Annotated in this window: 50 protein-coding genes (1 of these 50 cut by a window edge); 30 read left to right on the plus strand and 20 right to left on the minus strand. The window is 61.3% G+C overall.

The genetic code is table 11. The features are described from left to right. From BUA36_RS03735 to BUA36_RS03765, 7 genes are all read right to left on the minus strand, one after another. On the minus strand, positions 1-252 hold the beginning of the coding sequence (locus tag BUA36_RS03735; protein WP_072781437.1) for a MinD/ParA family ATP-binding protein. It extends 549 nt beyond the left edge of the window; only the first 252 of its 801 coding nucleotides appear in the window; it begins with the start codon at positions 250-252; its stop codon lies beyond the left edge, outside the window. Continuing rightward, the gene (gene flhF / locus BUA36_RS03740; RefSeq protein WP_072781439.1) at positions 245-1,681 is read right to left on the minus strand and encodes a flagellar biosynthesis GTPase FlhF; all 1,437 of its coding nucleotides are present in this window, start codon (positions 1,679-1,681) and stop codon (positions 245-247) included. Before flhF ends, BUA36_RS03735 begins: the two co-directional genes overlap by 8 nt. Before the next feature lie 130 nt (positions 1,682-1,811). Then, entirely contained in the window at positions 1,812-2,750 is a 939-nt protein-coding gene (locus BUA36_RS03745) for an RpnC/YadD family protein (protein ID WP_072781440.1), read from the minus strand. Positions 2,751-2,799: 49 nt separating this feature from the next. Further along, a complete protein-coding gene (gene flhA, locus BUA36_RS03750) occupies positions 2,800-4,923 on the minus strand; it encodes a flagellar biosynthesis protein FlhA (RefSeq protein WP_072781442.1) in 2,124 nt (707 codons plus the stop codon). Next, positions 4,920-6,110 carry a flagellar biosynthesis protein FlhB gene (flhB, locus tag BUA36_RS03755; protein ID WP_072781443.1) on the minus strand — a complete coding sequence of 397 codons (1,191 nt, stop codon included), beginning with the start codon at positions 6,108-6,110 and terminating at the stop codon, positions 4,920-4,922. Before flhB ends, flhA begins: the two co-directional genes overlap by 4 nt. 118 nt (positions 6,111-6,228) lie before the next feature. Then, entirely contained in the window at positions 6,229-7,206 is a 978-nt protein-coding gene (locus BUA36_RS03760; RefSeq protein WP_072781445.1) for a fumarylacetoacetate hydrolase family protein, read from the minus strand. Next, the gene (locus BUA36_RS03765; protein WP_072781446.1) at positions 7,203-7,919 is read right to left on the minus strand and encodes a pseudouridine synthase; all 717 of its coding nucleotides are present in this window, start codon (positions 7,917-7,919) and stop codon (positions 7,203-7,205) included. The genes BUA36_RS03760 and BUA36_RS03765 overlap by 4 nt, the downstream gene beginning before the upstream one ends. Before the next feature lie 115 nt (positions 7,920-8,034). Between BUA36_RS03765 and BUA36_RS03770 the strand changes: the two genes are divergently transcribed. Then, a complete protein-coding gene (locus tag BUA36_RS03770; protein WP_229255596.1) occupies positions 8,035-8,319 on the plus strand; it encodes a hypothetical protein in 285 nt (94 codons plus the stop codon). 178 nt (positions 8,320-8,497) lie between these two features. Here BUA36_RS03770 and BUA36_RS03775 read toward each other — a convergent pair whose 3' ends face one another. From BUA36_RS03775 to BUA36_RS03790, 4 genes are read right to left on the minus strand one after another with little or no spacing between them, the layout of a single operon-like run. Further along, entirely contained in the window at positions 8,498-9,508 is a 1,011-nt protein-coding gene (locus tag BUA36_RS03775) for a S49 family peptidase (RefSeq protein ID WP_072781448.1), read from the minus strand. Between the two features lie 24 nt (positions 9,509-9,532). Beyond that, positions 9,533-9,901, minus strand: coding sequence for a Rieske (2Fe-2S) protein (locus BUA36_RS03780; protein WP_072781450.1), 369 nt, complete (start codon positions 9,899-9,901; stop codon positions 9,533-9,535). Next, positions 9,901-10,560 carry an HAD-IIIA family hydrolase gene (locus BUA36_RS03785; protein WP_072781451.1) on the minus strand — a complete coding sequence of 220 codons (660 nt, stop codon included), beginning with the start codon at positions 10,558-10,560 and terminating at the stop codon, positions 9,901-9,903. Before BUA36_RS03785 ends, BUA36_RS03780 begins: the two co-directional genes overlap by 1 nt. Before the next feature lie 10 nt (positions 10,561-10,570). After that, positions 10,571-11,551 (minus strand): RluA family pseudouridine synthase, encoded by a 981-nt coding sequence (locus BUA36_RS03790; protein WP_072781453.1) that lies wholly within the window; start codon positions 11,549-11,551, stop codon positions 10,571-10,573. A gap of 667 nt (positions 11,552-12,218) precedes the next feature. Here BUA36_RS03790 and BUA36_RS03795 point away from each other — a divergent pair. From BUA36_RS03795 to BUA36_RS03815, 5 genes are all read left to right on the plus strand, one after another. Further along, positions 12,219-15,275, plus strand: coding sequence for an Rne/Rng family ribonuclease (locus BUA36_RS03795; protein ID WP_072781455.1), 3,057 nt, complete (start codon positions 12,219-12,221; stop codon positions 15,273-15,275). 104 nt (positions 15,276-15,379) lie between these two features. Next, the gene (gene moaA, locus BUA36_RS03800) at positions 15,380-16,498 is read left to right on the plus strand and encodes a GTP 3',8-cyclase MoaA (protein WP_072781456.1); all 1,119 of its coding nucleotides are present in this window, start codon (positions 15,380-15,382) and stop codon (positions 16,496-16,498) included. A 2-nt stretch (positions 16,499-16,500) separates the two neighbouring features. Beyond that, positions 16,501-18,405 carry a molybdopterin molybdotransferase MoeA gene (gene moeA / locus BUA36_RS03805; protein ID WP_072781458.1) on the plus strand — a complete coding sequence of 635 codons (1,905 nt, stop codon included), beginning with the start codon at positions 16,501-16,503 and terminating at the stop codon, positions 18,403-18,405. Positions 18,406-18,410: 5 nt separating this feature from the next. Then, a complete protein-coding gene (locus BUA36_RS03810; RefSeq protein WP_072781460.1) occupies positions 18,411-19,022 on the plus strand; it encodes an ABC transporter ATP-binding protein in 612 nt (203 codons plus the stop codon). Next, a complete protein-coding gene (locus tag BUA36_RS03815) occupies positions 19,019-19,816 on the plus strand; it encodes an ABC transporter permease (protein ID WP_072781461.1) in 798 nt (265 codons plus the stop codon). The genes BUA36_RS03810 and BUA36_RS03815 overlap by 4 nt, the downstream gene beginning before the upstream one ends. Here BUA36_RS03815 and BUA36_RS03820 read toward each other — a convergent pair. Genes BUA36_RS03820 through cqsA form a run of 5 tightly spaced genes read right to left on the minus strand, consistent with a single transcriptional unit; the run spans position 19,767 to position 24,675 of the window. Continuing rightward, positions 19,767-20,921 (minus strand): MFS transporter, encoded by a 1,155-nt coding sequence (locus tag BUA36_RS03820; RefSeq protein ID WP_072781463.1) that lies wholly within the window; start codon positions 20,919-20,921, stop codon positions 19,767-19,769. The two genes, BUA36_RS03815 and BUA36_RS03820, sit on opposite strands and share 50 nt — an antisense overlap. A 4-nt stretch (positions 20,922-20,925) precedes the next feature. After that, entirely contained in the window at positions 20,926-21,705 is a 780-nt protein-coding gene (locus BUA36_RS03825) for a DeoR/GlpR family DNA-binding transcription regulator (protein WP_072781465.1), read from the minus strand. Between the two features lie 56 nt (positions 21,706-21,761). Further along, a complete protein-coding gene (locus BUA36_RS03830) occupies positions 21,762-23,030 on the minus strand; it encodes a DNA recombination protein RmuC (RefSeq protein WP_072781466.1) in 1,269 nt (422 codons plus the stop codon). A 4-nt stretch (positions 23,031-23,034) separates the two neighbouring features. Continuing rightward, the gene (locus BUA36_RS03835; protein WP_072781468.1) at positions 23,035-23,427 is read right to left on the minus strand and encodes a group II truncated hemoglobin; all 393 of its coding nucleotides are present in this window, start codon (positions 23,425-23,427) and stop codon (positions 23,035-23,037) included. Positions 23,428-23,442: 15 nt separating this feature from the next. Continuing rightward, entirely contained in the window at positions 23,443-24,675 is a 1,233-nt protein-coding gene (gene cqsA / locus BUA36_RS03840; protein WP_072781469.1) for an alpha-hydroxyketone-type quorum-sensing autoinducer synthase, read from the minus strand. Between the two features lie 154 nt (positions 24,676-24,829). Between cqsA and BUA36_RS03845 the strand changes: the two genes are divergently transcribed. Continuing rightward, positions 24,830-26,101 carry a sensor histidine kinase gene (locus tag BUA36_RS03845; protein ID WP_229255597.1) on the plus strand — a complete coding sequence of 424 codons (1,272 nt, stop codon included), beginning with the start codon at positions 24,830-24,832 and terminating at the stop codon, positions 26,099-26,101. A 2-nt stretch (positions 26,102-26,103) separates the two neighbouring features. Next, positions 26,104-27,111, plus strand: a complete 1,008-nt coding sequence (locus BUA36_RS03850; RefSeq protein WP_072781471.1) for a response regulator — start codon at positions 26,104-26,106, stop codon at positions 27,109-27,111. On the opposite strand, the gene BUA36_RS03855 is transcribed toward BUA36_RS03850, so the two are convergent. The 3 genes from BUA36_RS03855 to BUA36_RS03865 are packed head-to-tail and all read right to left on the minus strand — an operon-like array spanning position 27,108 to position 31,063. Beyond that, positions 27,108-29,642, minus strand: coding sequence for an ABC transporter permease (locus BUA36_RS03855; protein WP_072781472.1), 2,535 nt, complete (start codon positions 29,640-29,642; stop codon positions 27,108-27,110). The two genes, BUA36_RS03850 and BUA36_RS03855, sit on opposite strands and share 4 nt — an antisense overlap. Next, complete coding sequence (locus tag BUA36_RS03860) at positions 29,643-30,650, minus strand: adenosine deaminase (RefSeq protein ID WP_072781474.1); 1,008 nt, start codon at positions 30,648-30,650, stop codon at positions 29,643-29,645. It abuts the gene before it with no gap. A 41-nt stretch (positions 30,651-30,691) separates the two neighbouring features. After that, positions 30,692-31,063 (minus strand): hypothetical protein, encoded by a 372-nt coding sequence (locus BUA36_RS03865; RefSeq protein WP_072781476.1) that lies wholly within the window; start codon positions 31,061-31,063, stop codon positions 30,692-30,694. 29 nt (positions 31,064-31,092) lie between these two features. On the opposite strand from BUA36_RS03865, the gene BUA36_RS03870 reads away from it, so the two are divergent. The 15 genes from BUA36_RS03870 (at position 31,093) to BUA36_RS03940 (ending at position 48,065) form a co-directional block, all read left to right on the plus strand. Continuing rightward, positions 31,093-33,015, plus strand: a complete 1,923-nt coding sequence (locus BUA36_RS03870; protein ID WP_072781478.1) for a PrkA family serine protein kinase — start codon at positions 31,093-31,095, stop codon at positions 33,013-33,015. Positions 33,016-33,081: 66 nt separating this feature from the next. Further along, positions 33,082-34,350, plus strand: a complete 1,269-nt coding sequence (locus BUA36_RS03875; protein WP_072781479.1) for a YeaH/YhbH family protein — start codon at positions 33,082-33,084, stop codon at positions 34,348-34,350. A 12-nt stretch (positions 34,351-34,362) separates the two neighbouring features. After that, a complete protein-coding gene (locus BUA36_RS03880; RefSeq protein ID WP_072781480.1) occupies positions 34,363-35,901 on the plus strand; it encodes a SpoVR family protein in 1,539 nt (512 codons plus the stop codon). Positions 35,902-36,418: 517 nt separating this feature from the next. Continuing rightward, a complete protein-coding gene (locus BUA36_RS03885) occupies positions 36,419-37,081 on the plus strand; it encodes an energy transducer TonB (RefSeq protein ID WP_072781482.1) in 663 nt (220 codons plus the stop codon). Positions 37,082-37,165: 84 nt separating this feature from the next. Then, positions 37,166-38,059, plus strand: a complete 894-nt coding sequence (locus BUA36_RS03890; RefSeq protein WP_167544246.1) for a MotA/TolQ/ExbB proton channel family protein — start codon at positions 37,166-37,168, stop codon at positions 38,057-38,059. 6 nt (positions 38,060-38,065) lie between these two features. Continuing rightward, positions 38,066-38,494 (plus strand): ExbD/TolR family protein, encoded by a 429-nt coding sequence (locus tag BUA36_RS03895; protein ID WP_072781483.1) that lies wholly within the window; start codon positions 38,066-38,068, stop codon positions 38,492-38,494. A gap of 60 nt (positions 38,495-38,554) precedes the next feature. Then, entirely contained in the window at positions 38,555-38,983 is a 429-nt protein-coding gene (locus BUA36_RS03900; RefSeq protein ID WP_202413757.1) for an ExbD/TolR family protein, read from the plus strand. Positions 38,984-39,055: 72 nt separating this feature from the next. Beyond that, positions 39,056-40,279: a tetratricopeptide repeat protein gene (locus BUA36_RS03905; protein ID WP_229255598.1), complete on the plus strand. Its 1,224-nt coding sequence runs from the start codon at positions 39,056-39,058 to the stop codon at positions 40,277-40,279. A gap of 114 nt (positions 40,280-40,393) precedes the next feature. Beyond that, complete coding sequence (locus BUA36_RS03910; protein ID WP_072781487.1) at positions 40,394-41,350, plus strand: bifunctional riboflavin kinase/FAD synthetase; 957 nt, start codon at positions 40,394-40,396, stop codon at positions 41,348-41,350. A 63-nt stretch (positions 41,351-41,413) separates the two neighbouring features. Continuing rightward, positions 41,414-44,281, plus strand: a complete 2,868-nt coding sequence (gene ileS, locus BUA36_RS03915) for an isoleucine--tRNA ligase (RefSeq protein ID WP_072781489.1) — start codon at positions 41,414-41,416, stop codon at positions 44,279-44,281. Between the two features lie 65 nt (positions 44,282-44,346). Beyond that, complete coding sequence (lspA, locus tag BUA36_RS03920) at positions 44,347-44,850, plus strand: signal peptidase II (RefSeq protein ID WP_072781491.1); 504 nt, start codon at positions 44,347-44,349, stop codon at positions 44,848-44,850. Positions 44,851-44,868: 18 nt separating this feature from the next. Next, the gene (coaBC, locus tag BUA36_RS03925) at positions 44,869-46,092 is read left to right on the plus strand and encodes a bifunctional phosphopantothenoylcysteine decarboxylase/phosphopantothenate--cysteine ligase CoaBC (protein WP_208861850.1); all 1,224 of its coding nucleotides are present in this window, start codon (positions 44,869-44,871) and stop codon (positions 46,090-46,092) included. Further along, positions 46,093-46,542, plus strand: coding sequence for a dUTP diphosphatase (gene dut / locus BUA36_RS03930; RefSeq protein WP_072781494.1), 450 nt, complete (start codon positions 46,093-46,095; stop codon positions 46,540-46,542). A gap of 22 nt (positions 46,543-46,564) precedes the next feature. Then, positions 46,565-47,653 (plus strand): M48 family metallopeptidase, encoded by a 1,089-nt coding sequence (locus BUA36_RS03935; protein ID WP_072781496.1) that lies wholly within the window; start codon positions 46,565-46,567, stop codon positions 47,651-47,653. Positions 47,654-47,669: 16 nt separating this feature from the next. Continuing rightward, positions 47,670-48,065: a surface-adhesin E family protein gene (locus BUA36_RS03940; RefSeq protein WP_072781498.1), complete on the plus strand. Its 396-nt coding sequence runs from the start codon at positions 47,670-47,672 to the stop codon at positions 48,063-48,065. Here BUA36_RS03940 and BUA36_RS31405 read toward each other — a convergent pair. Beyond that, complete coding sequence (locus BUA36_RS31405) at positions 48,062-48,190, minus strand: hypothetical protein (RefSeq protein ID WP_255490708.1); 129 nt, start codon at positions 48,188-48,190, stop codon at positions 48,062-48,064. The genes BUA36_RS03940 and BUA36_RS31405 overlap by 4 nt on opposite strands. Positions 48,191-48,234: 44 nt before the next feature. Here BUA36_RS31405 and BUA36_RS03945 point away from each other — a divergent pair, with 44 nt between their 5' ends. The 7 genes from BUA36_RS03945 to BUA36_RS03975 all read left to right on the plus strand — a co-directional run. Then, the gene (locus tag BUA36_RS03945; RefSeq protein ID WP_072781499.1) at positions 48,235-49,257 is read left to right on the plus strand and encodes an XdhC family protein; all 1,023 of its coding nucleotides are present in this window, start codon (positions 48,235-48,237) and stop codon (positions 49,255-49,257) included. A 73-nt stretch (positions 49,258-49,330) separates the two neighbouring features. Next, positions 49,331-50,218, plus strand: a complete 888-nt coding sequence (locus tag BUA36_RS03950) for a DMT family transporter (RefSeq protein WP_072781501.1) — start codon at positions 49,331-49,333, stop codon at positions 50,216-50,218. Continuing rightward, complete coding sequence (locus BUA36_RS03955; RefSeq protein WP_072781502.1) at positions 50,215-51,105, plus strand: DNA-3-methyladenine glycosylase family protein; 891 nt, start codon at positions 50,215-50,217, stop codon at positions 51,103-51,105. Before BUA36_RS03950 ends, BUA36_RS03955 begins: the two co-directional genes overlap by 4 nt. A gap of 65 nt (positions 51,106-51,170) precedes the next feature. Continuing rightward, a complete protein-coding gene (locus tag BUA36_RS03960; RefSeq protein ID WP_072781504.1) occupies positions 51,171-52,001 on the plus strand; it encodes a class I SAM-dependent methyltransferase in 831 nt (276 codons plus the stop codon). 10 nt (positions 52,002-52,011) lie between these two features. Next, positions 52,012-53,046, plus strand: coding sequence for a MerR family transcriptional regulator (locus BUA36_RS03965; RefSeq protein ID WP_072781505.1), 1,035 nt, complete (start codon positions 52,012-52,014; stop codon positions 53,044-53,046). A gap of 46 nt (positions 53,047-53,092) precedes the next feature. Next, the gene (locus tag BUA36_RS03970) at positions 53,093-53,560 is read left to right on the plus strand and encodes a DUF29 domain-containing protein (RefSeq protein WP_072781507.1); all 468 of its coding nucleotides are present in this window, start codon (positions 53,093-53,095) and stop codon (positions 53,558-53,560) included. Between the two features lie 732 nt (positions 53,561-54,292). Continuing rightward, on the plus strand, positions 54,293-54,554 hold a 262-nt coding region (locus tag BUA36_RS03975; protein WP_139260332.1), incomplete at its 3' end, for a transposase.

A 54,554-nucleotide genomic window follows, 5' to 3' on the forward strand; every position in this document is an offset into this window, starting at 1 on the left:
TTCCTGGCGCGCCACGTTGAGCAGGCTGTGGCCGCCATCGACGCCGAGCCGCGAGGCCACGCCATGCACGCTGGCGCAGGCATCGACGATCAGCACATCATTGCCGGCGCGCGACAGCGATGCGCCCAGGTTGACCAGCATGGAGCCCTTGTCATCCTGCGGCGCGGCCGACAGGAAGGTGACGATGCGGGGCTGCGGCCCCGCCAGCATGCGGCGGAGTCCCTCCGCCTGGTCGAAATTGAAGTTAGCCAAGGTGGACCTCGCGCAGGCCATGGTCGTTGCTCATCAGCAGAGGCAGCTCTGCATCCAGATATTGGGTGTAGACGACGTCGCGCTTGAGCTTGAAGGCGCGGTCGATCAGGTAGGCCGGGTCGGCCAGGTGCAGGTCTTCCGGCACGCGCTGGCCGTTGGAGACATAGAACAGGTTGAGCTTCTGGCGGATCACCACGTCCAGCACGTTGCCGATGGCGGCCGCTTCGTCGAGCTTGGTCATGATGCAGCCGGCCAGGCCACTGCCCTGGTAGGCGCGCACCACTTCGCTCAGGGTTTCCTGGGTGGCGGTCGCGTTCAGGCACAGCAGGCGTTTGACGTTGGCGCCCGCGCCTTGCAGCATGGAAACCTGCTCGGTCACCATCTGGTCGCGCTGGCTGACGCCGACCGTGTCGATCAGCACGGTGTGCTTGTTTTTCAGTTCCTTGAGGGCGATGCGCAGGTCGGCTTCGTCCTTGACCGAGTGCACCATCACGCCCAGGATCTTGCCGTAGATGCGCAGTTGCTCGTGGGCGCCGATCCGGTAGGCGTCGGTGGTAATCAGCGCCAGCTTGTCCGGGCCGTGGCGCATCACGCAGCGCGCGGCCAGCTTGGCGGTGCTGGTGGTCTTGCCGACGCCGGTCGGGCCGACCAGCGCAAACACGCCGCCCTGGTCGATCAACGCATCTTCGTTGGCCATGGTTTGCAGGTTGCGCGTGAGGACGGTTTTAATCCAGCGCAGGCTGTCGGCGGCATCGCGGCCCGCCGGCAGTTTTTCAATCAGGTAGCGCGCCAGGCTGGCCGAGAAGCCGGCCGCCAGCATGGAGCGCAGCACCGCGGTCTTGTGCGGTTCGCGCGCTTGCGTGGCGCCCCAGGACAATTCCGCCAGCTGGGTTTCCATCATGCCGCGCATGGCGCGGATTTCACTCATCATGCCGCTCATTTCCACGGCGGCCGATTCCTTGGCGCTGGCGACGGCGGCGCTGACCATGGCCGCGATCTGGCTGGCGTCGATGGCCGGCGCGGCTTTCGGCTGCGGTGCGGCTGGTGCGGAGGGTGCAGGCGCGGCGGCGGCAACCTTGGTGGCCAGCGAGGAATGCGAGGCGACCACGCGGCGTTGCGGCTGTGGCGGCAGGCTGGCCGGCTTGGCGGCCATGGCCGGCGACATATGCGGCAACTCTTCTTCAAAGCGTGGTTCGATGCGGGCGGACGGTACCGCCGTGCTCAGGTCCAGCGACGGTGCCGGTTCGGCCATCGGCGAATGCGGCGCAGGCATGGCCAGCGAAGCGGCGTCATCATTGGCCAGGGCCAGGATTTCAACCACGCCATCCGACTGGCGGTTGGACAGGATGACGGCATCGGGGCCGAGCGATTCGCGGACTTTGCGCAGCGCTTCGCGGGAAGTCGGTGCGGTAAATTTTTTAACGTTCATGACCGTCTCTCAAGGGAACCATTGTGAGTAGCGCGCCTTACCATGCAAGACGCCTTAACTCCTATGGTGCCATTATTGACGATGCACTCTGGAAACGATCTGATGAACAGGGGTGGAAATGGGCCGTATTTCAGTCGCCGAAAACCTCGTCCAGCGTGGTGGCGCTGGCCGCGCGCCGCGCCCATGCCGACAACTGCTCGGCACTGCCCACGGCGACCCGTGCCTGCACGGTATTGGCCAGCCCGCCAAAGCGCGCGGCCAGCACTTCAAGCAATATTTCAGCACGCCCCTCGGCCCGGCCTTCCTGCCGTCCTTCCTGGCGGCCCATCTCCATACCGATACGCTCAATGGAAGTGATGTAAGGCATAGTCCGTCTCCTCTCCAGTTGCAACACGGCGTTGCGCAGCCGCGCGTCCAGCGCTGGCGGCAGATGCATCATCCAGTCGATCACGCGGAACAAATCGATGACACGCTGCCTGTCCCAGTTACGCTGGTACAGTAGCTTGGTCAGCCGCCATTTGAGCTGGCGCCGGCGATGCATCTGCTGCCGGGTGTTCTGCGTGAGCACATGCGCCGCCGTGACCAGCGCAAACGGGTTGGCATGCTCCAGCAACTGCGCGAGACGGTGGGCGTAATCCTGCAACTTCACGATAGGGAAAACCAGGCTCATTTCGCAGCCCAGCAAATCGTAGGCGAACAAGGAAGGCCGCCAGCGCGGGCTGTCATCGGCCAGCAGCGCCAGGCTGGCGACCGGCCGCGGGTAGCGGTCAAACACGCGATAGTGATACGTAAAAACCCGCTCGGCAAATCCCGCATCATGCTGCGCTTGTATCTCCAGATGCACCAGCACCCACTGCTCGACGCCGCCGCGCAGAAATACGCGCACCAGCTTGTCCAGCAGGCGCTTGCCATACACGGCGTCGCGCGACAGCGCCGCCAGTTCCTGATCCAGAAAATCATGCGGCCGCGACCAGTCGATCGCGGCATGCGCGTCGGGAAAATAAAAAGCCATGAAGTCTGGAAAGTGCTGCGTGATCACTTCCTTCCACGGCGTGTCGTCGTCGTCCATTCAGGCAGTCTAGGCCGCCTGCATGGACACGACTATGGCTAGATCAAGCTTAAGCCGGTTGCTGTCCCACCAGCGCGGTGACGCGGATGGTTTTGCTTTCCGGGATCTCCGCATGCGACAGCACCTTCAGCTGCGGCAGGGAACGGCGCAGGAAGCGCGACAGCAAAGCACGCAAGGGTCCCGGCACCAGCAGCACCGGCGTCAGGCCCAGCGCCTCCTGCTGCGCGGCCGCCTGCTGAGCCTGCTGTGCGATGGTGTCCGCCAGGCCCGGCTCGATACCGGCGCCATCGGGACCGCTAGCCTGCAGCGCCTGCATCAGCAAGCGTTCCAGACGGTTATCCAGCGTCATCACCGACAGTTCCGCGGCGCCCGGGAACAGCTGCTGCACAATCGCCCGGCCCAGCGCGATACGCACCAGCGCGGTGAGGTCGTTGGCATCCTGCGTGTGCACCGCGTGTTCGGCCAGGGTTTCGATAATCGAGCGCATGTCGCGGATGTGCACGCCCTCCATGAGCAGGTTCTGCAAGACCTTCTGCAAGGTCGAGATCGACACCATCTTGGGCACCAGGTCTTCCACCAGCTTGGGCGCTTCCTTGCTCAGATGGTCCAGCAGTTGCTGCACTTCGCCACGGCCCAGCAGCTCGGCAGCGTGCGTGGTAATCAGGTGATTCAAGTGCGTCGCCACCACCGTGCCCGCATCCACCACGGTATAGCCCAGGCCTTGCGCCTGGTCGCGCAGATTGGCGTCGATCCACACCGCTGGCAGGCCAAACGCCGGATCGATGGTCACCATGCCCTGCAAGGTGCCGGTCGCCATGCCCGGATTAATCGCCAGGAACTGGCCGTTGTAGGCTTCGCCCGTGCCGACTTCCACGCCCTTGAGCGTGATGCGGTAGGCCGATGGCTTCAATTCCAGATTGTCGCGGATGTGCACCGGCGGCGCCAGGAAGCCGACCTCCTGCGCGAATTTCTTGCGGATACCCTTGATGCGCTTGAGCAGTTCGCCGCCCTGGGTTTTGTCCACCAGCGGAATCAGGCGATAGCCCACTTCCAGGCCCAGCGTATCGACCGGCATCACGTCCTGCCAGCTGGCCTCCTCCTGCTCGGCAGCGGCCGCCGCTGCCGGCGCCGCCGCTTCCGCCGCAGCCGTCTCAGCCGCAACCTTCTGCACTTTTTTCTTGGACATCAGATAGGCCGAACCGCCGAGGCTGGCGGCCAGCAGCAGAAACACCAGGTTGGGCATGCCGGGGATCAGCCCCATGCCGCCGATGATACCGGCCGTGATGTACAGCACTTCCGGCTTGGCAAACAGCTCGCCCACCAGCTGCGCACCAATGTCCTGGTCGCTGGCCACGCGCGACACCACGATACCGGCAGCAATCGAAATCACCAGCGACGGGATCTGGGCCACCAGGCCGTCACCGATGGCCAGCATGGTGTAGTTCTTGGTCGCATCGCCAAACGCCATATCGTGCTGCAGCACGCCGACCAGCAGGCCACCCACCACGTTAATTACCGTCACCAGAATACCGGCGACCGCGTCACCGCGCACATACTTGCTGGCACCGTCCATCGCGCCGTAGAATTCCGCTTCCATCGACACTTCGCTACGGCGCTTCTTCGCTTCCGCTTCGCCGATCAGGCCGGCGTTGAGGTCGGCGTCAATCGCCATCTGCTTACCCGGCATGGCATCCAGGGCGAAACGTGCGCCCACCTCGGCAATACGGCCCGCGCCCTTGGTCACGACCACGAAGTTGATGATGGTCAGAATCACGAACACCACGATACCGACGGTGTAGTTACCGCCGATCAGGAAGTGGCCAAACGCCTCGATCACTTTACCGGCCGCATCCGCGCCAGTATGGCCTTCGGTCAGCACCACGCGCGTGGACGCCACGTTCAGCGACAGGCGCAGCATGGTGGACACCAGCAGAATCGTCGGGAAGGACATGAAGTCCAGCGGCTTCACCGTGTATAGCGAAGTCAGCAGCACGATCACCGACAGCGCGATATTAAAGCTGAAGAACAAATCCAGCACGAACGCGGGCAGCGGCAGGATCATCATGGCCAGCAGCATGACGATCAGGATAGGCGCCGCCAGGCTGGCCTTGTTCTGCGACGAGGCCAGGCCTTGCAGCCATGGCGGTAGCTTCACGTTGCTGAGGGCGTTCATGCAGATGCTCCGTTATTCAAATCTGGTTGCTTGCCGTGCTTGGGGATGAAGGCCGGGTCCAATGGGTCCATGGTTGGCGGCACGTCGAGTTTCTTCGGCACGTCGGGACGGTTGCCATCGCCGCGGTTGAACACGCGCAGCTGGAACACGTACGCCAGCACCTCGGCTACCGCCGCGTACAGCTGTTCCGGGATCTCGTCGCCGATCTCGGTGTGCTTGTGCAGCGCACGCGCCAGCGCCGGCGCTTCCAGCATGGCGACCTTGTGCTCCTTGGCGATTTCGCGGATCTTGGCCGCCACTTCGTCGGTCCCCTTGGCCACCACTTTTGGTGCGCCGCGCATATTGTCGTTGTACTTCAGCGCCACCGCGTAGTGGGTCGGGTTGGTGACCACCACGTCGGCGGTCGGCACGTCGGCCATCATGCGGCGCTTGGCCATCTCGCGCTGCAGCTGGCGGATCTTGCCCTTGATCTGAGGATTGCCGTCCGATTCCTTGGATTCCTGGATCAGCTCCTGGCGCGTCATCTTCAGCTTGTTGGCGTAGTGCCACATCTGGTACGGACCGTCGATGGCCGCAATCAGGCCCAGCGCGCCAACGATGAACATGAACGCGGCCGCCAGCATGTTCAGCGTGTGGCCGATGCCCAGCTTGAGCGGTTCCAGCGACAGGCCGATCACGGCGTCCTTGTACTTGAGCACCACCAGCCAGGCCACAAAGCCGACCACGATGGTTTTCAGCAGCGCCTTGAGCAGCTCGACCAGCGCATTGGTCGAAATCATATTGCTGATGCCGCTGATGGGATTGAGCTTGTTGAAATTGGGGGTAAACGCCTTGGCGCTGAACAGCCAGCCGCCGACCAGCATGGGCGAGGCCAGCGCGACCACCATGACCGCCACCCCCAGCGGCAGGCAGGCGATCAGCACCTGCACCACATCGACGGCGATGCGGTGGAACAGCACGTCGGCATTGAAGATTTGCTCCTGGTCGAGCTTGAGCCCGGACACCAGCACAGCCTGCAACTGGCGTATCAAGCCATCGCTGGTCATCCACAGACCGGCGCCAGCCGCCATCAGCACGGTAAACGTCGCCACTTCCCGCGATCGGGGCACGTCGCCTTCTTCTCGCGCCTGCTCGAGGCGCTTCGCTGACGCGGGTTCGGTCTTTTCGGCGTCGCTATCTTCTGCCATGGGGTCTGCCTGCTGCGTGGTTAAACTTCAACAGTGCCATTATCGGGCGCAGCGGCAACAGATCATCGGTGGAATACGGCGGGTTTTCACCGCCATATCCACGATTCCATGGAGAAACTCAGGCTTGTTTGACGGTTTGGGCGATGGCGCCGAACACCGATTTGCCGTCGTCCAGCATTTCGATGCGGATGGTGTCGCCAAACGCCATGTACGGCGTGACGGGCTCGCCGCCGGCGATCATCTCCAGGCAGCGCTGCTCGGCAATGCAGGAATAACCACGTTTGGCGTCCTTGTTGGACACGGTGCCCGAGCCGATGATGGATCCGGCACGCACATTGCGCGACTTGGCCAGGTGGGCAATCAGCTGCGGGAAGTTGAACACCATGTCCACGCCCGCCTGCGGCTTGCCGACCAGCTTGCCGTTCCAGGTCGACAGCAGCGGCAGATGGACTTTGCCGCCCTTCCAGGCGTCGCCCAGCTCGTCCGGCGTGACCGCCACCGGCGAGAAGCTGGTGGACGGCTTGGATTGCACGAAACCGAAGCCCTTGGCCAGCTCTTCCGGTATCAGATTGCGCAGCGAGACGTCGTTGGCCAACATCAGCAGGCGGATGCACTGGTGGGCCTGGTCGGCGGTCGCGCCCATGGGCACGTCGTCGGTGATGACCGCCACTTCTGCTTCGAAATCGATGCCCCACTCTTCGTGCATCAGCCTGATGTCGTCGGCCGGGCCAAGGAAATCGTCGCTGCCGCCCTGGTACATGAGCGGGTCTTCCCAGAACGACGCAGGCATGTCCGCGCCGCGCGCCTTGCGCACCAGTTCGACATGGTTCACATAGGCCGAGCCGTCCGCCCACTGGTAGGCGCGCGGCAGCGGCGCCATGCAGTTGCCGGGCTCGAAGTCGAAGCTGCGGCGGCCGCCGCCCCGGTTCAGTTCCTGATAGATGGCATCCAGTTGCGGCGCAATGAAAGTCCAGTCATCGAGCGCGTGCTGCAGGGTGCGGGCGATGCCATCGGCCAGCTGCGCGGTTTTCAGGTCGCGCGACACCACCATGAGCTGACCGTCGCGGGTGCCATCTTTCAGGGTAGCGAGTTTCATGCGGGCGCCAGCAAAGCCAGTTGTTCAGGCGTGAGGTAGCACCAGTCGCCTTCTTCGATATTCAATGCCGACAGCTCCAGGCCGCCAATCGCCGAACGGTGCAAGGCACTGCAATGATTGTCGGCAGCCGCCAGCATGCGCTTGACCTGGTGATACTTGCCCTGCTCCAGCACGATCTCCAGCTGATGCTCGCCGCGCTTGATGCAGGTCTGCGCCGCCAGCGGTTCCGGTTCGTCATGCAGCTTCACGCCCGACAGCAATTTGGCGATCAGTTCGTCCGTGACCGGCTCTGCCGTGGTGGCCTGGTAGATTTTCGGCACATGGCGCTTTGGCGACGATTGTGCATGGATAAAGGCGCCATCGTCGGACATCAGCAGCATGCCGGTCGTATCATGGTCAAGCCGGCCGACCGGCTGCACTTCACGCCAGGTGAACTCTTCCGGCAGCAAGGTCAGCACGCCAGGATGGTGGCTGGGCTTGCGCGAGCACTCGTAGTTCTGCGGTTTAAACAGCGCGATATAGACGTGTTCGCGGTACACCACCTCTTCGTCGAACAGGGTGAATACCAGCCCATCGGTTTCGATGGCTGCTTTGTAGTTGTCGTGCACTTCGCCGTTGATTGTCACTTCGCCATCCTCGATGAGGGAGCGGCAGTACTTGCGGGTGCCATAGCCCTGCGATTGCAGGATGCGGTCCAAGGATAATTTGCTCATGGGCGCGATTTTACAGGATGTGTCCAGTGTTGACGTATATCAAGCCCGGCCCGGATTCTATTGATAGACTGAAACTGCATTAGGAATCGGCCTAAGGCACCTAGGAATACTCACCATGACTACTCGCCACTCCTCCGCCTTTCTCCACGCAGCCCAGCATCGCAGCGCCGTGCTGCTGGAGCGCTGCCGTCACGACCCGCCACCTGCCACCACCGTGCAAGCACGGTGGCACGCCAGGCAACAGGCTGCCTTTCTGGCCTGGCTGGACGCGGGCGGCTTTGCGCAACACGATGCCGCAATAGAAAACAGCGGCGTTGCGCCGCTGTTTTCAGTCCCACAAGGGGACTCGAATGAGGAATCGAAATTCTCTCTGCTCCGCATCGACGATGCGGTTGAGTAGTTCCATCTGTGAAGTCTAACCAATACTGCACAACCAGAAAGTGTTTATATGCCCCCCTTGGAAAGAACTACACCCCCAATATAGTTCACCATGAGCGATATGCAAGTAAAAAGAAGACTGTATTGATAATGTTAATCGCTCAACCAGTCATCCTATGTCATAGACTAACGCCCCCAGACTAACGCAGGCTGGGTTTCACCGTCTCTACGGCCGACTTCATCGCACCGGCGCCCATGGCGGCGCCGAATTTCTTCAGCACCCGCTCAGGCAGGCCTTCGTGCTGGGTATAGTCGACGATGTCTTCCGCTTTCACCACGTCGCGCGCCACGCTGTCGACGGTGCCGTAGGCATCGGCCAGTCCCATGTCGATGGATTTGGCGCCGGTCCAGAACAGGCCCGAGAACATATCCGGCGTTTCTTTCAGACGTTTGCCACGACCGTTGCGGACGACCTGGATAAATTGCGCATGAATTTCGTTCAGCATGGCCTGGGCGTGCTGCTTGTGCTTTTCGGTCAGCGGGCTGAATGGGTCCATAAAGCCTTTGTTCTCGCCCGCCGTCAGCAAGCGGCGCTCGACCCCCACCTTCTCCATGATGCCGGTGAAGCCAAAACCGTCCATCAACACGCCAATTGAGCCGATAATGCTGGCTTTATTAACGTAAATGCGGTCTGCACCAGCTGCAATGTAATAGCAGCCCGACGCGCAGATCTCATCCACCACCACGTACAGCGGCTTGCCTGGATAGCCTTTGCGCAAGCGGATCATCTCATCCACAATCATGCCGGCCTGGACCGGGCTGCCGCCTGGACTATTGATGTGCAGTACCACGGCCACCGAGCCGCTGTCGGAAAACGCCTTGTTCAGCGCGGGAATCACCACCGCTGCCGAACCGCTGCCTTCCGACTCGATGGCGCCCTCCACCTCAATCAGCGCCGTATGGCGGCCCAGCGTTTCGCCATCCGAACCGGTCCAGCTGAAATCAAAGTAGGCGCCGAGCCCAAAGACAATTACCAGCAGGGTTGCCGCCTTGAAGAAAATGCCCCAGCGGCGCGACGCTTTTTGCTCTTTCAGCGTGGCAAACACCAGTTTTTCCAGGACTTCACGCTCCCAGTTGGAAGCGCCTGTGGCCGGCTTGGCCGGCTGTGGTGCAGGAGTCGGGGTGCTGCTGGTGTCGATATCGTCGCTCATGGAATGCTTGGTTTCGGTTTTTAATCAGGCGCGCGCGGGACGCACATAGTCGTCCGGCTGCCAATAAATCTGCTGGTCATGCTCAAGCACGGCGATCGGCCGCAGCCGGCCGCCGCGGCATGGGCCACCAGCACAATGCCCATTCTCCGGCGTGTAGACCGCGCCGTGGGTCGAACACATGATGTACAACTTGCTGGACTCAAAAAATTCACCCTGATTCCAGTCCAGTTCAATCGGCACATGGGCGCAGCGGTTGAGGTAGGCGTACGGTTTGCCGTTGTAGCGCACCACAAAGCCGGTGGCGTCTTCGCCGCCCGCCGTGAGCGCAAACCGCACACCTTTGCCGCCATCCACCACGGCGTCCGCTGCACAAATCAGGATTTCATCCGGCATCAGGCGTGCTCACTCAGCCACTGGTGCAGCTCAGCCACGGTCTGGGCCGAATACAGGGGATTGCAAGCCGCCAGCTGATCGGCAGGATGGGCGCCATATTGCACCGCCACGCTGGCAGCACCGGCATTGTTGGCCATCAACAGATCATGGGTGGTATCGCCGATCATCAGCGTACGTCGCATATCCTGCCCCAACTCCCGCGTCAGTTCCTGCAACATCGCCGGATGCGGCTTGGAGAAGGTTTCGTCGGCGCAACGAGTGGCATCAAACAGCGACAGCACTTTAACGTCATTCATGGCGCGGTTCAGGCCCACGCGGCTCTTGCCCGTGGCCACGGCCAGGAAATAGCCGTTCTGCGACAGCTCCTGCAGCATGTCATGCACGCCAGGGAACAGGCTGATTTCGTGATCGCGCGACAGGAAGTGATAGCGGTAACGTTCCACCATGCGCGGATAGTAGGCCGGGTCGATATCCGGCAACACCGCCTGCATGGCTTCATGCAAACCCAGGCCGATGACATGGGCGGCTGCGTCGTCGCGCGGCACCGGCAGCGACAGGTCACGCGCCGCCGCCTGGATGCATTTCACGATGGTCAGCGTTGAATCCATCAACGTACCATCCCAATCGAAGACGATCAGATCAAATTGCTTTCTTGCCATGTGTTTGCGATTAGTTAAGAGGTTTTCCCAAGCTTACCAAGAATCGCTCACATTCGGCAGCCAATGGCGCATTCAGCGTTATGTTTTTGCCGGATTCAGGATGGGTAAACGTAATTTGATGGGCGTGCAGGAACATGCGCTTCAGTGCGCCACGGGTGTCGGTGGCTTTTTGCAGCGCCTTGTTCAACGGAAAATCGCCGTATTTGTCGTCACCCAGGATGGGGAAGTCCGACGATGACAGATGAACGCGGATCTGGTGGGTACGTCCCGTCTTCAGTTCGGCTTCCAGCAAGGCAAAGCCATCGAATTTCTTCAATAGTGTGAAGACCGTGTGCGACGCCATGCCGTCGGCCGAAACCGACACGCGGCGTTCGCCATCGGCCGTGGTGTATTTATGCAGCGGCAGCTTGATATGCTGGCGCGCGTTTTTCCAGTCGCCCGATACCATGGTCAGATAGCGTTTGTCGGTTTTGCCATCGCGCATCTGCTCGTGCAGGCTGGTCAGGGCCGTACGTTTCTTCGCCAACAACAACAAACCCGAGGTTTCGCGGTCCAGCCGGTGCACCAGTTCCAGGAACTTGGCATCCGGACGCGAGGCGCGCAACTGCTCGATGACGCCAAACGACACACCGGAGCCGCCATGCACGGCCACACCAGCCGGCTTGTCGATCACCAGCAAGTGGGTATCTTCGAAAATAATCTTGAATTCAGCGGCGGGGACGTGGTTGTCCGGCTTTTCCGCCAGGCGGATTGGCGGAATCCGCACCACATCACCCTGTACCAGACGGTACAATTGATCGATACGGCCCTTGTTGACGCGGACTTCACCCGAGCGCAGGATGCGATAGACGTGACTTTTCGGCACGCCTTTGCAAACGCGCAACAGGTAGTTATCGATCCGTTGACCGGCCTCTTCTTCAGTAATGGTGACGAATTGTGCTTGCAGCGGGGTGGACGTTGAAGCGGGAACAACATCTTTTTGCATCTTCATTTGCTCTGTCTTCCCAGAAATCTCTCTAAGTCCTTCATTTTGAATATATAATCGTTTCGCTGCGGTTCTCACTGCGGCACGTGTAAGAATAAAAGCACATTTTACACAGGGGCGTCTCCACTGGCCTCGCCTAATTGCAAATTCAGAGGAAAAAATGTATACGCACCACCCCTGCCGGAATCAAGGTTGCACCGTAGTTGTAATCGGATAACGACAGGGATGCTGAAGAAGATTGATTGGATAGTAAGGATAAAGTCCGGTTAGCCTGTTCACTTTAAGGCTGGCCGGTTGATGAGTAGTTGATAACGCTTGCCGTTTTCGCCAGACCCCATGCTCACTGCAAGCTCGACGGAAGGCTGAAATAGCCTGGTTACCGAAGTTGCAACACTTGTAGTATCAAGCCTGGTCGAGATCTGGCCATTTAGACGCTGCTCGCCGTCTGTTCTTTTCTGCCGTCCGTTGGGGCCGCATGGAGAACTACAGAGGGAGCGCGTACTCGGCATGTCGATCAATCTCATGCGCCCAGTTGCGGCCGCTTCGTGCAGCCGCACAGGATGGGCATACCCCCGCAATCCATCTGATTCTCGCGTATATCCCTGTACCTTGCTGCACCGGTCCTAAGAAACCGGACAGCATAGATGGCCCAAGGGTCGCGGAGTTAATAAAAATGAAACGTATGTTGTTTAATGCTACGCAGCAAGAAGAGCTGCGCGTAGCCATTGTCGACGGTCAGAAACTGATCGATATCGACATCGAAACCGCCGGACGCGAACAGCGCAAGTCCAACATCTACAAAGGCGTGATCACCCGCATCGAACCGTCGCTCGAAGCCTGCTTCGTCAGCTACGGCGAAGATCGCCACGGTTTCCTCCCATTCAAAGAAGTCGCCCGCACGTATTTCAAAGAAGGCGTGGACGTGCGCAATGCTTCCGTCAAGGAAGCACTGCGCGAAGGCCAGGAAATCATGGTCCAGGTGGAAAAGGAAGAGCGCGGCAACAAAGGCGCGGCCCTGACCTCCTTCGTCTCGCTGGCCGGCCGCTATCTGGTGCTGATGCCGAACAACCCACGTGGCGGCGGTGTATCGCGCCGTGTGGAAGGTGAAGAGCGCCAGGAACTGCGCGAAACCATGGACAAGCTGGACCTGCCGCCAGGCATGTCGGTGATTGCCCGTACCGCCGGCATCGGCCGCAGCGTGGAAGAACTGCAGTGGGACTTGAACTACCTGATGCAACTGTGGCGCGCAATTGAAGGCGCCGGCAAGTCGGCCTCGGGCGCATTCCTGATCTACCAGGAATCGTCGCTGGTAATCCGCGCCATCCGCGATTACTTCCAGCCGGATATCGGCGAAATCCTGATCGATACCGACGACATCTACGAACAGGCTCACCAGTTCATGAGCCACGTGATGCCAGACATGGTCCATCGCGTCAAACGCTACAGCGACGATGTCCCGCTGTTCTCGCGCTTCCAGATCGAACACCAGATTGAAACCGCGTACTCGCGTACCGTGCCGCTGCCATCCGGCGGCGCCATCGTGATTGACCATACCGAAGCCTTGGTTTCGGTGGACGTCAACTCGGCCCGCGCCACCCGCGGTTCCGACATCGAAACCACCGCCTTCCACACCAACTGCGAAGCGGCTGAAGAAGTTGCCCGCCAGCTGCGTCTGCGTGACCTGGGCGGCCTGATCGTCATCGACTTCATCGATATGGAAGTCGCCAAGAACCAGCGCGAAGTGGAACAGCGCCTGAAAGATGCGCTGCACCACGACCGTGCCCGCGTTCAGATGGGCAAGATTTCCCGTTTCGGCCTGATGGAACTGTCGCGTCAGCGTCTGCGTCCGTCGCTGTCCGAAGGTTCGCACGTGACCTGCCCACGCTGCTCGGGCACCGGCCACATCCGCGATACCGAATCGTCGGCGCTGCAAGTCCTGCGTATCATCCAGGAAGAAGCGATGAAGGAAAACTCGGCCACCATCCACGTACAAGTACCCGTGGACGTTGCCGCCTTCCTGCTCAACGAAAAGCGCGGCGAGGTGCTCAAGATCGAGACGCGTCACCGCATCAACGTCATCCTGGTGCCGAACAAGCACCTGGAAACCCCGCACTACAAACTGGAACGCATCAAGCACGACGATCCACGTCTGGAAGACAGCAGCGCCAGCTACACCCTGGCGGAACAGGCTGAAACCGACCTGGCGTACAGCAAGCGCCAGAAAGAAGAAGCCAAGCCGCGCCAGGAAGCCATGGTCAAGACCATTACCCCTGAGCAGCCAGCACCGCTGGTGGACCGCAAGCCGACCGAAACCGTCATCAAGCCGGCACCGGCCCCAGCGCCTGCGCCAGCCGAGCAAGGTTTCTTCGCCAAGCTGATCAGCTTCTTCACCGGCAAGCCAGCCACTCCGGCCCTGCCGCAGCAGCCAACCATCGTCGTCAAGGCCCCGGCCAATGGCGGTGAGCGCGGCGACCGCAACGCCCGTGGCCCACGCGGCCGTAACCGCGGCGCCAAAGGTGGCCGTGGCGAGCGTGAAGAGAAGGAAGCCGGCGCCAGCCGTCCAGGCCAGGAAGAAGGCAAGGCCGCTGACACCAACGGCCGTCCGCCACGCCAGCCGCGTCCGCCGCGTGAAGCGCGCGAGCCACGTGAACCGCGTGACAATCCGGCAGCAGAAGCCCAGCCGCGCGAGCGCGGTGAACGTGCCGAGCGTGCTGAGCGCCCGGAACGCGGCGAGCGTCCACCACGTCCGCCACGTGAGCCACGCGCAGACAAAGCGCCAGTGGAAGCCAAAGTGGATGAATTGGCACTCAACAACCTGACGCCAGCAAATGGCCCGGCAACCGAGGCTGCCAGCATCCTGAAATCGGCGCCAAACGCCGGTCCTGAGGGTGAAGAGCACGACGGCGCAGTGGATGGCGAAGAGCCACGCCGCCGCCGCCGCCGCGGTGGCCGCAACCGCAATCGCCGTGAACGCGAAGGCGTGGAAGGCGTGGAGGGTGCAGAAGGCCAGGAATCGGCAGTCGCAGCGGAAGCTGGCGAACAAGCTGAACTGAGCTTCGCTGCAGCGCCTGCCGCAGAAGCCGTTGTTGCACCAGCTGCCGTAGTGACGGAGGCTGCTGCCGCACCAGTGGAAGCTGCTCCTGCTCCTGCTCCAGTCGAAGCCGCACCAGTCGAAGCAGCGCCAGTTGCTGCACCGGCCGTACCTGCGCCAGTCGAGCAAGTTGAGCACGCTGCACCGGCCGTGGTTGCTGAAGCCGCGCCAGTGGTGGAAGCTGCACCGGCACCGGCACCAGCACCGGCAGCAGCGCCTGTAGTGGAAGCTGCAGCAGTAGTTGAAGCCGCTCCGGCCCCAGCTGCTGAGCCAGTTGCTGCTCCAGCACCCGTCGTGGCAGCCGCCCCGGTGGTTGAGCCTGTGGTTGCCGCAGTCGCGGACGTACCAGCACCAGTACCTGCGCCAGCGCCAGCACCGGCCCCAGTAATCGAAGCTGCAGCGCCAGTTGTTGCGGAACCAGTTGCTGCGGCCCCGGCCCCGGCGCCATCCGCACCAATCGATCTGCAAACGGTCCTCAACTCCGCCGGTCTGACGCTGGCCGCTACCGACCCAGCCAAACTGCGTGCTGCGCAGGAAGCCGCTGCGCAAGTGGTGCAACCAGCACGCGTGCCACGTGAGCGCAAGCCACTGCCACCGCAGGTTGACGAGCCGTTGGTCCAGGTCGACACCCGCCGTTAAGCCACACCGGCTGTATAGAAAAGGGAGGCTTAGCCTCCCTTTTTTTTCATCCGTGCTATCGTAACTGTCTTGGTAGCTAGCAAGTGCATTTCACAAACAGCAATATGGCAGAAAAAATCATCATGATGGCCGAGCAGCGCGCGGACACTCACCGCGCGCCGGCCATTCCCCCCACACTGGAAACGCCGACCGGTCTGCTCAGCGACCGCCTGGCGCGGCCACTGCACGACCTGCGCATTTCCGTCACGGACCGCTGCAACTTCCGCTGCGTCTACTGCATGCCCAAGGCCGTGTTCAACAGCGATTACCAGTACCTGCCGCACAACGACCTGCTGTCGTTTGAAGAAATCGCCCGCATCGCCCAACTGTTCGTGGCGCACGGTGTGGAGAAAATCCGCCTCACGGGCGGCGAGCCGCTGCTGCGCAAAAACATCGAACGCCTGATCGCCATGCTGGCCGGGATGAAAACCGTCAGCGGCAAACTACTCGACCTGACGCTGACCACCAACGCCTCGCTGCTGGCCCGCAAGGCGCAATCGCTCAAGGACGCCGGCTTGCAACGCGTGACCATCTCGCTGGACGCGCTCGACAACCATACCTTCCAGCGCATGAACGACGTCGACTTCTCCGTGGACGACGTATTAAAAGGCATCGACATCGCCCACCAGGTCGGCCTTGGCCCGATCAAGATCAATATGGTGGTCAAAGGCGGCATGAATGACCAGGAGATTTTGCCGATGGCGCGCTACTTCCGCGGCACGCCCTACATCCTGCGTTTTATCGAATACATGGACGTCGGCGCGTCCAATGGCTGGAAGATGAACGAAGTGATTCCATCGGCGGAAGTAGTCAGCCGCATCAGCGCCGAGCTGCCACTGACGCCGATCGCCGCCAACTACACCGGTGAAACCGCAACGCGTTACCGCTACGCCGACGGCAGCGGCGAAATCGGCCTGATCTCAAGTGTATCCCACGCATTTTGTTCGGACTGTACCCGTGCGCGCCTGTCGACAGAGGGTAAACTGTACACCTGTCTGTTTGCCACCAGCGGCCACGATCTGCGCGCCCTGGTGCGCGAAGGCCGCAGCGATGCCGAAATCAGCACCGCGCTGGCGCACCTGTGGCGCGCGCGCGAAGACCGCTACTCGGAACTGCGCACCAGCCAGACCGAGGCCCTGCGCCGCAGTGCCAACAAAGTGGAAATGTCATACATCGGGGGTTAGTTTTGTCTTTGAAGAGCAAGGTCACCGGACTGATACTGGCGGGCGGTCGCGGTACGCGCATGGGCCGCGTGGACAAAGGCTTGCAGCCATTCCGTGGCGCGACGCTGGCGTCGCACGTGCTGGCCCGGCTGGCGCCGCAGGTGGCCACAGTCGCCATCAACGCCAACCGCAACCTGCCCCAGTACCAGGCCGTCGCTGGCGCATCGCCGGTGCTGCCGGATTACCTGGACGGCTTTGCAGGACCGCTGGCTGGCCTGCAAGTCGGCCTGCAATTCTGTCCGACCGAACTGCTGCTGACCGCGCCGTGCGATTCGCCGTTTTTCCCCGCCGATCTGGCCGAGCGCTTATACGCTGCCCTGCAAGCCGAGGACGCCGACCTGGCAATGGCAATCACGATGGAGCGCGATCCCGCCCAAGCGGATGCCGCGCCGTTCCGTCAGGCGCATCCTGTTTTCAGCCTGCTCAAGGCCAGCGTACTGCCAGCGCTGGAAGCCTACCTCGACACCGGCGCGCGCCGCATGGAAGGCTTTTACAAAACGCTCAAAGTGGCCGAAGTGCTGTTCGACGATGCCGCCGCCTTCAGCAATATCAACACGCTGGAAGACTTGCAGCACCACGAACGCAACGTCCCCGCCGCACCGGTCGCACCACCATCTGTCGGGCGGGCTGCCGATCCCGCTGCACTGCCGGTCGAGGAAGCGCAGCGCCTCATCTGCGAACGCATCACGCCGGTCGAAGCCAGCGAAACGCTCCCGCTGCTCAACGCTCTGGACCGCGTACTCGCCACCGACATCATCTCGCCCATCAACGTCCCGGCCTACGACAACTCCGCCATGGACGGCTATGCGCTGCGCGGCGCCGACCTGCCTGGCGAAGGCGCGCGCAGCTTCAACGTCATCGGCGTCGCCTACGCCGGCCATCCATTCACGCAGGCACCCCAGCCAGGCGAATGCATCCGCATCATGACCGGCGCCGCCATTCCGCCCGGCTGCGACACGGTACTGCCGCAGGAGCTGACCGCTGCGATTGACGGCGACACTGTCACCATCGCCCACGACGTTATCCGCGCCGGCGCCAACCTGCGCCGCGCGGGCGAGGATCTGCCAGCGGGCGGCATCGCCATCGGCGCCGGCAAACTGCTGCGCCCAGCAGATCTGGGCCTGATCGCTTCGCTCGGCATTGGTGAAGTCGTCGTCAAGCGCAAGCTCAAAGTCGCCTTCTTCTCCACCGGCGACGAACTGCGCTCGCTCGGCGAAAAGCTTGAGCAAGGCTGCGTCTACGACAGCAACCGCTACACTTTGTTCGGCATGCTCACGCGGCTTGGCTGTGAAGTCATCGACATGGGCGTGGTCCGCGATGATCCGCAGGCACTGGAGGCAGCACTACGCACCGCCGCGCACCAGGCTGACGCCATCATCACCTCGGGCGGCGTCTCTGAAGGCGCGGCTGACTACACGCGCGACATCATGGCGCTGCTCGGCGATGTCGCCTTCTGGAAGCTGGCCATGCGCCCGGGTCGTCCACTCGCTTTCGGCAAAGTCCAGAGCGGGCCAGATAGCGCCTGGCTGTTTGGCCTGCCGGGTAATCCGGTTGCCGTGATGGTGTCGTTCTATATGTTCGCCCGCCCCGCCCTGCTCCGCATGATGGGCAGCGAAGCGAAACTGCAAACCGTGCAGGCCCGCACCGCCAGCAACATCCGCAAACGCCCGGGCCGCACGGAATACCAGCGCGGCATCGTCAGCACGGCGGCGGACGGCACGGCGCAGGTTCGACTGACCGGCGCCCAAGGCTCGGGCATCCTGAGTTCCATGAGCGAAGGGAACTGCATCGTCGTACTGCACCATGCGCAAGGCGATGTGGCGGCAGGCCAGATCGTCGATATCCTCCTGTTCGACGGTCTGACCTGAGCATCATGTCAGCGCGCCTGCAAGTCCACCACGTGCAGTCTCCGCTGGCCGGGCCGTACACATTCGAACTGGCGGCTGGCGCCTGCATCACCATCTCGGGTCCCTCCGGTTCCGGCAAAAGCCTGCTGCTGCGCATGCTGTGCGACCTTGATCCCAACAGCGGCGAAGTGCTGCTTGACGGCGTATCGCGCGCCAATATGGCAGCACCCGTATGGCGCTCGCAGGTCGTCTACCAGCCTGCCGAACCGGCATGGTGGCTGCCTGCCGCCAGCGCGCATTTCAAACCCGGCCAGATGCCGCGCGTGCGGGAACTGCTGCCGCAGCTGAATCTATCGCCGTCGCTGCTCGATCAGGAAATCAGCCGGCTCTCGACCGGAGAACGCCAGCGTATGGCGTTGATACGCTCGCTGGCCTGTGCTCCCAAAGTGCTCCTGCTCGACGAGCCGACAGCGGCACTGGACCCCGAATCGGTAGCCGCCACCGAAACCCTGCTGCGCAAGGAACTGCTGAACGGCCTGTCGATCATCCTGGTTACGCACTCCGCAACGCAGGCGCAGGCGCTGGGCCAGCGCCATATGGCCATGCACAACCGCGTCCTCAGCGAGGCCGCAGCATGAATGCCATCCAGCCGGGCGCGATCGACCTTGCCGTCGCCTCGACGCTGGTGGTGCTGAACGCAGGCATTTCGGCCTACCTGGGATTGCGCATGCAGCGCATGATGCTGTGGTCCGCCGTCCGCATGGTGGTGCAGCTGCTGCTGGTTGGCCTGGTACTGCGCTGGGTATTCGCGCTGGCGTCGCCCGCAGCCACATTGGCCGTAGCCTTGCTCATGATCGTCGCTGCCGCGCGCGAAGTGGCGATGCGGCCAGCGCACGGCCTGCGCGGCTGGCCCGGCGTCGGACTGGCGACAGCCAGCGTGGGATTGTCGAGCATCGCCACAGTGGTGCTGGCACTGCTGACGGTGCTGCACCCCACGCCATGGTACGAGCCCCGCTACGCCATACCGCTCATCGGCATCGTCCTTGGTAATGTGCTCAACTCCGCCAGTCTGGGACTGGACACTTTTTACGGCGGCGTGGTCAACGCGCGCGCCGCGATAGAAGCGAAACTGGTGCTGGGCGCCACGCGCAACGAAGCGCTGGCGCCGCTGATACGCGACTCGGTCCGCAAAGGCCTCATCCCCATCATCAACCAGATGTCAGCGGCCGGCATCATCACCCTGCCCGGCATCATGACGGGCCAGATCCTCGCCGGCATGGATCCGATGGACGCCGTACGCTATCAGATCCTGCTGATGTTCCTGCTGGCCGGCGGCAGCGGCATTGCTGTCACGCTGGCCGTCTATCTGGCCGCGCGCAGCATCACGGACGAGCGCCACCGCCTGCGCCTGGAACGTTTGACAAGCCGCTGAACGCCACCAGCAGCATGCCGCCAGCCAGTGCCGCAAAGGCCCACTGCAAACCGACGGCATGCGCCACGAAGCCAATCACGCCCGGGCCTGCGAGGATGCCTGCATAGCCGATGGTGGAAATCGCGCTGACCGCCAGGCTGGCCGGCATATCGCGCTGGCTGCCCGCTGCCGTGAACAGTACCGGCACGATGTTCGACGCACCGCAGCCAATCAGCACAAAGCCCGGCAGCGCCAGCCACGCCGACGGCGCCAGCACCACAAGCAGGAAGCCCGCAGCAGAAGCCAGGCCACCCAGCATCAGGATGCGGCGGCCGCCCCAGCGCTGCACGATCTTGTCGCCATTCAGACGGCCAACGGTCATGGCCACCGCAAATGCCGCGTAGCCCAGGCCGCCCTGCGCACCGCTCATGCCGCCATTGGTCAGCATCACTGCGCTCCAGTCGAGCACCGCGCCTTCGGCCAGGAACACGAACATGCACAGCACGCCGATCACCACCACCGCACCGCGCGGCACCACCAGCAGCGGCGCATCACGTTCCGCAGCAGGCGCCTCGCGCAGCAGATGCGGGCCTGCGCCCAGCAGCACCAGCGCCACAGCAAGCGTCATCACGACCGATGCGGTGACGATATCCAGCCCTGCCCACAGCATCGCGCTCATGCTGCCAGCACCGGCGATACCGCCGACGCTGAACATGCCATGGAAGCCGGACATCAGCGCGCCGTCGTAATCCTTCTCCACGATCACCGCCTGCACGTTCATCGCCACATCCAGCGTGCCGATGGTGGCGCCGAACAGGAACAAGGTCAGCGCCAGCAAGGGCGCGCTGGGCGCAATCGCCAGGAAGGGAAACACGGCACAACAACCCAGGCCCGACCACATGATGACGCGGCGGCAGCCAAAGCGCGCCGCCAGCACACCGGTCACCGGCATCGCCAGCAGCGAGCCGATGCCAAGGCACAGCAGCAGCAAGCCCAGTTGCGCCGCTTCGACGCCGGTGCGCGATTGCGCATACGGCACCAATGGCGCCCACGAAGACATGGCCATGCCGGCCGCAAGAAAAGCCAGTCGCGTGGAAACGCGCTGTTTCAAACCGTAGTTGTTCATAGTGTCAGGCGCCAGCGCGCAGCAAGCGGGTACCGGCGGCGGCATAGGCCTCCGCCGCTGCTTCGCTCGTTTCGGCTTCGACGATCAAATGGGTTAATTGGGAAATCGGCAGCACGCGATAGGACGCCACCGCGCCGATCTTGCTGGCGGTGGCAACCACTGCGGTCGCCTTGCTGTGCGCCGACAGGCGGCGTTTGAATTCAGCTTCTTCGTAGTCGACTGCGGTGACACCCGCGTCCAGGTCGACACCGCAAGCGCCCACGAAGTACAGGTCAGGATGGATCAGTTCCACTTCACGCAGTGCGGTGCTGCCGACACTGCCGCCAAGGCTTTGCTTGATACGCCCACCGATCATGATGAGATCGATATATGGTTTCTCCAGCAGTTGTGCGGCGATGGAGGGAGCATTGGTCAGCACCGTCAGCGGCACCTCCGGCAACGCGCAGGCGATGGCCAGGTTGCTGGAACCCGCGTCCAGGAACAGTATGCTGCCCGGCGCAATCAGCGTCACTGCCGCCGCAGCCAGGCGCGATTTGTCGGACTGCTGCCGCTCCATGCGCTGCACCAGCGTGCCGCTCTCGGGCGCGTTTGGCATACGCACCGCGCCGCCATAGACCTTCTGGCACAAACCGGCGGCGGCGAGATCGCGCAGGTCGCGCCGGAGCGTATCTTCGGTGACGTTGAGCTCTTGCGCCAGCGTGGCCGCAATGACGCGGCCCTCGGTATTAAGTTGCGCCAGTATGTAGGCGTGCCGCTCTTGCAGCAGGAGATTTTCTCGTTTCATGGACGAGATTATACACAAGTGCGCAATATCGCGCACAAATACGCATAAACATGGATTTATTCCGCGTCAGTATCGGCGTCAGCGGCTCCCAGCAGCAGTTGCGCGGCGTCGGCGGGCAACGCCTCCACGGTTTTCAGCTTGCGCGCCATCTGGCGGCTGCGCGTTTCCGCTGATTCGATATTCTTGGCGGCGCGCTCCAGCGTCAGCTTGGTGGCGGCCAGCACGTCGCCGAACTTGGAAAATTCGGTCTTCACCGCGCCCAGCACCTGCCACACTTCCGACGAACGCTTTTCCAGCGCCAGCGTGCGGAAGCCCATTTGCAGACTATTCAGCAGCGCTGTCAGCGTGGACGGACCGGCAATGCTGATGCGGCTCACGCGCTGCAGCTCATCGGCCAGGCCAGGACGGCGCATCACTTCCGCATACAAGCCTTCGGTGGGCAGGAACAGAATTGCAAAATCGGTGGTGTGCGGTGGCGAGACGTATTTCTCGGCGATGGTTTTGGCTTCCGTGCGTACTGCACGTTCCAGTTCGCGCCCGGCGAGGGCCACGCCTTCCGCGTCCGCGCTGTCGGCCGCTTCCAGCAGACGTTCGTACTGCTCTTTCGGGAACTTGGCGTCTATCGGCATCCAGACCGGCGTGGCGTTGTCGCTCTGGCCCGGCAGCTTGAGCGCAAACTCCACGCGCGCGCCGCTGCCGGCGATGGTTTCGACATTCTTTGCATACTGGTCCGGCGTGAGCACCTGTTCCAGCAGCATCTCCAGCTGCACCTCGCCCCAGGTACCGCGCGTCTTCACATTGGTCAGCACGCGTTTCAGATCGCCGACGCCCATGGCCAGCTGCTGCATCTCACCCAGGCCCTGGTGCACGCGCTCCAGCCGTTCGGACACTTGCTGGAACGAGGCGGTCAGGCGCGACTCCAGCGTCGCATGCAGTTTTTCATCCACTGTCTTGCGCATCTCCTCCAGGCGCGCGCCGTTGTCGGCTTGCAGATCCTTGATCTTGGTCTCCAACATCACGCGCACTTCCAGCATGCGCTGGTTCATGCTGTCGGCGAACAGCTTGAGGCTGCGCGCCTGCTCGTGACGCGCGGCCAGGCCTTGCTCGTCGAGCTGGCGGCGCACGGCGTCGAACTGCTGCACGACGGCGGAATTGCTGGTCTGCGCCGTGGTTTGCAGCTGCATGCGGACTTCGCGCTCGACACGTTCGATGCGCTCCGCAAGATCACCGTGGCTGCCGCTGCGGGAACGCAGCAGCACCAGCACCTGCAACACAATCACCGCAGCGAGTGCGGCCAGCAATACAAGGAATGCAGTCTGGGTCATGGCGTCAATCCGGCTTGTTGCGCATCCAGTCGGCGGTCTGGAAGAAGGAGTTCATGAGGCGCACGCGCAGTTCGGTATCGATGCCGACATCTTCCATTGCCCACGCCATGCAGCGCAGCCACTGGTCGCGTTCCTGCGTGCCGATGGCGAACGGCATATGGCGCATGCGCAAACGCGGATGGCCATGCGCCTGCTGGTACAGGTCCGGGCCGCCCATCCAGCCGCTCAGGAACATGAACAAACGCTGGTTGGCGTTTTCCAGCGAGGGGCCGTGCACGGAACGCAGCAGCTGGAACTCAGGTTCAAGTTCCATCAGATCATAAAAGCGATCGACCATCGCGCGGATGGTCGATTCGCCGCCAATTACTTCGTAAAGGGTGCGGGATTCTTCAGTCATACCCGCAATGATAGCTTATACCAGGGCCAGCTTGCGCAGGCGGCGCGTGGACGACCAGCTCTCCAGATCGACCTGGTGGCGGATCTCGTCACAGGCGTGGACAATGCGCGCCAGCTGCACGCGATTGAGGCCGGAATTGAGCGTCAGCCGCACCAGTGACCGGTTCTTGGGCGTCGCCGGTGCGCAGAACATGGCGCCATACACGCCGCGCTGCTCGAGCAGCTTGCGCAGCGCCAGTGTTCTCGGCTCCGGCCCTGGCTCGAGCGCGATGATCTGCTCGCAGCCGTCACTGACGTTGTAGCCCAGCGCGCCCAGTTCTTCCCGCAATGTGCGCGCGTGCGCGTGCAGCGCGGCGCGGCGGTCGTCGGCAGCGGCGATGAAATCGATGGCCGCGTCAAACCACGCCAGCTCATGTCCCAGCAGGCAGGAGCTAAATATGGCCGGGCGCGACTCGGACAGGAAGTAGCCCTTGAAATGACTGGAACAGGTAATGAAGCCGGCCCGCCCGGCAAATGCCTTGGCCAGCGACGCCGTGCGGAAATGTACCCGCTCGCTCAATCCCAGCGCCGCCACCAGTCCGGCGCCGCGCGGCCCGTGCGTACCCAGCGAGTGCGACTCGTCCACCAGCAGCATGCAGCCGCCGCGCTCCGCGATCTCCACCAGTTCCACCAGCGGCGCCACGCTGCCGTTGGTGCTGTACAGCGCATCGACCACAATCAGGCCGCGGCCGTGACGCTGCAGCTGTTTGCGCAAATGGTCCATATCGTTGTGCAGGAAGGAGACCGGCGTCGCGCCCGACGACTGCACGCCCTCCCACAGCGAAGCATGCGCCTGCATGTCCAGGTACACGGGAATGCCCGGCCCCGTGAGCGTCTGCACCAGCCCGACGTTGGCGGCCCAGCCGGATTGCGCCAGTATCCCATCCTCCGCCCCCATGAACTGCGCCAGCTTGAGTTCCAGCCGGTGCTGGGCACTGTCCTCCTGCAGATAGACGGCAGACATCAGCAATTCACCATGGCGATGCTGCAAGGCCGACATCTGCGCGCCGACCAGTGCCGGCTCGCCGGCCAGGCACAGGTAGTCGTTACCAGCCAGGAAAACCGCGTTGGCCGGCGTGGGCTGCCAGGCATGCGGATGTTCGCCGCCCAGCAGTTGCTCGATACGGGTGATGTAGTGCAGGTCCATGCGCCGGGTGACAAAGTCCGGCAGATGCGAAGGCAGCAGGGTCTGGGCAACGGCGTAGTTCATGTCGCGTCTCCTTGGGTTTTGAACAATGATGGTTATTTTTCTAAGCACCGCAGTGCCACCATGCGGCGAAAAAAACTCAGCGAGATTGATACGGATCAATTGGCGTTTTAATGTCGCAAAACGCGTTGTAATTTAAGGCCATCATGTGAACTTGATGAAAATCAAGATTCCCATGACATCCACCCTGCAAGAACGCTGGAAGCGCTGGCAGCACGGACTGGTACAGTCCCTGCTCCTATATCACGGCCGTGAAGACCACGCGACCGTGCGCGTCCTGCTGCTCGCCTGCATCGGCACGGTCGCCATGCCGCTGTACTACGTGATCTGGCATCACTTCTTCCCGCAGGATTTCGAGTCGCTGCCGCTGCGCCTACTGGGCATAATGCTGTGCGCGGTGGGATTGTTTGCGCGCCAGTTCAGCCGGCAAGTGCTCAACCTCTACCTGCTGGTCACACTGAGCTACATTTTTCCGTTCTTCTTCACGCTGATGTTTTTGATGAACCACGGTTCCGGCGTATGGAGCGAGTCGCTGCTGATCGGCCTGGTGGTGCTGTTTCACTTCGATACCGGACTGGCGCTGCGCGCGTACGCCATCGGCACCCTGCTGGCCTGCACCGCCGCCATATCGCAGGGTGCGGGCGACGCGCTGCTCAGCCGGCAAGTCCTGCAGCAGCTGCCAATCCACTGGTTCACCATCGCCGTGCTGTCGGCGGCCAAGATCAGCCGCCATGTGCTGGCGCAGGAAAAACTGACCGGCATGGGCGCTGGCCTGGCTACCGTGGCGCACGAATTGCGCACCCCGCTCACCAGCGTCGACGCCAATGTGCGCGGCGTGCTGCGGCTCATGGCGGACCAGCGGAGCGAGCGCATTCCCATCGTCGACGCGCTCGCGCGCATCCAGTTTGAAGTCCGCCATATGAATCACATGATCGACCTGTTCCTGCTGAGTGCGACGGCGGTGCGGCAGAATCTGCGCCCGGTGGAAATGGTGTCGATGGAGTCGGTGGTGGAATCGGTGCTGAAACGCTATCCCTTCTCCAGCCAGAAACAGCAGAAGATGGTGCGGCTGGAGGTGCGCCGCAACTTCCACTTCTCCGGCCAGACCGAGCTGGCCGTGGTCGTGCTGCTCAACCTGATGCGCAACGCCCTGCGCGCCGTGCAGCGCGCCGGCAAGGGCCGCGTACGTATCGTCATCGACGGCAGCCAGCGCATGCCGCGCCTGCTCTTCATCGACACTGGTTGCGGCATCGCCATGCAGCACATGCCGATGATCTTCCGCCGCTTTTACTCCCACCCGCCGCACAACGGCGCCGGCATCGGTCTGGCGCTGTGCCAGGAAATCATGGAAGCCTGGGGTGCGAGCATCCGCTGCGTATCGCGCGAGAGCGCCTACGCCGTCTTCATCCTGGAATTCCCAGTGAGGTAATCATGCACCTTCCCGTCTACGCGCACCCCACCATGACCGTACTGGTTGACGACAGCGACTCCTTTTTGAGCAGCCTGTCATTCCAGCTCGACCCCATGCTGGCCAACAAAACCTTCCATGACACGACCGAGGCCCTGCACTGGCTGCGCAACAGCGCGCCGGATGCCAGCGTGCCGCTGCACGTCAACTTCGACATGCAAAACCTGCCGGCCGATCAATGCAATGTGGCGCTGGACCTGGAGCGCATCTACCGGATCAGCGAGCAGCGCCAGCGCTTTGCCGTGCCGTCGGTGCTGGTGGTGGACTACTCGATGCCGCAGATGAATGGCCTGGAATTCTGCGCCGCCGTTGCGCATCTGCCCTGCAAGAAGATCCTGTTCACCGGAGCGGCCGATGAAAAGATCGCCGTGGCCGCCTTCAACCGCGGCCTCATCGACCGCTACATCAAGAAGAGCGAAGACCACGCGCTGGACATCCTGGAGCTGGAAATCGCCGCGCTGCAGGACCGCTACTTCGACAGCCAGTCGGACACGCTGCGCGAGATGGTCGCGCTGCACGACTTCCGCTTCCTGTGCGACCCGGCGCTGACCGCCGTGGTGCGGGAGATCAAGCGCACCATGGGCTTTGTCGAGCACTACATCTTCCCTACCCCCACCGGCATCCTGTTCCTCGACCAGCAGGGCAAGGCCACGCTGATGATGATAGAAACCGAACAGGGCATGTGCGCGCAATACGAAATCGCCCGCGACAGCGAGGCGCCGCGCTCGCTCCTCAACGCGCTGCTGGAACGCCGCGTGCTCGCCTTCTTCAGCGATCCATTCGGCGACGGCATGTACACCAACAGCATGAGCGAGAACTGGCACCGCTACACGGCGGCGCCACAGGTCTGCGTGGGACAGGAGACCTACTACTGGGCGCTGTTCGACCTGCCCGGCCACTATTTCGGACAGCGCCCCTACACCTACGCGCAGTTCCTGCAGGAGCTGCAGCCGCAAATCATTGCGGCTTAAGCCTCGCGCAGCGTTTGCAGCGGCGGCTGGCGCAGCACATTGCGCAGACCCAGCCAGCCGCCGGCAATCGCGCACAGCGCGCCAGCCAGCAGGCCAACCAGCCACACCACGGGGCTGAAGCTCCAGGCAAACTTGAACTGATAGGTGGCCAGCGCCCAGCCCATGGCCGCCGCACCGGTCGCCGCCAGTAGGCCGGACAAGGCGCCTACCAGCGTGAACTCGATCAGCTGCGCCTGCGACAGCTGCTTGCGCGTCGCGCCCAGCGCGCGCAACAGGCCCGCTTCGCGCGTGCGTTCATCCTGCGATCCCATCAGGGCGGCATACAGCACCAGCACGCCCGATGCCAGCGTGAAGACGAACAGGAACTCCACCGCCGTAATCACCTGGTCCAGTACCGCCTGCACCTGGCGCAGAATGCCGCCGACATCGACGATGGTCAGGTTGGGGAAGTCGCGCGTCAGGCCGTTCATCACCGCGCCCTGGCCTTGCGGCAGGTGGAACGCCGTGATCCAGCTCTGCGAGATTTCTGTCATCGCTGCCGGATTGATGATGACGAAGAAGTTCACGCGCATCGAGCCCCAATCGAGCTTGCGGATGCTGGTGATGGTGACGTCCACCGGCGTACCCGCGATATCGAAGCGCAGCTTGTCGCCCAGTTTCCAGTTCAGGTTTTTGGCGATGCCCTCTTCCACCGACGCCTCCGGGAAGCCCGGCTTATCCTCGAACCACCTGCCTTCCTTGATCTTGTTTTCGGCCTGCATCTGCGCCATGGTGGACAGGTTGAACTCACGGTCCGCCAGCCCTTTGGCGCGCTCATCGGTGTAGGTTTCCGCCGTCACCGCAGCGCCATTCACGGTGGTCAGGCGGCCGCGTATCATCGGATACTGCGGCGCATAGCTCACACCCGCCGCCTTGAGGCGCGCGGCGATGTCCGCCTGCTGCTCCGGCTGGATGTTGATGATGAAGCGGTTCGGTGCATCCGGCGGCGTGGCATTGCGCCAGGCCGTCATCAGGTCGCCGCGCACCACGGTCAGCACCAGCAGCGCCATCATGCCCAGCGCCAGCGAGACGATCTGCACGATGGTGGCGCCGGGGCGGCGCTGCAAGGACGTAATCGCAAAGCGCCAGCTCTGATGGTCAATCGCGCCGCGCAGGGAGCGCAGCGAACGCAGTCCCAGCCAGCCCACCAGGCCAAACACCGCAAACGCGCCGATAAAGCCCAGCGCCGTGTAGAGCGCCATCATCGGATCGCCAGCCTGCCACAGCAGCAGCGCGACAAAACCCGCCATGCCGATGCCGTAGGTGGCCAGCGCACTCACCTGCGGCGGGTCCTGCTCGCGGCGGATCACGCGGTTATGCGGTACCTTGCGCAGTTGCAGTATCGGCGGCAGCGCAAATGCCGCCAGCAGCAGGATGCCGATGGCCATGCCCTGCAATGCCGGATACATGGTTGGCGCCGGCAACTCGCTGGACACCAGCGCACCCAGCACCTCCAGCAGCACATAGTGGCCGGCAAAGCCAACCAGCACGCCGGCGGCGCTGCCGAGTAAACCCACCAGCAGGAATTCGATCAGATACATCGCCGTCACCTGGTTTTGCGTCAGGCCCAGGCAGCGCAGCATGGCGCAGGCGTCGAGATGGCGCTGCATGAAGCGGCGTGCCGCCATCGCCACAGCCACCGCCGCCAGCATCGCCGACAGCAGGCCGACCAGCGACAGGAAGCGGTCCGCGCGTTCCAGCGTGCTTTGCATTTCCGGGCGGTTGTCGAGCGACTCGACCCGCACGCCCTTGATATTTCCGCGCTTGATTTCCGCTTCCAGCCACGTCTGATAAGCCCGGGCGACGGCGGCGCCGTTCTTCAGCGATGGCGGCGCGCTGGCCAGCAAGCGGTAATTCACACGCGAACCTGGCTGGATCAGATTGGTCGCCGCCAGATCGTCGAGCGCAAACATCACGCGCGGCGCAAACGCCAGGAAGTTGGCGCCGCGATCCGGCTCCGCAGCGATCAGCTGCGTGATGGTGAAACTTTTGTCGCCGAGCTTGAGCTGCTGGCCTACGGCAGTTTTCAGACTGCCCAGCATGCCAGGCTCGACCCACACCGTGCCCGGCGCCGGCACCGTAGCGGCAGGCACGCCGATACTTTGTTCCGCCTGCGCCGCATCGGTGGTAATTTTCACCTTGCCGCGCAGCGGATAACCAGGGCCGACTGCCTTCAACGCCGCCAGCATGGAACTGGATTGCTCGCCCTCGCCCGCCTGCGCCATGCTCGGGAAGCTGATGGTATCGGTCACCACCAGCCCGCGCTGTACCGCCTGCGCACGCCATTCGGCCCGCACCGGCAGATCTGCGCTGACGGCCACGTCGGCGCCCAGCAGCTGGTGGGCGTCGCGATCAAGTCCGCTGCGCAGGCGATCGATAAAGAAGCCAGTGGCCGACAAGGCGGCCACCGCTACCGTCAGCGCAATCAGCAGAAAGCGCAGCTGACCTGCGCGCCAGTCGCGCGCGGTCATTTTCAGGGCGAGTTTGAACATTTAGACCTTGGCAAAGAATGCGTCGACTTCATCCAGATACTGCTGCTTCTGCGCCGCCGGCAGGAAGGCCGCCGCAAAGCTGTTGCGCGCCAGGCGCTGCGCATGGGACAGGCCCAGCGGCAGCGCCTCGAACGTGGCGATGAAGTTATCGTTCATATAGCCGCCGAAGTAAGCCGGATCGTCGGAATTGACGGTGGCCACGATGTTGGCGTTCAGCAGGTCAAGGATATTGTGCTGTTCCATCTTGTCGAACACGCACAGCTTGATGTTGGACAGCGGACACACCGTCAGCGCCATCTGTTCACGCGCCAGACGTTCGGTCAGCGCCGGATCTTCGAGGCAGCGCACACCGTGGTCGATGCGCTCGACCTTGAGGGTGTCCAGTGCGGTGTAGATGTAGGCCGGCGGACCTTCCTCGCCCGCGTGCGCCACCAGGTGCAGGCCCAGCTCGCGGCAGCGCGCAAACACGCGTGCAAACTTCTCCGGCGGATTGCCGACTTCGGACGAGTCCAGGCCGACGCCGATAAACTTGTCGCGGTACGGCAGCGCCGCCTCCAGCGTGACGATGGCATCCTCTTCCGACAGATGGCGCAGGAAGCACAGGATCAGCGTGGCACTGACCGGGCTGTCCTGGCAGGCGCGGTAGATGCCGTTAATGATGACGTCCATCGCCACGCCACGGTGCGTATGCGTTTGCGGATCGAAGAAGATTTCCGTATGCCGCACATTATCTTCTTCCGCACGTTTCAGATACGCGGCGGTCATATCGTAGAAGTCCTGCTCCTTCAACAGCACGCTGGCGCCAGCGTAATAGATGTCAAGAAAGGATTGCAGGTCGGTGAAAGCATACGCCGCGCGCAGTTCTTCCACCGAGCCGTACGCCAGCTTGACGCCATTGCGTTCGGCCAGCGCGAAGATCAGCTCCGGCTCCAGCGAGCCTTCGATGTGAATATGCAGCTCGGCTTTCGGCATCTGCTGCAACACGCGGCGTAATTGTTCGTTCAACATTGGTTTTTTTCCTGTTACTGGGGTTACTGAATCAAGTCATCTTATCGCATGCCGCAAGAGTGTGTCAGCACATCTTTCAAAGGCATGATACTGTGGTGTTTAAGGACCATAAAACACCATGAAAAACACGTGTGCATTGCGATTTTTACTTTTAAAATCAAATAGTTACGAAAGAGTATTAACGATATTACGACATATCTTTTGACTTCCTGCACCAATAGCGCAATAATCAATTTCATAGACGTAAGAAGCGTTACGACCAACACATAAAAGCCGACATCCGGCCATAAAGCCAGCTCATCGGCGCGGGCAATCCGCGCCACCCAAAGAAGCTGACCACGAAGAAAAACAAGATCAAAAGGAATTATACGAACCAGAGCCAGGGCAGGTGAACTGCCGGTGACTCGTGACAAGCAGGTTTCCATCATAAAAGGACATTCACATGACCATTTTTGACAACTACGCCGCACGATACGAACGGACCAAAGAAGAAGAGATGTCCATGAAGGAGTATCTCGAACTTTGCAAGAAAGACCGGCTGACCTATGCCAGCGCTGCCGAGCGCATGCTGGCCGCCATTGGCGAACCGACCCTGGTCGACACGCGCAATGACACCCGGCTGTCGCGTATCTTTGCGAACAAGGTCATCAAGATTTATCCGGCGTTCCGCGAGTTCTACGGTACGGAAGAAGTCATCGAGCAAGTGGTGTCCTACTTCCGTCACGCCGCGCAGGGCCTGGAAGAACGCAAGCAGATCCTTTATCTGCTGGGTCCGGTGGGCGGCGGTAAATCGTCGATTGCGGAAAAACTCAAGTCACTGATGGAGCATGTCCCCTTCTATTGCCTGAAGGGGTCGCCGGTAAATGAATCGCCGCTGGGGCTGTTCAACGAGGAAGAGGATGGCACCATCCTCGAAGAAGATTACGGCATCCCGCGCCGCTACCTGCGCAATATCCCGTCGCCATGGGCGGTGAAGCGCCTGCACGAATTCAACGGCGACATCAACCAGTTCCGCGTGGTGCGGCGCTACCCTTCCGTGCTGAAGCAGGTGGCCATCTCCAAGACCGAGCCGGGTGATGAAAACAACCAGGACATCTCGTCGCTGGTCGGCAAGGTCGATATCCGCAAGCTGGAAGATTATTCGCAGGACGATCCCGATGCCTACAGCTACTCGGGCGGCCTGTGCCTGGCCAACCAGGGCCTGATGGAATTCGTCGAGATGTTCAAGGCCCCCATCAAGGTGCTGCACCCGCTGCTGACTGCCACGCAGGAAGGCAATTACAAAGGCACGGAAGGCTTTGGCGCGATCCCGTTTGACGGCATCGTGCTGGCGCACTCGAACGAGTCGGAGTGGAAATCGTTCAAGAACAACCGCAACAACGAGGCTTTCCTCGACCGTATCTACATCGTCAAAGTGCCGTACTGCCTGCGTGTGACCGACGAGATCAAGATTTACGACAAGCTGCTGTTCAATTCCTCGCTGTCGGCCGCGCCCTGCGCACCCGGCACCTTGCGCATGATGGCGCAGTTTGCCATCCTGTCGCGCCTGAAAGATCCCGAGAATTCCAGCGTGTTCAGCAAGATGCTGGTCTACGATGGCGAAAACCTCAAGGACACCGACCCCAAAGCCAAGTCGCTCCATGAGTATGTGGACTATGCCGGCGTCGACGAGGGCATGAATGGTTTGTCGACGCGCTTTGCATTCAAGATCCTGTCCAAGGTCTTCAACTTCGACAATACGGAAGTGGCGGCCAATCCGGTACACCTGCTGTACGTGCTGGAGCAGCAGGTCGAGCGCGAGCAATTCCCGCCCGAACTGGAACAGAAGTACTTCTCGTATATCAAGGAGCACCTGGCCCAGCGCTACGTCGAATTCATCGGCAAGGAAATCCAGACCGCGTATCTGGAATCGTATTCCGAATATGGCCAGAACATCTTCGACCGCTACGTGACCTTTGCCGACTTCTGGATCCAGGATCAGGAATACCGCGATCCCGATACCGGCGAAAGCTTTGACCGCGAGTCGCTCAACAACGAGCTGGAGAAAATCGAAAAACCGGCCGGCATCTCGAATCCGAAAGACTTCCGTAACGAGATCGTCAACTTCGGCCTGCGTGCGCGCGCCAATAACGGCGGCAAGAATCCGGCGTGGACCAGTTATGAAAAATTCCGCACCGTGATCGAGAAGAAGATGTTCTCCAACACGGAAGAATTGCTGCCGGTGATTTCGTTCAACGCCAAGGCCAGCGCGGAAGACGCCAACAAGCACGCCGACTTTGTCGCGCGCATGGTGGAAAAAGGCTACACGGCCAAGCAGGTACGCTTGCTGTGCGAATGGTATCTGCGTGTGAGGAAGTCGTCCTAAGCAGCAACTGCGCGCCTCCAGTGCACAGGAGGCGCGGCGCCGACCAATAGCAGCAGGAGGCATCTTTTGACTTACCTCATCGACCGACGTTTGCAGGGCAAGAACAAGTCCGCAGTCAACCGCGAACGCTTCTTACGACGTTACAAGGCCCAGATCAAGGACGCGGTGGGACGCGCCATCAAAGGCCGTTCCATCACCGACGTTGAGAACGGCGAAAAAGTCTCCATCCCGGTCAAGGATGTGAGCGAGCCCTCGTTTGGCCATGCCCACGGCGGCATCTGGGAAGTGGTCAACCCCGGCAACCAGGAATACCAGAAAGGCGACCAGATCAACCGCCCCAAAGGCGGTGGCGGCGCCGGCCGCGGCAAGGCCGGCAATAGCGACCAGCTCACCGAGGACGACTTCATCTTCGAGCTGTCGCGCGAAGAGTTCATGAACTACTTCTTCGAAGACCTGGAACTGCCGCACATGGTCAAGACCCAGCTGACCGCCTCCACCGATTTCAAGAACCAGCGCGCCGGCTACAATATGTCGGGCACGCCGTCGAACATCCATGTGCTGCGCTCGCTGCGCGGCGCCCTGGGCCGCCGCATTGCCGTCGGCGGCAGCTCGCGCAAGCGCGTCGTCGAGGCCGAGCGCGAGCTGGAAGAGCTGCTGCTGGAAGGCGTGCCGCTGCAGGACCCGCGCGTGGTCGAGCTCAAAAAGCTGATCCACCATCTGCACACGCGGCTGCTGGCCATCCCGTTCATCGATCCGTTCGACCTGCGCTATACCAACCGCGTCAAGGTGCCCAAGCCGATGACGCAGGCGGTGATGTTCTGCATCATGGACGTCTCCGGCTCGATGGACGAAACGCGCAAGGATACGGCCAAGCGCTTCTTCATCCTGCTGTACCTGTTCCTCAAGCGCGTGTACGACAAGATTGAAGTCGTGTTCATCCGCCACCACACGGCCGCGGCCGAGGTGGATGAGGAGGAATTCTTCCACTCGCGCGAGTCGGGCGGCACGGTGGTGTCCTCTGCCCTGCACCTGCTGGACAAGGTGATCGATGAGCGCTTTGGCGGCGGCAGCTGGAACGCTTATGTGGCCCAGGCCTCGGACGGCGACAACTGGGACAACGATTCGGTGCTGTGCCGCCAGCTGCTGGTCAACACCATCATGCCCAAGGTGCAGTACTACACCTATGTCGAGATCACCGATGGCCCGCCGCAAAACCTGTGGGAGCAATACTCACAGGTGCCGGACCACCATCCGCACTTCGCCATGCAGAAAATTGTGACGCCGGCTGATATTTATCCGGTATTCCGTGAACTGTTCAAGAAACAGCCGAAGTAGTGGAGCACATTGATGAACGACATGACGCCCAAGCCCAAGCATCCGAACGCCCTGCCGGAGCAATCCGAATGGACATTTGAGCTGATCGAGCAGATACACCAGGAAATCCGCCGCGTGGCCGAGGGCTTCGGGCTGGATACTTACCCGAACCAGCTGGAAATCATCACTGCCGAGCAGATGATGGATGCCTACACCTCGGTCGGCATGCCGGTGTCGTACAACCACTGGTCCTTCGGCAAGCACTTCCTCAGCACCGAAAAAGGCTACAAGCGCGGGCAGATGGGGCTGGCCTACGAAATCGTCATCAACTCCAATCCCTGCATCGCCTATCTGATGGAGGAGAACAGCCTGACCATGCAGTCGCTGGTGATTGCGCATGCGGCCTATGGTCACAATTCCTTTTTCAAGGGGAACTACCTGTTCCGCACCTGGACCGACGCCGACGCCATCGTCGACTACATGGTGTTTGCCAAGAATTACATCGCCGAGTGCGAACAGCGCCACGGCATCGATGCGGTCGAACTGCTGCTGGATTCCTGCCACGCCATCCAGAACTACGGCGTCGACCGCTACAAGCGGCCCGCCAAGCTGTCGCTGGCGCAGGAACGTGCACGCCAGAAGGAACGCGAGGCCTACGTGCAGTCGCAGATCAACGAACTGTGGCGCACCCTGCCCAGGCGCGAGGAAGAGGAAGTCAACAAGGCCGCGCCGCGCTTCCCGCCGGAGCCTGAGGAAAACCTGCTGTACTTTATCGAAAAGTACGCGCCGCTGCTGGAGCCATGGCAGCGCGAGATGGTCCGCATCGTGCGCAAGATTTCCCAGTACTTCTACCCGCAGCGCCAGACCCAGGTCATGAACGAAGGCTGGGCCACGTTCTGGCACTACACCATCCTCAACCAGTTGTACGATGAGGGCGTGGTCAGCGATGGCTTCATGATGGAGTTTTTAAAGAGCCACACCAACGTGGTCTACCAGCCGCCCGTCAACAGCCCGTATTACAGCGGCATCAATCCGTATGCGCTGGGCTTTGCCATGATGACCGACATCCGCCGCATCTGCGAACACCCGACCGACGAGGACCGCGAGTGGTTCCCCGACATCGCCGGCAGCGACTGGCGCAAGACGCTGGACTTCGCAATGCGCAATTTCAAAGACGAAAGCTTCATTGCCCAATACCTTTCGCCCAAGCTGATCCGCGAGTTCCACTTCTTTGCCGTGCTGGACGACGACAACAATGAAAAGCTCAGCGTGTCCGCCATCCACGACAACCTGGGCTACCGATACGTGCGCCAACAGCTTGCAGAACAATATAACCTCGGTAACCGTGAACCCAACATCCAGGTCTGGTCGGTCAATACGCAGGACGACCGCGCGCTGACCTTGCGCCATACCCAGTTCCAGCGCCGTCCGCTGAACCAGCAGGCCGGCGAGGTCCTGAAGCACGTTGCACGCTTATGGGGCTTCGACGTCCATCTGGAAACCGTGGCGCCCAATGGCGACGTTGTCAGTTCACTCGAAGTCAAACGGGAGAAACGCGGCCGTATTCCCTGACCCAACATATATATAAGGCTTTTTGTACGCCGTGGCTATCAGGCACGGCTCTTGCAAGAGTCTGAACCGGGGTCGGCGGGGGCGCGCCGGCCCCGGTTTTTTCATTGAGGGCATGGCACGAACCGGAAGTCAATATTTTTCTGCTTTGAACGGTCTGGCGAGCCGAGCAAGAATTTCAAAAAAGAAACATTTGCAGCCAAATTATCAATTGTTCGTAGTAAAATTACCTGGATAAAATTCCGTTTTTGTCCTTAAGGGAAAACTAAGTAACGTCGTGGTGCGTCAGCGCACAAAAATGCGCTGGGCAATCTTGTTGATTGGGCCAGAACGGTGCAAAGTGAGCGCTACCACATAGGAAAACCCTATGAAATTTAACCGGTTTTAGGGATGAAAATTCTATGTAAAATCAAGAATTCGTATGTATAATTCGCCGACGTCCCGGATGCGGCTGTTGTTTTGTGTCGCCATTTTGGGGTTTAAGTAGCACCAAAGAGAGTTGGTATTGGAGAAAGCAGGCATGAATTTCACGCACAACGAGAAAAGCACCGGGAAGAACTTTACAGGCATCACTATTGTCGTTTTGTTGCACCTCCTGGTTGCTTATGGGATCGTGACGGGCTTGGGAAAACGTCTGGTGGCCAAAATGGTCGCACCAGTGGAGACCAAGATCATTGAGGAGGTCAAACCTCCTCCACCGAAAGAACTCCCACCACCGCCACCTCCGCCAGAGATGAAGGCACCACCACCGCCATTCATCCCGCCAGTTGAGGTGAACGTGCAGCAGCCCCCACCACCGCAGAACGTGATCGCTAACGCGACCAACGTGAAACCGGCAACGACGGATATCCGTCCAGCACCACCAGCCCAGCCAGCGCCTACCCCAGGCCCAGCGAAGACTGGCGTGCGTACCGCTGCTGTGGTTGACTTCAGCACTTGCGCCAAGCCGGAATGGCCGAAGTCGTCCCTGCGTAACGAAGAAACCGGTACTGTCCAGCTGTCGTTCCTGATTGCTGCCGACGGTCACGTTGCCGAGGGTAAGGTTGTGAAATCAAGCGGCTTTAGAGATCTGGATAAAGCTGCGGTCGCTGGTATTACGAAGTGCCGTTTCAAACCGGCTACTGAAGACGGCGTACCGAAAGAAGGCTGGCAGCAGATGCAATACGTCTGGACGCTGGAGTAAAACCGAGGCAGAACACCGTCTCAATTAGTAATTTTCGTTGTCACTACGCCAGCGATCTGATTATTTTATCAATTTGGAGGAAGCATGTTTAAGAATACCCGTTTGTCCGCTGTACTGGCCGCTGTGCTGTTCTCGGTGACCGCAGCCACCGCCCTGGTAAGCGCCCCAGCGTTCGCTGACGCGCCAGCCTCGGCAGCCGCTTCGGCCCCAGCAGCCGCTCCAGCGGATGCGGCAGCAGCACCTGCGCCAGCAGCAGAAGCTCCAGCAGCACCAGCAGCTCACGGTAAAGAAGAAGTAGACAATCCATACGGCTTCGCTGCTGTGTGGGAAGCAGGCTTCGTTTCGCGCGGCACCCTGATCATCCTGTCGCTGATGTCGATGGGTTCGTGGTACATCATCATCACCAAACTGATCGACCAGACCAAGATCTTCAAACAGTCGAAAGAAACTTCGGCCAAGTTCTGGAAAGCTTCGTCGATCGCTGCTGGTTCGGCTTCGCTGACCGAAGGCTCGCCATTCCGCTTCATCGCTGAAACCGGCACCAAGGCTACCCAGCACCATGACGGCGCCCTGCTGGAACAAATCGACCTGTCGACCTGGGTGACCATGTCGATCCAACGCGCTGTTGACAAAGTTCAATCGCGTCTGCAAGACGGCCTGTCGTTCCTGGCAACCGTGGGTTCGACCGCACCGTTCATCGGTCTGTTCGGTACCGTTTGGGGTATTTACAATGCACTGATCGCCATCGGCATGTCGGGTAACGCATCGATCGACAAAGTAGCAGGTCCAGTGGGTGAAGCGCTGATCATGACTGCTTTCGGTCTGTTCGTGGCAGTTCCAGCCGTTCTGGGTTACAACTGGCTGGTACGTCGTAACAAGTCGGCAATGGAAGACGTACGTGCTTTCTCGGCTGACGTTCACTCGGTGCTGATCTCGGGCGCAATGTCGACCGCAACCGGCTCCAAAAAAGTTGGGTAATTAACCATGTCCATGTCCGTAGGCTCCGATAGCGGAGACGAAGATCAAGTCATGTCGGAAATCAACACGACGCCCCTCGTGGACATCATGTTGGTTCTGCTGATTATCTTCCTGATCACGAGCCCGGTTGTTCTGAAGCTGATCAAGATCAAGCTGCCAGAAGAAACCAACCAGGTTATTCAGACCAAGCCGGAAGACGTGAACATTGTCGTGAGCAAAGATGGCGACATCTACTGGAATCAACGTAAGATGCGCGATGCGAACGAACTGTTCGACAATCTGAAGGTGGAAGCTGTTAAATTGCCTCAGCCGGAAGTCCACGTACGCGGTGACCAAGAGACCCGCTACGAAGCAATCGGCAAGGTTATTTACACTACCCAGCGTGCTGGTATTCAGAAGGTCGGCTTCATCACCGAACCGCCTGATAAGGGTTAATACCCGACAGTGCATCGCAGACCTGATACGTCAGGTCTGCCCTTCTTAAAAGGAAACATCATGAGTATGAATGTCGGCTCCCCATCCGCAGGCGCGGATCCGGAACCAATGATGGAAATGAATATGACGCCCCTCATCGACGTGATGCTGGTGCTGATTATCATGATGATCATTACGATTCCTAAAGCCAACCATTCGGTCAACCTGAACATGCCGGTCGGCACCCCGCCACCGCCAACCAAGGAACCAGTGGTCATTACGATTGACGTCGACTTCGACGGTACGATTCTGTGGGATAACGCAGTGGTTCCTGACCGCGGCACCCTGGAAGCGAAACTGACCGATGTCGCAGCGCAAGCTGATCAGCCGGAAGTGCATCTGCGTCCGAACAAGCTGGTGTCGTACAAAGTCGTAGCAGGCGTGATGGCTTCGGCCCAGCGTCTGGGCGTGACCAAAATTGGTCTGGTCGGTAACGAACAGTTCCAGTAATACGTCCCATGTAAAATAATAGGCAGGACCCTTCCTGCCTATTTTCGTTTTTTGATGAAAGAAAACTCACCCATGACCAAGTTTCGTCTCGCTCATCTCGGCCTGGTAATGGCCGCTATTGGTTTTACTGCAGCAGCCCCCATCGCAGGTTTCTCGTCGGTCGCCTACGCAGCAGAAACGGTGCGCGCAGAAATCGGCAAACCATTGCAAGAAGCACAGAAACTGGCCGCGGCCGGCAAGAACAAGGAAGCACTTGCCAAACTGAAAGAAACTGACGCAGTCGGCGGCAAAACCGCCAATGAAACCTATCTGATCGAGCGCACCCGTGCCTCGGCTGCTGTGGCTGCTGGCGATAACGACGCCGCTGCCCGCGCCTTTGAGTCGGTCATCAATTCGGGCAAGCTGTCGCCTGCCGAATCCGCCAAATTCTCGGAAGCCCTGGCTGGTATCTACTACCGCGCCAAGGACTACAACAAAGCTGTGACCTGGTTCCAGCGCGTGCTGAAAGACAATCCAAACAATAGCTCGGCACACGAATACATCGTCCAGATCCTGTACACCTCGGGCAAATATGCTGAGGCTGCCAAAGAACTGCAGTCCACCAAAAACCTGAGCGAAAACCAGCTGGGCATGCTGGCCAACATCCAGCTCAAACAGAACGACAAGGCCGGCTACGTGCAGACCCTGGAAAAGATGGCTGCCAGCTATCCAAAAGCCCAGACCTGGGCCGACCTGCTGCAACGCGTCCAGACCAAGCCAGGCTTCTCGTCGACGCTGTCGCTGGACCTGCTGCGTCTGCGCCTGTCGCTGGGCCTGCTGACCAAGCCAAACGACTACATGGAAATGAGCCAGCTGGCACTGCAAGCCGGCAACCCGGCTGAAGCCATCAAGATCATCGATCAGGGCTACAAAAAAGGCGCACTGGGCACCGGTGCAGATGCTGCCCGTCACCAGCGTCTGAAAGACCTGGCGGCCAAGACCCAGACCGAGTTCGACGCCAAACTGGCTGCGAACCAGGCGGAAGCTGAAAAGGCCAAGGATGCTGACGCGCTGGCCAACCTGGGCTTCGCCCTGGTTTCGCAAGGCAAGGCTGACAAAGGTCTGCCACTGCTGGAGGAAGCTGTGAAACTGGGTACCGGTAAAAATCCGGAAGCCATCAAACTGCACCAGGGCCTGGCGCAGAACATCGCTGGCAAGAAAGCGGCTGCGCTGAACACCCTGAAATCGGTCAAAGGCACGGACGGCACCGCCGACCTGGCCCGCTACTGGACCATGAACATTAACCATCCGATGTAATTCGGATAGGCTGATGCACAAAGCGCTGTCCGGCCCGCCGGCAGCGCTTTTTTTTCGCTTTGAGGGATTCCCCGTATAATCCCCTATTTGCGACAAGTTTCCCCCAAGATTCCCATGAAGGTATTTCGAGGTCTTCCCAATGCAGCGGCGCGTGCGCCCTGCGCGCTCACGATCGGCAACTTTGACGGTGTCCACCTGGGCCACCAGGCATTGCTGGCCCGCGTGCGCGCTGCCGCCTCCAGGCTGGAACTGGAAGCGGCCGTGATGACCTTCGAACCGCATCCGCGTGAGTTCTTCGCCCGCAAGGCTGGCGACCTGTCGCGTGCCCCGGCCCGCATCGCCAACCTGCGCGACAAGCTGCAATCGCTGTCCGACAATGGCATCGACCGCGTCATCGTCGAACACTTCTCCGATTCCTTTGCCGCGCTGACGCCGCAGGAGTTCACCGAGAAAGTGCTGGTCGAAGGACTGCACGTCAAATGGCTCATGGTCGGCGACGACTTCTGCTATGGCGCCCGCCGCGCCGGCAATGTGCAGATGCTGCTGGAAGCGGGCCAGAAATACGGCTTCCACGTCGAGACCCTGCCGACCGTGATGAACGGCAGCACCCGCATATCCTCCTCCGCCGTGCGCGCCGCGCTGGGCGAAGGCGATTTTCCGCATGCCGAAGCACTGCTGGGCCATCCCTACGCCATCTCCGGCCATGTGATCCACGGCCAGAAACTGGGCCGCACGCTGGGCTTCCCGACCCTGAACCTGCGCGTGCCGCACCGCCCTGCGCTGTCGGGCATCTTCATCGTGCAGGTGCATGGTTTGAGCGAACAGCCGCTGCCCGCCGTGGCCAGCCTGGGCGTGCGCCCGACCGTCGATGACAGCGGCCGCGTGCTGCTGGAAGTGCACGTGTTCGACTTCGCCCAGAACTGCTACGGCAAACAGGTGCGCGTCGAATTCCTGCAGAAAATCCGCGACGAAGAAAAGTACATCGACCTGCCGACGCTGACCGCCGCGATCGACCGCGACGCCGCCATCGCCCGCGACTTCTTCGCCAAGCGCGCCACCGACCGAATTTGACCGCGCGATCAGCTACGAGCGCCGGCTACACAGAACACCCAAATAAATCACTGAACGCACACCATGTCCGATAACAAATCCGCAAAGAAGCCTGAAAGTAAATACCCGGTCAACATGACCGAAACCCCGTTCCCGATGCGCGGCGATATGGCCAAGCGCGAGCCGAACTGGGTCCAGCAATGGCAAACCAAGAAAATCTATGAGCGCGTGCGCAAGGCTGCCGCTGGCCGTCCTAAATTCATCCTGCACGACGGTCCTCCGTACGCCAACGGCGACATCCACATCGGCCATGCCGTCAACAAGATCCTGAAAGACATGGTGGTCAAGGCCCGCACCTTCGCCGGCTACGACGCGCCTTATGTACCGGGCTGGGATTGCCACGGCATGCCAATCGAAATCCAGATCGAAAAACAGTACGGCAAAAACCTGCCGACCGCCGACGTGCTGACCAAGGCCCGCGCCTACGCGCTGGAACAGGTCGACCGCCAGCGCAAGGACTTCATCCGCCTGGGCGTACTGGGCGAATGGCAGAATCCTTACCTGACCATGAACTACTCCAACGAGGCCGACGAACTGCGCGCCCTCGGCAAGATGCTGGAAAAAGGCTATGTCTATCGCGGCCTGAAGCCGGTCAACTGGTGCTTCGACTGCCAGTCCGCACTGGCCGAAGCGGAAGTGGAATACCAGGACAAGCGCGACCCGGCAATCGACGTCGGCTTCAAGTTTGCCGAATTCGACAAGCTGGCCAGCGCCTTCGGCCTGGACAAGCTGCCAACCGAGAACGGCTTCATCGTCATCTGGACCACCACGCCATGGACCATCCCGTCCAACCAGGCGCTGAACGTGCATCCGGAACTGAAATACGCGCTGGTCGAGACCTCGCGCGATGGCCAGCCTTTGCTGCTGATCCTGGCCCAGGACCTGGTGGAATCCTGCCTGGCGCGCTACAAGCTGGAAGGCGTCACCATCGCCACCTGCGACGGCGCAGCGCTGAGCGGCATCAGCTTCCGTCATCCGCTGCACGCATCGGACGCCTTCTACGACCGCCTGTCGCCGATGTACCTGGCCGACTACGTGACCGCAGACAGCGGCACCGGCGTGGTCCACTCGGCGCCAGCCTACGGCCTGGACGACTTCATCTCGTGCAAGGCGCACGGCCTGAAGGACGAACAGATCCTGACCCCGGTGCTGGGCGACGGCAAATACGCCGAGTCGCTGCCGCTGTTCGGCGGCATGACCATCTGGGAAGCCTCCAAGCCAGTCTGCGCCGCGCTGAAGGATGCGGGTGCGCTGTTTGAAGTCAAGATGTTCGACCACAGCTACATGCACTGCTGGCGCCATAAAACGCCGATCATCTACCGCGCCACCTCGCAGTGGTTCGCCGGCATGGACGTGCATCCAAACGACGGCGGCGCCACGCTGCGCCAGGCCGCGCTGGCCGGCATCGAGCAGACCGAATTCTTCCCGGACTGGGGCAAGGCGCGCCTGCACGGCATGATCGCCAACCGTCCCGACTGGACCCTGTCGCGTCAGCGCCAGTGGGGCGTACCGATGGCCTTCGTGGTCCACAAGGAAACCGGCGCCCTGCATCCACGCACGCCGGAACTGCTGGAACAGGTGGCCAAGCTGATCGAACAAGGCGGCATCGATGCCTGGCAGGCGCTGGACCTGAAAGATCTGATCGGCGACGAAGCGGCCCACTACCAGAAGAACAAGGACACGCTGGATGTCTGGTTCGACTCCGGTTCGACCCACCAGACCGTGCTGCGCGGCTCGCACAAGGAGCAATCGGCCTTCCCGGCTGACCTGTACCTGGAAGGTTCGGACCAGCACCGCGGCTGGTTCCACTCGTCGCTGCTGACTTCCTCGATGCTGAACGGCGCCCCGCCGTACAAGGCGCTGCTGACCCACGGCTTCGTGGTCGATGGCGAAGGCAAGAAGATGTCCAAGTCGATCGGCAACACCGTGGCGCCGCAAGACGTCTGGAACAAGCTGGGCGCCGACATGCTGCGCCTGTGGGTCGCCTCGACCGACTACACCGGTGAACTGTCGATCTCCGACGAGATCCTCAAGCGCGTGACCGAATCGTATCGCCGCATCCGCAACACGCTGCGCTTCCTGCTGGCCAACCTGTCCGACTTCGACGCCGCCAAAGACGCCGTGCCGGTCGCCGAGCTGCTGGAAATCGACCGCTACGCCATCGCCAACATGGCGCAGCTGCAGAAGGAAATCGAAGCGCACTATATGCAGTACGAATTCCAGCCGGTCTACTCCAAGCTGCAGAACTACTGCTCGGAAGACCTGGGCGGCTTCTACCTGGACATCCTGAAAGACCGTCTGTACACCACCGGCGTGACCTCGTCGTCGCGCCGTTCGGCCCAGACCGCGCTGTGGCACCTGACCCAAAGCCTGCTGCGTCTGATGGCGCCTGCGCTGTCCTTCACCGCCGAAGAAGCATGGGAAATCTTCGCCGGTGCAGAAGGCTGGAAAGCCAGCGACGAAACCATCTTCACCCAGACCTGGTGGCAGCTGCCGGAACTGGCCGATGCCGAAGCCCTGCTGGCCAAGTACGCAACGCTGCGCGCAGTGCGTACCGAAGTCACCAAGCAGCTGGAAGACCTGCGTACCTCGGGCGCGATCGGCTCCTCGCTGCAGGCGGAACTGAGCATCAAGGCTGCCGGCGACAAGTTCAAGGCGCTGGCCAGCCTGGATGATGACCTCAAGTTCATCTTCATCACCTCGCTGGCATCGGTGACCGAAGTGGCGGCGGAGTCGGAAGAAGCAGTCGCCGTGGCGGCATCGACGGCGGAAAAGTGCGAGCGTTGCTGGCACTACCGCGCCGACGTCGGCGCCCACGCGGACCATCCGACCCTGTGCGGCCGCTGCTACAGCAACCTGTTTGGTGCGGGCGAAAAACGCAAGTTCGCTTAATATGACGGCCGCTGCGTTTTAAAAGAACGCGGCGGCGACGCCGCTACAAACAAACGACTACTTTTATGGCCACCAAAAAAATCTTCCCGACCAAGTCCTCGGCGAGTCTGACGCCCTGGCTGTGCATCGCTGCTCTCGTCATCCTGATCGACCAGCTGACCAAAATCACCATCACCAAGACCTTCCAGCTCGGTGAAGAGAAAGCCATCACCTCGTTCTTCAATCTGGTACTGGCCTATAACAAGGGCGCGGCATTCAGCTTCCTGAGCAACAGCGGTGGCTGGCAGCGCTACTTCTTCACCGGCATCGGCATCGTCGCCGCCATCTTCATCGTCTATCTGCTGAAAAAAAACGGTAGCCAGCGCATGTTTGCCTGGGCGCTGTCGCTGATACTGGGTGGCGCACTCGGTAACGTCATCGACCGCCTGCTGTATGGCCACGTGGTCGACTTCCTGGATTTCTACTGGCGCGGCCTGGGCCACTTCCCGGCCTTCAACGTCGCCGATTCGGCGATCTGCGTCGGCGCCGGCCTGTTCATCCTGGACGAACTACGCCGGGTGAACAAATAACACGGAGCAGCCATCATGATGGAATTGACTGGTAAGAAAATCGTTCTCGGCCTGTCGGGCGGCGTCGCCTGCTACAAAGCCGCAGAACTGTGCCGCGCCTTTACCAAGGCCGGCGCCTCGGTGCAAGTGGTGATGACCGAAGCGGCCACCCACTTCATCACGGCTGTCACCATGCAGGCCCTATCCGGCCGCCAGGTGTACACCGACCAGTGGGACCCGCGCGTCAGCAACAATATGGCCCACATCGACGTCACGCGCGATGCGGACGCCATCGTCGTCGCGCCCTGCTCGACGGACTTCATCCGCAAGCTGGCCCACGGCGCCTGCGACGACCTGCTGTCAACCATGTGCGTAGCCCGTCCGCGCCACGTGCCGCTGCTGATCGCACCCGCCATGAACGTGGAAATGTGGCAGAACCCGGCCACCCAGCGCAATGTGCAGCAGCTGCGCGACGACGGCATCACCATCTTCGGTCCGGCGGCCGGCGACCAGGCTTGCGGCGAAGTAGGCCTGGGCCGCATGCTGGAGCCGGAACAGCTGCTGGAAGAAGTCATCGCCTCGTTCCAGCAGAAAGTCCTGGCGGGCAAACGCATCATGATTACCGCCGGCCCGACCTTCGAACCGATCGACCCGGTACGCGGCATCACCAATCTGTCTTCGGGCAAGATGGGCTACGCCGTAGCACGCGCCGCGCGTGAAGCGGGCGCCGAAGTGACGCTGGTCTCCGGCCCGGTCACGCTGCCGGTGCCGTTTGGCGTCCAGCGCATCAATGTGCAGAGTGCGCAGCAGATGTTTGATGCAGTGATGGCCGACGTCGATCACCAGCACATCTTCATCGCGGTGGCAGCGGTGGCCGACTGGCGCATCGCCAACGCCAGCGAGCAGAAACTGAAGAAGAATCCGGACGGCACCGCGCCCGACCTGAAGTTCGAGCAGAATCCGGACATCCTCGCCACGGTGGCAGCCCGAACCAACCTGGCAGGCCACCCCTACTGCGTCGGCTTTGCCGCCGAATCGGAAAACCTGGTGAAGTTCGGCGCCGACAAGCGCGAGAAAAAAGGCATCCCTCTGCTAGTAGGGAATATCGGCCACCACACCTTCGGCCAGGACGACAACACCATCATCCTGTTCGATGAAAACGGCCACACCATCCTGCCGCGCGCCGACAAGCTGACGCTGGCGCGCCAACTGATTTCGGAGATCTCGAAACGGATCTCGCAACACTCCTTATTTGCTAAATAAATGAAAAACGTAGACGTTAAAATCCTTGACCCGCGCATGAAAGACCAGCTGCCGGCGTACGCAACGCCAGGTTCGGCAGGTCTGGACCTGCGCGCCTGCATCGACGCGCCGATGGTGATTGAAGCGGGTCAGACCGTGCTGATTCCGACCGGCCTGGCGATCCACGTCGCCGATCCGGGCTATGCGGCCATGATCCTGCCGCGCAGCGGCATGGGCCACAAGAACGGCATCGTGCTGGGCAATCTGGTAGGCTTGATCGACTCCGACTACCAGGGCCAGTTGATGATCTCGACCTGGAACCGCGGCCACAGCACCTTTACGCTGAACCCGATGGAACGCCTGGCGCAGCTGATTATCGTACCGGTCGTGCAGGTCGGCTTTAACGTGGTTGAGGAATTCGACACCAGCGAACGCGGCGCCGGCGGTTTCGGCAGCACTGGCAAACACTAAAAAATGGAGACGGAGCACAGGGATGAACAAGACGCATAACATTGGTATATTCTCCCTTGTGGCGGCAAGCGCGCTGCTATCCGCCTGCTCCACCTTCCAGGCCACGCCGGCAGCGCCGGAACCTGCGCCCGCAGTGGTCAGCAGCGTGACCGAAGAGCCGCCCGTCGTTACCGCCAAAATGGCCACTGCGCGCGCGCAACTGAGCCAGATGGTGGCGCTGCAGGACCGCCTGTACCGGATTGCCGCTCCCCTCCTCATCAACAACGCGGACCTGTGCCGCACGCAGGCGCGCAACCTGCTCGGCTTCACCGCCAAGAACAAATACTCCTACTCCGGTGAATTTGTCGATGCCGCCGAAGCGGTGCTGAACTACGGCGACCGCCTGGAAGTGGCCAGTGTGCTGTCCGGCAGCGGCGCCGCACGCGGCGGCCTGCGCAAAGGCGACGCCCTGATCGCCGCCAACGGCAAGGTGCTGCCGGTGGGCGCCAATGCGGAAACGCTGGCGGCCGGCATCCTTGGCCCGCTGGCCAGCAGCAGCCAGTCGCTGGACCTGACCGTGTCGCGCAATGGCGCCACCCAGCAGCTCAAAGTGCCGGTGACGCGCGCCTGCGCCTTCAAGATCGATATCGGCAACGCCGATAACGTCAATGCCTATTCCGACGGCCAGCGGGTGATGATCACGCGCGGCATGGTCAACTTCGCGCAGAGCGACGAGGCCATCGCCTACGTGCTGGCCAAGGACATCGCCCACAATGTGCTGGGTCACGCGGCCACCACCAAACAGGCTTATACCATCGGCAGCATCATCGACAACCTGGTGGCCGCGCGCCCCGATGTCTCCATGTTGATCGGCACCGCTGGCGTCAAGCCGATGCCGCAAGACCTCGATGCGGCAGCCGACTACCTGTCGCTGTACATGGTGGCGCGCGCCGGCTACAAGGTGGATGGCGCACGCGCCTTCTGGCAGCGGCTGGCCACCCAATATCCGGCCTCGGTGCTCAACGGTTATACTGCAAACCACCCAGCCGTCGCCCATCGCCTGACCGTGATCGACAAGACGGTGACGGAAATCAGGAACAAGCAGGCTGCCAAGCGGCCTTTGATCCCTTAACTTGCGGAAGTGCGCCATGAACAAGTCCGGCCTGATCGCAGTGATGTTGATGTTGGTGGCCGGCCTGGCGCAGGCGGCGCAATGGATGAAAGTCAGCGGCAGCGCCGGCAATACCGTCTACATCGATAAAGCCAGCGTCATCAAGATCGACAAGACGCGCAAAGTCTGGTCCATGCAAAACTATGCACGGCAGCAGAAAACCCCCGAAGGCAAGCTGTATCGCTCGGTGAAGATGCTGCACGTGTATGCGTGCGAAGAGCACACCACCACCCTGCTCGCACAGGTCTACTATCCGGACACCATGGGCAAGGGTGAGCCGGTCGAAAACTACAAGTTCGAAAAATTCAACCCGGAAGACATCGTGCCCGACAGCCCGTTTGACAGCGCGCTGGCCGCGGCTTGCAAGATCTAATTGGGGAAGTTGGGGAACACCGTCGCCATCAGCCAGGTCAGGCCGGCGCAGACCAGCACAGCGAAAATCAGCACGATCAGCAGGCGGCCGAATTTAGGGCTACCATCATCTTCCTTGTGTGGCATCTCAGTTCCCTGCAAGCTTTAGAGAGCCGTAGTATATTCCATTCATGGACTCTATCGACCTCGAAGTATTGAAAACCAGCGCCGGATGGATCGCCGCCGGACGGCGCTGTGAGCTCATCACCGTCATCAAGACGTGGGGCTCCAGTCCGCGCCCGATCGGCGCTACGCTGGCCATCTGCGAAGATGGCACGGTGATTGGTTCCGTCTCCGGCGGCTGCATCGAGGACGACCTCATCGCCCGTGTACGCAACGAGGGCATACACCGCACCACGCCGGAAATCGTCAGCTACGGCATCACCGCCGACGAGGCCCACCGTTTCGGCCTGCCATGCGGCGGCACCATTGAGCTGTCGATCGAGCCTCTGTCGTCGCGCAGCCGCATCGACGAACTGCTGGCACGGCTGGAGCGGCATGAGCTGGTGCAGCGCCGCGTCGATCTGCACACCGGCGAAGTGGAGCTGTCCAAGGCCGCTCCGGGCACGCAGTTGCAGGTCAGCGAGCAGGCCATGGTAACCATCCACGGTCCGCGCTGGCGGCTGCTGGTGATCGGCGCCGGGCAGCTGTCGCGCTTCCTGGCGCAGATTGCCACGGCCATGGATTACCACGTCATCGTCTGCGATCCGCGTGAAGAGTATCGCGCCGGCTGGCATGTGGACGGCGTGGAGCTGGTGCACGATATGCCGGACGATATCGTGCTGGCCATGCAGCTGGACCGGCGCAGCGCCGTGGTGGCGCTGACGCACGATCCCAAGCTGGACGACCTGGCGCTGATGGAAGCGCTGAAGTCGGAGGCCTTTTACGTCGGCGCCATCGGTTCGCGCAAGAACAACGCCAAGCGGCGCGAGCGTCTGCTGGAATTCGACCTGACGCCGGAGCAGCTGGCGCGCCTGCACGGGCCGATCGGCCTGTACATCGGCAGCAAGACGCCCTCGGAAATTGCCATCTCCATCCTGGCGGAGATGACCGCGATTAAAAACGGCGTCCCGACCGACATGATCGTGCCGCATGCCGCCGCGCCGACCACACCCGGCGACGCCGTGTGCGTGGTTGAAAGCGGCGCAGTTTAAAAGCAAGAAACGGCTGGCGTAAAGCCGCATCATCCGGCGACAATACCGGCGCCAACACACAACTGGAATCAGCATGAGCACCGCCAACCTACTTCGCCTTTTCCTGCTTGCCGCCATCTGGGGCGGCTCCTTCCTGTTCATGCGCATTGCCGCTCCCGTACTGGGCGCCGCCGTGCTGATCGAATACCGCGTGCTGTTTGCCTCCCTCTTCCTCGCAGCAGTTGGCGTATTCCTCAGGAAGAAGCTGGACCTGAAACAGCACTGGAAGCATTTCCTCATCCTTGGCCTGTTCAACTCCGCCCTGCCCTTCCTGATGTTTGGATTTGCCGCACGCACGCTGTCCGCGTCATTGCTGGCGGTGCTGAACGCCACCACGCCGCTGTGGGGCACGCTGATTGCCGCCGTATGGTCGCGCACCATGGTCAGCGGCAAAGTATTGCTGGGCCTCGCGCTGGGCACCTGCGGCGTCGCGCTGCTGGTGGGCTTTGACCACGTCAGCTCCAAGCCCGGCGCAGGCCTTGCGATTGCCGCCGTGCTGTTCGCCTCCTTCAACTACGGCATCGCCAGCAACTACGCCAAGCAGGCCAAGGCTGTCGAACCGTTTGCCAATGCACATGGCTCCATGTGGGCATCAACGCTGCTGGTACTGCCAGTGCTGCCCTTCTTCCCGGCTCCCGGTGATCCCACCGTCGGCATCATGGGCGCGGTGATTGCCTTGGGTGTGCTCTGCAGCGGCATCGCCTACATGATTTACTTCCGCCTGATTCAGGACGTTGGTCCATCATCTGCCCTGACGGTGACCTTCCTTAGCCCGCTGTTTGGCATCCTGTGGGGCGTGCTATTCCTGGGCGAGACGGTGGGCTGGTATACCTTTGCCGGCGCAGCCATCGTCCTCACCGGCACGGCGCTGGTGACGGGCTTCCGGCCAGGCTGGGGCTTCTTGCGCAAGGCGACGGCATGAAGCCGTTCACGCTGGAGCTGCCGGTAGATTACCGTCTGGACGACGTCCTGGCCTTTCACCGCCGCGACATTGAAAGCGTCGCAGAAGAAGTCAGCGCGGACCGGCTGCGCAAAGGCGTGTTGCTGGACGGCGTGCCAGTCGTGCTGGATATCGCGCTGCCACATGGAGAAAACGCCATCTGCACCGTCCACGCAGAAGGCACGCTCAGCGCAGCAGGCAAGCAGCAGGCGCGCGAAGCGGCGCTCAGCATCCTAGGCCTGCGTATCGATCCCGCGCCATTCAGCACCTTCGTCAAAAAAGACAAACTGTTTGCCGCACTGGCGCGCCGGCAGCCCGGCCTGCGCATCGTGCAATCGGCCACCGTATTCGAGGCGCTGACCTGGGCCATCATCGGCCAGCAGATCAACCTGGCGTTTGCCATCTCGCTGCGCCGCGCATTTGTGCTGCAAGCAGGCCGTCAGCATAGCAGCGGCTTATGGTGTTATCCCGATGCGCCCAGCGCAGCCCAACTGACGCTGGAAGACCTCACCAGCCACAAATTCTCGCGCGCCAAGGCGGAAACCGTGCTGCGGCTGGCCGCATTGGTAACCAGCGGCGAACTGCGTCTGGACGTCGCGGAAGATAACAGCATCGAACAAATCTCCGCCAACCTGCTGGCCGTCAAAGGCATCGGCCCGTGGACCGTCAACTACGGCCTGCTGCGCGGCTACGGCTATGCCGACTGTTCGCTGCACGGCGATGTCGCCATCCGCGCCGCGCTGCAAACACTGCTGGGCGAAGAGGCCAAACCCGACATCAAGCGCACCGAGGAAATCCTCGCCCGCTACAGCCCTCACCGCACCATGGCCGCCGCCCACCTGTGGGCCAGCCTGCACCCGCGCGACTAAATTTTGCTTGAGCCTGACGTTACGTCAGGCTCTACGCTCTCTCTACTACCAACAAGGAGAGCAATATGGCATTTCCATCCCCACTGAAGCCCAGCGCCTGGGTCACCGCCACTGCGCGTGCCGCACATCAGCTGTACGACGCACCGCTGATCCTGCGCGATCCACTGGCCCTGCGCATACTTGGCAGCGAACGCGAAGCTGAGTTGCGCGCAGACGACCAGCGCCAGCAGCACCCCCTGGCCGCCGCCATGCGCGCCGCCATGGCCGTCCGCGCCCGCCTTGCCGAAGACAGCTGGAGCGATGCACAGCAGCGCGGCGTCCAGCAATACGTGATCCTCGGCGCCGGCCTGGATACCTATGCCTACCGCAGTAACGCAGCAGCAGCACGCATTTACGAAGTCGACCTGCACGCCATGCTGCAATGGAAACGCGATTGCCTGCGCGCCGCCGGCATCGCGGAACCTGAGCACGTACGCTATGTCGCTACCGACTTCACCACCACCGCGCTCATGGAAGACCTGCTGCAAGCTGGCTTCGATGCCGCGCTGCCGGCCTGCTTCTCGTGGCTGGGGGTGAGCATGTACCTCAAGCCGGATGAAGTCATGCGGACCTTGCGCGAGATCGCCGATTGCGCGCCGGGCAGCAGCATCGTGTTCGACTACTGCGTCCACCGCAAGCACCTGAGCGAACAGGAACGCACAGGTCTGGACTTCATCGCCGCAGCGCTGGCCGCGCAAGGCGAACATCTGCAAAGCAGTTTTGAGCCACCGCTGCTGGAGCACGTGCTGCGCCAGCAGGGCTTCCGGCATCTCGACGACTTCGACGCGGAGTCGCTCGGCACGCGCTACGGAACGCGCCTGAGCGGCATTTTCCGCCTGCTGCGTGCCACGGTTTAAACTATCCGGCATGGAAAAGAATGTACTGAAAATCGGCGAACTGGCGACGCGCACCGGCCTCACCGTGCGCGCCCTGCACCATTACGACAGCATCGGCCTGCTGACACCATCCGCGCGCGCCGATGCCGGCTATCGCCTGTACAACCGCGCCGATGTCGCGCGCCTGCACCGCATACAGGCACTGCGCAAATTCGGCATGTCGCTGGCGGACATCGCCACCTTCCTCGATAGCGAAGACGCGCCATTTGCCGACATCGTCGCCCAGCAGATCGACGCGCTGGACAAGCAGATCGAACAGGCCAGCGCGCTGCGTGGCCATCTCGCGCGCCTGCAACAGCAAATGGCGGGCGACGACGATCCCACGCTGGAAGACTGGCTGGACGCGCTGGAGCAGATGAAGCTGTATGAGCAGTACTTCACGCCGGAAGAACTGCGCCGCCTGCCCTTCTGGCAGCAGGAGGCACGCCGCAACGCCCGCTGGCGCGCGATGGTCGGAGAAGCGCAAGCCATGATGGCGCGCGGCGTCGCGGCCGACACCGAGGAAGCGCGGCGGCTGTCCCAGCGCTGGATGGAGTCACTCGAACACGATACCGGCGCCAATCCTGAATTCGCGTGGCGCATGTCGGCCATGCTGGAAAATGAGGAACTGGCAGGGCGTCGCACGGTGGTACCGGTGGGGGTCAAGGAATATATCGGCGAGGCCTTCAACGCCCACAAGATGGCGCTATATGCGAAATACCTCAACGAAGAAGAGATGCGCCACTTGCGCGCCAACAGCCGCAAGCAGGTCAATGAATGGCTCAAGCTGTTCATGCGCCTGCATCAGCACATGCAGCAAGGTGTGCCGCCAGAGCATCCGTCGTCACAGGCCCTGGCACAGGAATGGATGGCGCTGTTCCGCGCCCGCGCGGGCGACAGTGCGCAAGTGCAGGCCAGGATACGCCATGCACATGACAACGAGCCCGAACTGCTGAGGGGAACCTGGGTCACACCAGCCATCATCGCCTACATCCGCCAGGCCGTGGCTGCTTGCAGCGCCGCTTGATCGCGCATAAAGTGAAAGTCCGCTTGCCGTTCTACGATGGTGCCCCATGGACGATCACCTCAACAGCCTTTACGAAACCGATGCGCTGATCTGGACCGAAACCCAGATCGCCTTGCTACGCGCCGGACAATTCGATCAGCTGGATCTGGAAAACATCATTTCCGAGCTGGGGTACCAAGTACGAAAAGACAAAAACGAAGTCGCCAGCCGGCTGTGCGGTCTGATGACACACCTGCTGAAATACCAATTCCAGACTCAACGGCGCTCGCGCAGCTGGGTCAGCACCATCATTCAACACCGTATCGCTATTCTGGGCATCTTCAACCAGATGCCCAGCCTGCGGCCGCACATCGATGAATATGTCGCGTATTACTATCCCAAGGCAGCACGCGCCGCCGCACGGGAGACCAAACTTTCTCGCACTGTCTTCCCGGCAGAAAATCCTTACACCGTCGAGCAAATCCTCGACGAAGAATTTTTCCCGGGCGAAAACGAAAAAGCCGTTGAACCTTAACGGTATCAACGGCTTTAGAATTTGGTTGCGGGGACAGGAGACTTGCTCCAGAGACGCGTCAAGTAGGGCAGAACCATTGAACCTAAAGGCGAAACGTGGCAAGGAGCTAGCGGGTGCAGGGTTCAAGAGGACGTGCCACGAAGTGTATCACCTTTGGCCCGCCACCAATGGCACTTTAAAACTTGCCTAAGTAAGCGGACGCGAAGTTGAGTCACTATGCTAAAAGTGTCCATCCATCGTTGTTGCCGGAGTATCAAAATCGACCGTCCAAAGTCCCCGATGCCTCAAAATGAAGAGCTGTTAATGGTTGCTGCACTTCACAACTTGCCAGACAGTGCGCCATTGACGACGCAAGAAGCAGCTATCTTTCCGCGAAGCTCAGTTAGTGCACTGGAGACGCTCAGAAGACTTGGCACTGGGCCGTTGTATATCCAGCACTCTGTAAGAGGAGTTAGTAGCACGAATCAGAAGTGTCTATACCAAAAGGCCGACCTGCTAGCTTGGCTAGACCATCACAAGTTATCTTCAGTGGTGCAGTCCGCTCAAAGGAAGGGACAAATTTAACCCAACGAGATGTTTTTTTTGCAAGAATGTTCTTGCGTGAAATTTTATACACCTGACGCACCTGTTTGAGGTGAAAAGTAAGCGTAAAGCCAGCGCCGTCTAGACTCTGCTCGCAGCACCATCCATGATCTAATTTTGGCACGGCATTTGTGCCCACAAATTTTGATTATGGACACAAATTTTCAACCAGTCACTTCCACCAATTCACGTGGTCACTACCGTCAGCATCCGCTGGAGTTCAAACGTGCCTTGGTGGCATTGTCGCTGCAGCCAGGTGTTTCGGTGGCGCGCATTGCGCGCGACCATGGCGTCAATGCCAACCAGGTGTTCAGCTGGCGTCGGTTGTATCAGCAAGGACGTCTCGGTGCAGCGGCGTTAATGCGCGACGATGGTCTATTGCCGGTGGTGCTGGCGTCAACGGCGCCGGTCC

The sequence above is a fragment of the Duganella sacchari genome, assembly GCF_900143065.1.
Classification (GTDB): Bacteria; Pseudomonadota; Gammaproteobacteria; order Burkholderiales; family Burkholderiaceae_D; genus Rugamonas; species Rugamonas sacchari.

Excerpts from the sequence above, each read along its gene's own strand:
- flhF (WP_072781439.1), bottom strand. The coding sequence starts at position 1,681 with ATGAACGTTAAAAAATTTACCGCACCGACTTCCCGCGAAGCGCTGCGC.
- BUA36_RS03745 (WP_072781440.1), bottom strand. The coding sequence starts at position 2,750 with ATGGACGACGACGACACGCCGTGGAAGGAAGTGATCACGCAGCACTTT.
- flhA (WP_072781442.1), bottom strand. The coding sequence starts at position 4,923 with ATGAACGCCCTCAGCAACGTGAAGCTACCGCCATGGCTGCAAGGCCTG.
- flhB (WP_072781443.1), bottom strand. The coding sequence starts at position 6,110 with ATGGCAGAAGATAGCGACGCCGAAAAGACCGAACCCGCGTCAGCGAAG.
- BUA36_RS03760 (WP_072781445.1), bottom strand. The coding sequence starts at position 7,206 with ATGAAACTCGCTACCCTGAAAGATGGCACCCGCGACGGTCAGCTCATG.
- BUA36_RS03765 (WP_072781446.1), bottom strand. The coding sequence starts at position 7,919 with ATGAGCAAATTATCCTTGGACCGCATCCTGCAATCGCAGGGCTATGGC.
- BUA36_RS03770 (WP_229255596.1), top strand. The coding sequence starts at position 8,035 with ATGACTACTCGCCACTCCTCCGCCTTTCTCCACGCAGCCCAGCATCGC.
- BUA36_RS03775 (WP_072781448.1), bottom strand. The coding sequence starts at position 9,508 with ATGAGCGACGATATCGACACCAGCAGCACCCCGACTCCTGCACCACAG.
- BUA36_RS03780 (WP_072781450.1), bottom strand. The coding sequence starts at position 9,901 with ATGCCGGATGAAATCCTGATTTGTGCAGCGGACGCCGTGGTGGATGGC.
- BUA36_RS03785 (WP_072781451.1), bottom strand. The coding sequence starts at position 10,560 with ATGGCAAGAAAGCAATTTGATCTGATCGTCTTCGATTGGGATGGTACG.
- BUA36_RS03790 (WP_072781453.1), bottom strand. The coding sequence starts at position 11,551 with ATGAAGATGCAAAAAGATGTTGTTCCCGCTTCAACGTCCACCCCGCTG.
- BUA36_RS03795 (WP_072781455.1), top strand. The coding sequence starts at position 12,219 with ATGAAACGTATGTTGTTTAATGCTACGCAGCAAGAAGAGCTGCGCGTA.
- moaA (WP_072781456.1), top strand. The coding sequence starts at position 15,380 with ATGGCAGAAAAAATCATCATGATGGCCGAGCAGCGCGCGGACACTCAC.
- BUA36_RS03810 (WP_072781460.1), top strand. The coding sequence starts at position 18,411 with ATGTCAGCGCGCCTGCAAGTCCACCACGTGCAGTCTCCGCTGGCCGGG.
- BUA36_RS03815 (WP_072781461.1), top strand. The coding sequence starts at position 19,019 with ATGAATGCCATCCAGCCGGGCGCGATCGACCTTGCCGTCGCCTCGACG.
- BUA36_RS03820 (WP_072781463.1), bottom strand. The coding sequence starts at position 20,921 with ATGAACAACTACGGTTTGAAACAGCGCGTTTCCACGCGACTGGCTTTT.
- BUA36_RS03825 (WP_072781465.1), bottom strand. The coding sequence starts at position 21,705 with ATGAAACGAGAAAATCTCCTGCTGCAAGAGCGGCACGCCTACATACTG.
- BUA36_RS03830 (WP_072781466.1), bottom strand. The coding sequence starts at position 23,030 with ATGACCCAGACTGCATTCCTTGTATTGCTGGCCGCACTCGCTGCGGTG.
- BUA36_RS03835 (WP_072781468.1), bottom strand. The coding sequence starts at position 23,427 with ATGACTGAAGAATCCCGCACCCTTTACGAAGTAATTGGCGGCGAATCG.
- cqsA (WP_072781469.1), bottom strand. The coding sequence starts at position 24,675 with ATGAACTACGCCGTTGCCCAGACCCTGCTGCCTTCGCATCTGCCGGAC.
- BUA36_RS03845 (WP_229255597.1), top strand. The coding sequence starts at position 24,830 with ATGAAAATCAAGATTCCCATGACATCCACCCTGCAAGAACGCTGGAAG.
- BUA36_RS03850 (WP_072781471.1), top strand. The coding sequence starts at position 26,104 with ATGCACCTTCCCGTCTACGCGCACCCCACCATGACCGTACTGGTTGAC.
- BUA36_RS03855 (WP_072781472.1), bottom strand. The coding sequence starts at position 29,642 with ATGTTCAAACTCGCCCTGAAAATGACCGCGCGCGACTGGCGCGCAGGT.
- BUA36_RS03860 (WP_072781474.1), bottom strand. The coding sequence starts at position 30,650 with ATGTTGAACGAACAATTACGCCGCGTGTTGCAGCAGATGCCGAAAGCC.
- BUA36_RS03870 (WP_072781478.1), top strand. The coding sequence starts at position 31,093 with ATGACCATTTTTGACAACTACGCCGCACGATACGAACGGACCAAAGAA.
- BUA36_RS03880 (WP_072781480.1), top strand. The coding sequence starts at position 34,363 with ATGAACGACATGACGCCCAAGCCCAAGCATCCGAACGCCCTGCCGGAG.
- BUA36_RS03885 (WP_072781482.1), top strand. The coding sequence starts at position 36,419 with ATGAATTTCACGCACAACGAGAAAAGCACCGGGAAGAACTTTACAGGC.
- BUA36_RS03890 (WP_167544246.1), top strand. The coding sequence starts at position 37,166 with ATGTTTAAGAATACCCGTTTGTCCGCTGTACTGGCCGCTGTGCTGTTC.
- BUA36_RS03895 (WP_072781483.1), top strand. The coding sequence starts at position 38,066 with ATGTCCATGTCCGTAGGCTCCGATAGCGGAGACGAAGATCAAGTCATG.
- BUA36_RS03900 (WP_202413757.1), top strand. The coding sequence starts at position 38,555 with ATGAGTATGAATGTCGGCTCCCCATCCGCAGGCGCGGATCCGGAACCA.
- BUA36_RS03905 (WP_229255598.1), top strand. The coding sequence starts at position 39,056 with ATGACCAAGTTTCGTCTCGCTCATCTCGGCCTGGTAATGGCCGCTATT.
- BUA36_RS03910 (WP_072781487.1), top strand. The coding sequence starts at position 40,394 with ATGAAGGTATTTCGAGGTCTTCCCAATGCAGCGGCGCGTGCGCCCTGC.
- ileS (WP_072781489.1), top strand. The coding sequence starts at position 41,414 with ATGTCCGATAACAAATCCGCAAAGAAGCCTGAAAGTAAATACCCGGTC.
- lspA (WP_072781491.1), top strand. The coding sequence starts at position 44,347 with ATGGCCACCAAAAAAATCTTCCCGACCAAGTCCTCGGCGAGTCTGACG.
- coaBC (WP_208861850.1), top strand. The coding sequence starts at position 44,869 with ATGGAATTGACTGGTAAGAAAATCGTTCTCGGCCTGTCGGGCGGCGTC.
- dut (WP_072781494.1), top strand. The coding sequence starts at position 46,093 with ATGAAAAACGTAGACGTTAAAATCCTTGACCCGCGCATGAAAGACCAG.
- BUA36_RS03935 (WP_072781496.1), top strand. The coding sequence starts at position 46,565 with ATGAACAAGACGCATAACATTGGTATATTCTCCCTTGTGGCGGCAAGC.
- BUA36_RS03940 (WP_072781498.1), top strand. The coding sequence starts at position 47,670 with ATGAACAAGTCCGGCCTGATCGCAGTGATGTTGATGTTGGTGGCCGGC.
- BUA36_RS31405 (WP_255490708.1), bottom strand. The coding sequence starts at position 48,190 with ATGCCACACAAGGAAGATGATGGTAGCCCTAAATTCGGCCGCCTGCTG.
- BUA36_RS03945 (WP_072781499.1), top strand. The coding sequence starts at position 48,235 with ATGGACTCTATCGACCTCGAAGTATTGAAAACCAGCGCCGGATGGATC.
- BUA36_RS03950 (WP_072781501.1), top strand. The coding sequence starts at position 49,331 with ATGAGCACCGCCAACCTACTTCGCCTTTTCCTGCTTGCCGCCATCTGG.
- BUA36_RS03955 (WP_072781502.1), top strand. The coding sequence starts at position 50,215 with ATGAAGCCGTTCACGCTGGAGCTGCCGGTAGATTACCGTCTGGACGAC.
- BUA36_RS03960 (WP_072781504.1), top strand. The coding sequence starts at position 51,171 with ATGGCATTTCCATCCCCACTGAAGCCCAGCGCCTGGGTCACCGCCACT.
- BUA36_RS03965 (WP_072781505.1), top strand. The coding sequence starts at position 52,012 with ATGGAAAAGAATGTACTGAAAATCGGCGAACTGGCGACGCGCACCGGC.
- BUA36_RS03970 (WP_072781507.1), top strand. The coding sequence starts at position 53,093 with ATGGACGATCACCTCAACAGCCTTTACGAAACCGATGCGCTGATCTGG.